The organism is Faecalispora sporosphaeroides DSM 1294 (assembly GCA_000383295.1).
In the GTDB taxonomy this organism is placed as follows: Bacteria; Bacillota; Clostridia; order Oscillospirales; family Acutalibacteraceae; genus Faecalispora; species Faecalispora sporosphaeroides.
Window position 1 is genome coordinate 126,728 of sequence record KB911069.1, and the last position, 57,671, is coordinate 184,398.

59 protein-coding genes (1 of these 59 cut by a window edge) are annotated in these 57,671 nt (G+C 52.5%); 43 read left to right on the top strand and 16 right to left on the bottom strand.

Features of this window, described 5'->3' with window-relative positions; all coding sequences use genetic code 11:
- Nucleotides 1-511 precede the first annotated feature (511 nt).
- From G340_RS17505 to G340_RS0108655, 9 genes are all read left to right on the top strand, one after another.
- Nucleotides 512-2,344: a substrate-binding domain-containing protein gene (locus tag G340_RS17505; protein WP_020073248.1), complete on the top strand. Its 1,833-nt coding sequence runs from the start codon at nt 512-514 to the stop codon at nt 2,342-2,344.
- Nucleotides 2,345-2,395: 51 nt separating this feature from the next.
- Entirely contained in the window at nt 2,396-3,187 is a 792-nt protein-coding gene (locus G340_RS0108615) for a hypothetical protein (protein WP_020073249.1), read from the top strand.
- 21 nt (nt 3,188-3,208) lie between these two features.
- Nucleotides 3,209-4,726 (top strand): sodium:solute symporter family protein, encoded by a 1,518-nt coding sequence (locus G340_RS0108620; protein ID WP_020073250.1) that lies wholly within the window; start codon nt 3,209-3,211, stop codon nt 4,724-4,726.
- Nucleotides 4,723-5,961, top strand: coding sequence for an AGE family epimerase/isomerase (locus tag G340_RS0108625; RefSeq protein ID WP_020073251.1), 1,239 nt, complete (start codon nt 4,723-4,725; stop codon nt 5,959-5,961). Before G340_RS0108620 ends, G340_RS0108625 begins: the two co-directional genes overlap by 4 nt.
- A gap of 81 nt (nt 5,962-6,042) precedes the next feature.
- Nucleotides 6,043-7,296, top strand: a complete 1,254-nt coding sequence (locus G340_RS0108630) for a hypothetical protein (protein ID WP_020073252.1) — start codon at nt 6,043-6,045, stop codon at nt 7,294-7,296.
- A gap of 12 nt (nt 7,297-7,308) precedes the next feature.
- Nucleotides 7,309-8,070, top strand: a complete 762-nt coding sequence (locus G340_RS0108635) for a sugar isomerase domain-containing protein (RefSeq protein WP_020073253.1) — start codon at nt 7,309-7,311, stop codon at nt 8,068-8,070.
- A 23-nt stretch (nt 8,071-8,093) separates the two neighbouring features.
- Nucleotides 8,094-9,275 (top strand): N-acetylglucosamine-6-phosphate deacetylase, encoded by a 1,182-nt coding sequence (gene nagA, locus G340_RS0108640; protein WP_020073254.1) that lies wholly within the window; start codon nt 8,094-8,096, stop codon nt 9,273-9,275.
- Between the two features lie 487 nt (nt 9,276-9,762).
- Nucleotides 9,763-11,418 carry a recombinase family protein gene (locus tag G340_RS0108645; RefSeq protein ID WP_020073255.1) on the top strand — a complete coding sequence of 552 codons (1,656 nt, stop codon included), beginning with the start codon at nt 9,763-9,765 and terminating at the stop codon, nt 11,416-11,418.
- An 818-nt stretch (nt 11,419-12,236) separates the two neighbouring features.
- On the top strand, nt 12,237-13,169 hold the full coding sequence (locus G340_RS0108655; RefSeq protein ID WP_020073256.1) for a GGDEF domain-containing protein: 933 nt from the start codon (nt 12,237-12,239) through the stop codon (nt 13,167-13,169).
- Between the two features lie 146 nt (nt 13,170-13,315).
- On the opposite strand, the gene G340_RS0108660 is transcribed toward G340_RS0108655, so the two are convergent.
- The 7 genes from G340_RS0108660 to G340_RS0108690 all read right to left on the bottom strand — a co-directional run bounded on the left by G340_RS0108660 (nt 13,316) and on the right by G340_RS0108690 (nt 19,755).
- The gene (locus G340_RS0108660; protein WP_020073257.1) at nt 13,316-14,791 is read right to left on the bottom strand and encodes a flagellin N-terminal helical domain-containing protein; all 1,476 of its coding nucleotides are present in this window, start codon (nt 14,789-14,791) and stop codon (nt 13,316-13,318) included.
- Between the two features lie 226 nt (nt 14,792-15,017).
- Nucleotides 15,018-15,245 (bottom strand): carbon storage regulator, encoded by a 228-nt coding sequence (locus G340_RS0108665; protein ID WP_242824593.1) that lies wholly within the window; start codon nt 15,243-15,245, stop codon nt 15,018-15,020.
- 25 nt (nt 15,246-15,270) lie between these two features.
- Entirely contained in the window at nt 15,271-15,678 is a 408-nt protein-coding gene (gene fliW / locus G340_RS0108670) for a flagellar assembly protein FliW (protein ID WP_020073258.1), read from the bottom strand.
- A gap of 15 nt (nt 15,679-15,693) precedes the next feature.
- Nucleotides 15,694-17,100: a flagellar hook-associated protein FlgL gene (flgL, locus tag G340_RS0108675; RefSeq protein ID WP_020073259.1), complete on the bottom strand. Its 1,407-nt coding sequence runs from the start codon at nt 17,098-17,100 to the stop codon at nt 15,694-15,696.
- Between the two features lie 26 nt (nt 17,101-17,126).
- Entirely contained in the window at nt 17,127-18,881 is a 1,755-nt protein-coding gene (gene flgK / locus G340_RS0108680; protein WP_020073260.1) for a flagellar hook-associated protein FlgK, read from the bottom strand.
- A gap of 13 nt (nt 18,882-18,894) precedes the next feature.
- Nucleotides 18,895-19,374: a flagellar protein FlgN gene (locus tag G340_RS0108685; RefSeq protein WP_020073261.1), complete on the bottom strand. Its 480-nt coding sequence runs from the start codon at nt 19,372-19,374 to the stop codon at nt 18,895-18,897.
- A 72-nt stretch (nt 19,375-19,446) separates the two neighbouring features.
- Entirely contained in the window at nt 19,447-19,755 is a 309-nt protein-coding gene (locus G340_RS0108690) for a flagellar biosynthesis anti-sigma factor FlgM (RefSeq protein ID WP_326522358.1), read from the bottom strand.
- A gap of 441 nt (nt 19,756-20,196) precedes the next feature.
- On the opposite strand from G340_RS0108690, the gene flgB reads away from it, so the two are divergent.
- The 28 genes from flgB to G340_RS0108830 all read left to right on the top strand — a co-directional run bounded on the left by flgB (nt 20,197) and on the right by G340_RS0108830 (nt 44,491).
- Nucleotides 20,197-20,586 (top strand): flagellar basal body rod protein FlgB, encoded by a 390-nt coding sequence (flgB, locus tag G340_RS0108695; RefSeq protein WP_020073263.1) that lies wholly within the window; start codon nt 20,197-20,199, stop codon nt 20,584-20,586.
- Nucleotides 20,587-20,611: 25 nt separating this feature from the next.
- Nucleotides 20,612-21,052 (top strand): flagellar basal body rod protein FlgC, encoded by a 441-nt coding sequence (gene flgC, locus G340_RS0108700; protein ID WP_027103934.1) that lies wholly within the window; start codon nt 20,612-20,614, stop codon nt 21,050-21,052.
- 6 nt (nt 21,053-21,058) lie between these two features.
- On the top strand, nt 21,059-21,355 hold the full coding sequence (gene fliE, locus G340_RS0108705; RefSeq protein ID WP_020073265.1) for a flagellar hook-basal body complex protein FliE: 297 nt from the start codon (nt 21,059-21,061) through the stop codon (nt 21,353-21,355).
- Nucleotides 21,356-21,507: 152 nt separating this feature from the next.
- Complete coding sequence (fliF, locus tag G340_RS0108710) at nt 21,508-23,100, top strand: flagellar basal-body MS-ring/collar protein FliF (RefSeq protein ID WP_326522359.1); 1,593 nt, start codon at nt 21,508-21,510, stop codon at nt 23,098-23,100.
- Nucleotides 23,093-24,100, top strand: a complete 1,008-nt coding sequence (gene fliG, locus G340_RS0108715) for a flagellar motor switch protein FliG (RefSeq protein ID WP_020073267.1) — start codon at nt 23,093-23,095, stop codon at nt 24,098-24,100. Before fliF ends, fliG begins: the two co-directional genes overlap by 8 nt.
- Entirely contained in the window at nt 24,084-24,905 is an 822-nt protein-coding gene (locus G340_RS0108720) for a FliH/SctL family protein (RefSeq protein ID WP_326522360.1), read from the top strand. Before fliG ends, G340_RS0108720 begins: the two co-directional genes overlap by 17 nt.
- A gap of 24 nt (nt 24,906-24,929) precedes the next feature.
- Complete coding sequence (gene fliI, locus G340_RS0108725) at nt 24,930-26,228, top strand: flagellar protein export ATPase FliI (protein WP_020073269.1); 1,299 nt, start codon at nt 24,930-24,932, stop codon at nt 26,226-26,228.
- Between the two features lie 6 nt (nt 26,229-26,234).
- Nucleotides 26,235-26,675 carry a flagellar export protein FliJ gene (gene fliJ, locus G340_RS0108730; RefSeq protein WP_020073270.1) on the top strand — a complete coding sequence of 147 codons (441 nt, stop codon included), beginning with the start codon at nt 26,235-26,237 and terminating at the stop codon, nt 26,673-26,675.
- A gap of 52 nt (nt 26,676-26,727) precedes the next feature.
- Nucleotides 26,728-28,035: a flagellar hook-length control protein FliK gene (locus tag G340_RS0108735; RefSeq protein WP_020073271.1), complete on the top strand. Its 1,308-nt coding sequence runs from the start codon at nt 26,728-26,730 to the stop codon at nt 28,033-28,035.
- 16 nt (nt 28,036-28,051) lie between these two features.
- Nucleotides 28,052-28,741 (top strand): flagellar hook assembly protein FlgD, encoded by a 690-nt coding sequence (locus G340_RS0108740; RefSeq protein ID WP_020073272.1) that lies wholly within the window; start codon nt 28,052-28,054, stop codon nt 28,739-28,741.
- Nucleotides 28,742-28,774: 33 nt separating this feature from the next.
- Nucleotides 28,775-29,182, top strand: a complete 408-nt coding sequence (locus G340_RS0108745; RefSeq protein ID WP_020073273.1) for a TIGR02530 family flagellar biosynthesis protein — start codon at nt 28,775-28,777, stop codon at nt 29,180-29,182.
- An 80-nt stretch (nt 29,183-29,262) separates the two neighbouring features.
- Nucleotides 29,263-30,549 carry a flagellar hook protein FlgE gene (locus tag G340_RS0108750; protein ID WP_020073274.1) on the top strand — a complete coding sequence of 429 codons (1,287 nt, stop codon included), beginning with the start codon at nt 29,263-29,265 and terminating at the stop codon, nt 30,547-30,549.
- Nucleotides 30,550-30,623: 74 nt separating this feature from the next.
- Entirely contained in the window at nt 30,624-30,824 is a 201-nt protein-coding gene (locus tag G340_RS0108755; protein WP_020073275.1) for a flagellar FlbD family protein, read from the top strand.
- Nucleotides 30,825-30,954: 130 nt separating this feature from the next.
- Complete coding sequence (gene fliM / locus G340_RS0108760; RefSeq protein ID WP_020073276.1) at nt 30,955-31,953, top strand: flagellar motor switch protein FliM; 999 nt, start codon at nt 30,955-30,957, stop codon at nt 31,951-31,953.
- A 24-nt stretch (nt 31,954-31,977) separates the two neighbouring features.
- A complete protein-coding gene (fliY, locus tag G340_RS0108765) occupies nt 31,978-33,177 on the top strand; it encodes a flagellar motor switch phosphatase FliY (protein ID WP_081626942.1) in 1,200 nt (399 codons plus the stop codon).
- Nucleotides 33,178-33,211: 34 nt separating this feature from the next.
- Entirely contained in the window at nt 33,212-33,574 is a 363-nt protein-coding gene (locus G340_RS0108770) for a response regulator (protein ID WP_020073278.1), read from the top strand.
- 24 nt (nt 33,575-33,598) lie between these two features.
- Nucleotides 33,599-34,018 (top strand): FliO/MopB family protein, encoded by a 420-nt coding sequence (locus G340_RS0108775; RefSeq protein WP_020073279.1) that lies wholly within the window; start codon nt 33,599-33,601, stop codon nt 34,016-34,018.
- A complete protein-coding gene (fliP, locus tag G340_RS0108780; RefSeq protein WP_020073280.1) occupies nt 34,005-34,739 on the top strand; it encodes a flagellar type III secretion system pore protein FliP in 735 nt (244 codons plus the stop codon). Before G340_RS0108775 ends, fliP begins: the two co-directional genes overlap by 14 nt.
- Before the next feature lie 36 nt (nt 34,740-34,775).
- A complete protein-coding gene (fliQ, locus tag G340_RS0108785; protein WP_020073281.1) occupies nt 34,776-35,042 on the top strand; it encodes a flagellar biosynthesis protein FliQ in 267 nt (88 codons plus the stop codon).
- A 47-nt stretch (nt 35,043-35,089) separates the two neighbouring features.
- Nucleotides 35,090-35,866, top strand: coding sequence for a flagellar biosynthetic protein FliR (locus G340_RS0108790; RefSeq protein WP_020073282.1), 777 nt, complete (start codon nt 35,090-35,092; stop codon nt 35,864-35,866).
- Nucleotides 35,867-35,917: 51 nt separating this feature from the next.
- Nucleotides 35,918-36,997: a flagellar biosynthesis protein FlhB gene (gene flhB / locus G340_RS0108795; RefSeq protein WP_020073283.1), complete on the top strand. Its 1,080-nt coding sequence runs from the start codon at nt 35,918-35,920 to the stop codon at nt 36,995-36,997.
- A complete protein-coding gene (gene flhA, locus G340_RS0108800) occupies nt 36,981-39,056 on the top strand; it encodes a flagellar biosynthesis protein FlhA (RefSeq protein ID WP_020073284.1) in 2,076 nt (691 codons plus the stop codon). Before flhB ends, flhA begins: the two co-directional genes overlap by 17 nt.
- A gap of 51 nt (nt 39,057-39,107) precedes the next feature.
- Entirely contained in the window at nt 39,108-39,878 is a 771-nt protein-coding gene (locus G340_RS0108805) for a sigma-70 family RNA polymerase sigma factor (protein WP_020073285.1), read from the top strand.
- A 14-nt stretch (nt 39,879-39,892) separates the two neighbouring features.
- The gene (locus tag G340_RS0108810; protein ID WP_020073286.1) at nt 39,893-40,633 is read left to right on the top strand and encodes a flagellar hook-basal body protein; all 741 of its coding nucleotides are present in this window, start codon (nt 39,893-39,895) and stop codon (nt 40,631-40,633) included.
- Nucleotides 40,634-40,709: 76 nt separating this feature from the next.
- Nucleotides 40,710-41,414 carry a flagellar hook-basal body protein gene (locus tag G340_RS0108815; protein WP_020073287.1) on the top strand — a complete coding sequence of 235 codons (705 nt, stop codon included), beginning with the start codon at nt 40,710-40,712 and terminating at the stop codon, nt 41,412-41,414.
- A gap of 148 nt (nt 41,415-41,562) precedes the next feature.
- On the top strand, nt 41,563-43,314 hold the full coding sequence (locus tag G340_RS0108820) for a FapA family protein (protein WP_326522361.1): 1,752 nt from the start codon (nt 41,563-41,565) through the stop codon (nt 43,312-43,314).
- Nucleotides 43,315-43,391: 77 nt separating this feature from the next.
- On the top strand, nt 43,392-44,009 hold the full coding sequence (locus tag G340_RS0108825) for a chemotaxis protein CheC (RefSeq protein ID WP_020073289.1): 618 nt from the start codon (nt 43,392-43,394) through the stop codon (nt 44,007-44,009).
- On the top strand, nt 44,006-44,491 hold the full coding sequence (locus G340_RS0108830) for a chemotaxis protein CheD (protein ID WP_020073290.1): 486 nt from the start codon (nt 44,006-44,008) through the stop codon (nt 44,489-44,491). The genes G340_RS0108825 and G340_RS0108830 overlap by 4 nt, the downstream gene beginning before the upstream one ends.
- Before the next feature lie 445 nt (nt 44,492-44,936).
- Here the strand turns inward: G340_RS0108830 and rpsR are convergent, their stop codons facing one another.
- From rpsR to G340_RS0108860, 5 genes are all read right to left on the bottom strand, one after another.
- Entirely contained in the window at nt 44,937-45,197 is a 261-nt protein-coding gene (gene rpsR / locus G340_RS0108840) for a 30S ribosomal protein S18 (protein ID WP_020073292.1), read from the bottom strand.
- 51 nt (nt 45,198-45,248) lie between these two features.
- On the bottom strand, nt 45,249-45,710 hold the full coding sequence (locus G340_RS0108845) for a single-stranded DNA-binding protein (protein WP_020073293.1): 462 nt from the start codon (nt 45,708-45,710) through the stop codon (nt 45,249-45,251).
- A gap of 5 nt (nt 45,711-45,715) precedes the next feature.
- Entirely contained in the window at nt 45,716-46,072 is a 357-nt protein-coding gene (gene rpsF / locus G340_RS0108850; RefSeq protein ID WP_020073294.1) for a 30S ribosomal protein S6, read from the bottom strand.
- A 231-nt stretch (nt 46,073-46,303) separates the two neighbouring features.
- Entirely contained in the window at nt 46,304-47,179 is an 876-nt protein-coding gene (locus G340_RS0108855) for a UTP--glucose-1-phosphate uridylyltransferase (RefSeq protein WP_020073295.1), read from the bottom strand.
- 32 nt (nt 47,180-47,211) lie between these two features.
- A complete protein-coding gene (locus G340_RS0108860; protein ID WP_020073296.1) occupies nt 47,212-48,306 on the bottom strand; it encodes an RING finger protein in 1,095 nt (364 codons plus the stop codon).
- 354 nt (nt 48,307-48,660) lie between these two features.
- On the opposite strand from G340_RS0108860, the gene prfB reads away from it, so the two are divergent.
- From prfB to G340_RS0108890, 6 genes are read left to right on the top strand one after another with little or no spacing between them, the layout of a single operon-like run.
- A complete protein-coding gene (gene prfB, locus G340_RS0108865; protein ID WP_020073297.1) occupies nt 48,661-49,788 on the top strand; it encodes a peptide chain release factor 2 in 1,128 nt (375 codons plus the stop codon).
- A gap of 24 nt (nt 49,789-49,812) precedes the next feature.
- Complete coding sequence (locus tag G340_RS0108870; RefSeq protein WP_326522372.1) at nt 49,813-51,087, top strand: lipopolysaccharide biosynthesis protein; 1,275 nt, start codon at nt 49,813-49,815, stop codon at nt 51,085-51,087.
- A 24-nt stretch (nt 51,088-51,111) separates the two neighbouring features.
- Nucleotides 51,112-52,263 (top strand): leucine-rich repeat domain-containing protein, encoded by a 1,152-nt coding sequence (locus G340_RS0108875; RefSeq protein ID WP_020073299.1) that lies wholly within the window; start codon nt 51,112-51,114, stop codon nt 52,261-52,263.
- Nucleotides 52,260-53,675 carry an oligosaccharide repeat unit polymerase gene (locus G340_RS0108880; protein WP_020073300.1) on the top strand — a complete coding sequence of 472 codons (1,416 nt, stop codon included), beginning with the start codon at nt 52,260-52,262 and terminating at the stop codon, nt 53,673-53,675. The genes G340_RS0108875 and G340_RS0108880 overlap by 4 nt, the downstream gene beginning before the upstream one ends.
- Complete coding sequence (locus G340_RS0108885) at nt 53,672-54,754, top strand: glycosyltransferase (RefSeq protein WP_020073301.1); 1,083 nt, start codon at nt 53,672-53,674, stop codon at nt 54,752-54,754. Before G340_RS0108880 ends, G340_RS0108885 begins: the two co-directional genes overlap by 4 nt.
- Nucleotides 54,751-55,836 carry a glycosyltransferase gene (locus tag G340_RS0108890; protein WP_020073302.1) on the top strand — a complete coding sequence of 362 codons (1,086 nt, stop codon included), beginning with the start codon at nt 54,751-54,753 and terminating at the stop codon, nt 55,834-55,836. Before G340_RS0108885 ends, G340_RS0108890 begins: the two co-directional genes overlap by 4 nt.
- 256 nt (nt 55,837-56,092) lie before the next feature.
- On the opposite strand, the gene G340_RS18470 is transcribed toward G340_RS0108890, so the two are convergent.
- From G340_RS18470 to G340_RS0108905, 4 genes are all read right to left on the bottom strand, one after another.
- Complete coding sequence (locus G340_RS18470; protein WP_326522362.1) at nt 56,093-56,323, bottom strand: hypothetical protein; 231 nt, start codon at nt 56,321-56,323, stop codon at nt 56,093-56,095.
- Nucleotides 56,280-56,570 (bottom strand): YbhB/YbcL family Raf kinase inhibitor-like protein, encoded by a 291-nt coding sequence (locus tag G340_RS18475; protein WP_020073303.1) that lies wholly within the window; start codon nt 56,568-56,570, stop codon nt 56,280-56,282. Before G340_RS18475 ends, G340_RS18470 begins: the two co-directional genes overlap by 44 nt.
- A gap of 65 nt (nt 56,571-56,635) precedes the next feature.
- A complete protein-coding gene (locus tag G340_RS0108900; protein ID WP_020073304.1) occupies nt 56,636-56,974 on the bottom strand; it encodes a hypothetical protein in 339 nt (112 codons plus the stop codon).
- A 32-nt stretch (nt 56,975-57,006) separates the two neighbouring features.
- Nucleotides 57,007-57,671 carry the final stretch of a DUF2207 domain-containing protein gene (locus G340_RS0108905; protein ID WP_020073305.1) on the bottom strand. The gene runs 994 nt beyond the window's last position, so the window shows 665 of its 1,659 coding nt (coding positions 995-1,659); its start codon lies beyond the right edge, outside the window; its stop codon occupies nt 57,007-57,009.

Sequence of the window (57,671 nt, forward strand, 5' to 3'; positions counted from 1 at the left end):
GCCAAATCCTACCGTAGCCGTTCCTGCAGTACCAATTACGTTAAAGAGTGTGGTTCCGGGCGCAATTGTTCCCGTGGGGCCAGTGGGGCCGGTGGCTGCATTACAAATAGGTCAAATTAAAAAAACTTCATAAACGGCAGGCGGCGGTACGTTTGAAAAAATTTTGCAGTCGCATGGAACGCGGCAGGCAGCAAATTCCGTTTGTATGGGAAAGTCCCTGGAATTTATAAATTGGTTTATGTTCAATAAAAAACAATAAGCCGCCAGGTAAGAAAGATATACTTTGTATAAATGCATAAAATATAGATAAAAATATATCTATATTTTTCATTGAAAATTGTATTATCTTATGATATTATACTAAAAACAAATTTTGTTTTGTACAAATAGAAAACGTTTTCTTTTAGTTCTAATGACTGTCAGTGGATGGAGCCAAGCGCTCTGATTTATTTTTTATACAGATAGAAAACGTTTTCTATCTTTTCCGGGCTTTCCCGAAAGGAGTTCTCTAATGAAAAAATCATCCAATCAAAACGCACGCCGACCGACCATATTAGACATTGCACGGCTGGCGCAGGCTTCCCCTGCGACGGTTTCCAGAGTGCTGAACGATGCGGACTATCCTGTTACGGAAGAGCTGCGCGAACGGGTGCGCAGCGCTGCCAGACAACTCAATTATCAGCCGAATATTTTCAGTCAGATGCTCAAAGGGGTTTCCAGCCGCGAGATAGGCATCATTGTTCCCGACCTGATCAACCCGTTCTACGCGCAGCTGGTCTCTGCGGTTGCAAAGCAGTGCGTGATTCACGGATTCGCGCCAATTGTCTGCTGCTCCTACGACAGCCCGCAGCTGGAGGATCGGCAGATCGATATTCTGCTGCGTCAGCAGGTGGCGGGTATTTTGCTGTCCTCCATCAACGACAGTGACGATTCGCTGAAAAAGCTCGTCGGCCCCGGCGCGCCGCCTTTGATTTTGTTTGACCAAAGCCATGAGGGCTTTATAGGGAACAGCGTTTCCTTCGATTTTTTTAAGGGTGGGTACATGGCCGCCCAGTACCTGATCCAATGCGGGCACCGAAACATTGCGTTTATGAGTCATCCGCTCACCCGCAGCAGCCGCAAGCAGATTTTCGACGGTTACTGCCGCGCCCTTTCTGAGGCCGGCATCGAAATCAAAAAGGAAATGGTGCTCATCCGCCCCGCAAAGCAGAATACGGAGAGCGATGTCGATTTCGATAACGGCAAGGCCTTGGCACAAATGCTGCTGGGATGCTCCTGTCTGCCGGACGCCGTGATGGCGATCAACGATATCACCGCCATCGGTATCATCGATTTGCTTTCCCAGCACGGCGTCAAGGTGCCCCGCGATCTATCGGTCATCGGGTTCGACAACATCCCCATGTCGGCCATGATCAGCCCGCCGCTGACCACGATTCACCAGCCGGCGCTCGAAACCGGCCGTGCAGCGGCAGATATGCTGTTCGCGCACATTGCAAATCCGAAACTAAATTCGACGCAAATCATGATTCAGCCCGAACTGGTGCTTCGCCAGTCGGTCAGAAAAAACAAAAATGCGATAAAAGGAGATCAGATCATGCATACCAGGTATGAAGAAGTAGAGCTTCAGATTTTTGAAAGCAGAGAGGAAATGGGCAGAGCCGCGGCTCAGGACGCTGCGGATACCATCCGCGACATTCTGGAGCACAAAGCTGCCGTCAACTGCATTTTTGCCGCTGCCCCTTCCCAGAATGAGTTCCTTGACGCGTTCGTACAACAGAAGCTTCCTTGGGAGCGCATCAACGCGTTTCATATGGACGAATATGTCGGTCTTCCTCTCGGCAGCCCGCAGTCGTTCAACGGTTTTCTCAGCCGGTCGATTTTTGACCGCGTTCCGTTCGGCTCCGTTCACCTGATCAACGGCGCGGCGGATCCCCAGCAGGAATGCGCGCGCTACGGCGAGCTTCTGGAAAAAAATCCTCCCGACGTGGTGTTCCTCGGCATCGGAGAAAACGGCCATATCGCGTTTAACGACCCCGCTGTCGCGGATTTTCACGATACGAAAAAAATCAAGGTGGTTCAGCTGGATATTGCCTGCCGTATGCAGCAGGTTCACGACGAGTGCTTCGCTTCTCTTGATCTGGTGCCCAAAGAAGCGCTCACCCTGACTGTTCCCATGTTGATCAGTGCGCCCTACCTGTTCTGCATTGTGCCGGGTGAGCGTAAAGCCGGCGCGACTGCCGCCGCGCTTACCGGGGAAATCAGCGAAGCCTGCCCTGCCAGCATCCTCAGAACCAAAAAAGGCTGCCGCATGTACATTGACCGCGACTGCGCCGTTAAGCTTTGACGCGAAGCGTATACCAAACAAAGGCACACAGCAGGAAAGAGGGAGAACAACATGAAGTGGAGAAGCTCCAACGTATGGTATTTGGCGGGCATCGGCATTCCTCTAGTCAGTATCGCCGTTTTGGGAGTTAAGGCGGTCTGGCCCTCAATCTGGGGCAGCGCTGCCACCCTTGTCGTCACGGTGCTGCTGCTCAGGGCACTGATCGGCAAAATTCGGTTTATTCCACATCCCTTTGCACAGTATGGCGAGCTCGAACCGCTGGAGCTTGATTTGCCCGGGGACCCGGGAATCGATCTCTATACAAGCAGATCCATGTGCCGGTATGATTTTGTTCTGCGCATCGTCGAGTTCCTTTCGCCGTTTTCCTTCGAGGGCGGCCGCCCCAAGGTCGTCATCAATCCCCGTCTGCTGGAAGAAAAGGGCGAGAGGTTTATGCAGATTGCCGTGATGCGCGAGGTGGAGCGTTACCGCAGAAATTATCAGGCTGTTACTATTTTGCGGCTGGTGCTGCCGTTGTTTGCCTTCGCGATTGCCGTCTTGACTGTTTTTGCGTTTGATATTCCGCTCACCGAGCGTTTGGGCGCCTTTTGGGTACAGTTTGCAATGCCGTTCCTGTGTACCATCTTGCTGGGTTTGCACCTGTTTTTCTGGAACAGGCGTATCTCCGCGATGGATGCGGAATTGGATTTGTTTTTAACGTCCGTTTTTGCTGTTGAGGACGTTAAGCGATATATCATCAGTGTGGGCGAATTGGAGAGGGGGTATGAAAAGTCCAAGGCCGGCGCACTGAACCAGCATTACATAAACACGCGGCTCAAACAGCTGGAAAATCACAAAACTTAATATGAGAGGGGATTGTACTGAATGAATGTAGGGCACATGGAGCGTTGGGATTATATCACTCTGGCGCTCTTCTTCCTGGTCATCATCGGCATTGGCATCTGGTCTAAGCGTTCGATCAAAAGCTCGGAGGATTTTTACGTGGGAGGCGGAAAAATCCCATGGTGGCTGTCGGGCGTTTCCCATCACGTATCCGGATATTCCGGCGTTGTATTCGTTGGATACGCCGGTATCGCGTATGCGCACGGCACATCGATCTATTTTTGGTGGGCGGTCAACATCGCACTGGCAACCGCGCTCGGCGCAGTTACACTCGCACCCAGATGGCCCCGCCTGCGCCGCGCACTGGGGATCCAGTCGCCGACAGAGTACCTGAAAATGCGCTATAACACCGCCGCACAGCTGATCGTTGCGACCTCTGGCGTGATCGTAAAGCTGCTGGACGTGGGTGCGAAATGGGCGTCCCTCGGCATCCTGCTGCACGGCTTTACCGGTCTCCCGATTTGGCTGGGCATCATCATCGGCAGCCTTGCCTCCATGATCTATGTATCCATCGGCGGCCTGATTGCAGACCTGCTCACAGACTTTGTGCAGTTTGGCGTCAACCTTCTGGCCGGGCTGCTGCTGTTCTTCTCTGTGCTGAATCACCTTGGCGAATATGGCCTGACTCTGACTTCCGTGTTCTCCGCTCTGCCGGCAAGCAGTGTCACGGTCTTTAACGAAGGCCGTGGGCAGGGCTCCCTGTCCTGGACGCTTCTGTATTTCTTCGTCGTATACTTTAGCTATAACGGCGGCACATGGAACCTTGCGGCACGTTTTATCTCCACCGAGGATGACCATCAGGCGAAAAAGGCGGCTTTCCTGTCCTCCGCGCTCTACCTGATCTGGCCGCTGATCCTGTTCTTCCCGATGTGGTGCGGCCCGATCCTGTTCCCCGGCTGGACACAGGTCGAGGCGGAAGCATCCCTGTACGCGAGCCTTGCGGGCAGATTCCTCCCGGTTGGTCTTGTCGGCCTTGTGCTTGCTGCAATGTTCGCACAGACCATGTCTATGTGCAACTCGGATATGAACACCATTTCCGCGGTCATCACACGCGATATCCTGACCAAAATTAAGCCCTCGCTGAGTAAGCTGGGGGACAGCGAATCCCTGAAGCTTGCCCGTGCAACAACGATTGCTTTCACCGCCGGCACAGTCGTTATCGGTCTGCTTCGCGATCAGCTCGGCGGCGTAACCGGCATCATCCTCACCTGGTTTGCGGCGCTGCTCGGGCCCACCGCCATCCCGCTGCTGTTCGGTCTGCTCCCGCAGTTTAAATACTGCGACAGCAAGGCGGCCATCGCCTCTATGATCGGCGGTCTGGGTGTGTTCGTCGTCACCAAGATGGGCGTGCAGCTGTCTACCGATGTGGCGCTGATTGCTCCGCTGCTGACCTCATTCATCATCTTCCTGGGCGTCGGACTGTATAACCAGTATGTGAAGAAGATCGAGATCGACCCGCAGATTGAAGATTTGATGGTGAAATTGGAGAGTACAAAATGAATCAGAAACAGCTTTTTACCCAGTATGTTGATCTGATTCAGGATGATTTTGTCCCCTACTGGAATCGCTTTTACGATGAAGAAAAGGGCGGCATCCTCAACTGCATCAACAATGAGGGGGATCGAAAACTCAGCGACAATAAATTCACGTGGTCCGAGGGGCGGTACCTGTGGATACTTGGGCGCCTGTACGAGCTCAAACAGCAGGGCGTTCTGCCGAAGCTGGACGAGGAGGGCCTGCTGCGGCAGATGCAGGGCACCTACGACTTTCTGACCCAGCATTCCATTTATGGCGACAACATCTGCTGCTATCTGCTGGACCGCGACGGGAATAAGCTTGAGGACAAACGAACCGGACGGTACGACGCAAGCATCTTTGCGGATTGCTTTGCGCTGATCGGAATGGCGCAATATACAAAAGCCGCCAGGCAGAAAGAAAACCTGACGGCAGTAGAAGCACTGTATGAAAGCATTGTCGCGCGGATCGAAAGCGGGGAGTTTCTGACCGAGCCGTACCCGATCCCCGAGGGATACCGTGTGCATTCCATCCCGATGATCATGGTCAATACCACTTACGAATACATCAAAATGCGCGAACGCTTTGCCCTGCCCTGTGAGCAGCAGATTGCCTATGGACTGGAAAAGGTGCGCAGCATTCTCGAAGACCTGTACCGCGGCGGCTACATCCGAGAGCATGTCTCTACCGACGAAAACTACGAAGCCCGCCTGCTCGACCGCCATGTCAACCCCGGGCATACGCTGGAGGACATGTGGTTCTGCGCAGAATTTCTGAAGGATTACGGCGATCTTCCGGCGTATCTGCCCCGCATTCTGGAGCTGGCGCGAGGTGCCTTCGACATCGGCTGGGATCCCGAATATGGTGGTTTGCTGCGGTTTGTCGACCGTACCGGAGGAGCACCCAAGGGTGTATCGGGCAACAGCGATTTTGAACGCCTGATTCAGGACACATGGGACATGAAGCTCTGGTGGCCGCATTCCGAAGTCTTGTATGTATTTCTCTACTTGTATTCGCTTTCCGGCGAGCAGGACCTGCTGGAGCGGTATGAAAAAGCCAGCGCGTATGTATTCTCCACTTTTCCAAACAAGGAGCTGGGGGAGTGGATTCAAATTCGCAAACGCGACGGCACTCCCGAGCAAAAACTGGTGGCGCTTCCGGTCAAGGATCCGTTCCACATTCTTCGCAACTTCATTAAGATCGTTGAACTGTACCGGTGATCTTGCACGGCCACCCCGTGCTGCAACACGGGGTGGCCCACATCGCCGTTTCTTTCAGCCAAACAATGGGAGGGACCCTATATGCAGCTTGGAACTGCAAAACTGACCATTACGCCGCCGATGCCTGTGCGTCTGTGCGGATATGCGACGCGTACAACCTTGTTTGAACAGGTAAAAGAAGACATTTTCGTTCGCGTTCAGCTTCACCGCTGCGGGCAGGAACAGCTTCTGTTCATTTACGGCGATCTTTTGTGGTGGGGTTCGGATTTTGTCGCGCAGACACGCGAAAAAATCTCGTCCACCTACGAAATCGCGCAGGAACAAATTTTCTTTGTCGCATCGCATAACCACTCCGGCCCGCCCACCTGCGACCTGTTCGCACCGTCTTTGGAAACTTACTCCCCCGCCTATGCACAGTTCCTGCAAGAACGTGTGCTTGAGGCGGTCGCGCTCGCACAGAAAGACATGGAACCCGTGCAGGCATACCGGCACAACGGCAGCGCTGCGTTCAATGTGTTCCGCCGTGTTCTGGAAAACGGCGCAATCCAAATGAAGCCCAACTATCAGGTTCCCGCCGACCACACGCTGACGATTCTGGCGCTGCGCCGAGCGGACGGCAGCCTGAAGGGCGCCATGATCCATTATCCGTGCCACGCGAACATTTCCAATGAAAACGCCGTGCAGCCCGATTATCCAGGCGCCGCGCTGCGTATGCTCGACGACGCGTTTTCCGGCAGCATGTCCATCTTTTTGCAGGGCTGTACTGCCGATCTGCGCCCCAACAGTGTTCTGGGCCAGCGTTTCGTATCCGCAGGCTACGACAAAGTGCTTGTATTCGCCGAAGATTTTGCGAATGCCTGCCGGGACCTGCTCAGCCTGAAAGCTGAGATGATTATACCACGGTTCAACGTTCAAAAGCAACTGCTGCAGCTGCCCTTGGAGGGGGTGCTGCCCGCGCGGGAGCTGGAGGAGCGCGCCAAAACCGCGCAGGGTGTGCAGCTGGAATGGGCGCAGACGGTTTTAATGAAGAACAATCGTCCCAGCGAGCAGCTGGAGCTTTCCAGAATCGAATACGGCGATCGCCTGCGCTTTTACACCTTCAGCGCAGAGGTCTCTCAGTATTATGCCGCTTACGCGCGCGAGGTAGACCCTTATGCCGTGTGCGTCGCGTATACCAATGGGATGATCGGGTACCTGAGCACCGCGCAGCAGATCGAACAGGGCGGCTATGAGCCGGTTGAATCCGCGCTTTATTTTGCGCTGGCGGGAACCTATTCACCGAAAATCGAAGCCATCATCCATGCGGCCGTCGCATCGGCTGCGCAATCAGAATAAGGAGGCATTCTCATGCAAGAAGGCACTGTCATGGACCTTTACTTAAAAGAAGTATTCGGAATCATTCAGGACATACACGACCATGAAAAGGAGCATATCCTCGCCGCGGCGCATGTGATGGCAGAGCAGATCAAAAAGGACCGCCTGATCTACATTTTCGGGCCGGGCGGCCATTCCAACCTCGCCGCCATGGAAATTTTTTTCCGCGCGGGCGGGCTGATGCATGTAAGCGCGATGCTCAATCAGGACACCATGCTCTCCTGCGGCGCGCTTAAATCGATGCAGACCGAGCGCCTGCCCGGATTTGGCCGCATTATCGTCAATGACTATCGCATCGGTGAGGGCGATCTACTGATCGTCGTCAACGCTTACGGCATCAATTCCGCGACGATCGACGCCGCTCTTCAGGCAAAGGAAAACGGGGCGGTCGTCATCGGTGTCAGCTCCCACGAACATGCTGAAAACTGCCCCAAGGATCATCCCGCGCGGCATCCGTCCAAGAAAAATCTACACGAGGTCGCTGATTACACGGTGGACTGCAAAGTTAGGCTGGGCGACGCGGTCATCGAGCTTCCGGGTTTTGAGCAGAAGATCGGTGCACTGAGCACGTTTGCCAACGCCTATGTACTCAACAGCATGGTGATCGAGACGATCAACATCCTGAACAACGAAGGCATCAAGCCGCCGGTCTGGATGAGCGGCAACGCTCCCGGCGGGGACGAATGGAACAATCGCTTTATGCAGGGCTTCCGCGACAAAATCCGCTGCCTGTAATGTATTTAAAGGAAGGGATCTCAATGGCTTCAATCCTGTTTCGCAACGCCCGGATCGTAACTCCCACCGGCGTTACCCCCGGCGAGCTTATGGTGGAAGACGGTGTCATCTCGCAGGTACGCTTTGACCGCGGCATCGACGCCCCCGCAGACCGCATCATCGACGCGGGCGGGCGCTATCTTTCCCCAGGCTTTATCGATATTCATACCCACGGCGCGGGCGGTGCCGATTTCATGGACGGAACGCTGGATGCGATCTATCAGGCGTGCCGCAAGCATATGGAGCACGGCACCACCTCCATCGCACCTACCACCATTACCAGCACAAAGGATTCCCTGCTCTCGTTTGTCGACCTGTTCAATCAGGTACAGCTGGACCGCGAAGACATCCCCAACATCCTTGGCCTGCATCTGGAAGGCCCTTATTTTGCCTATGAACAGCGCGGTGCGCAGGACCCGAAATATCTGCGCAGCCCTGACCCAGAAGAATACAATGAGGTGCTGCGCCGTACCGACCGCATCATTCGCTGGTCGTTTGCCGTGGAGCTGGACGGGGCAGACCTGTTTCTGCGTACGCTGCGGGAGCATGGTATCATTAGCTCGCTGGCGCATTCGGATGCCACCTGCCCGCAGGTATTCCGCGCCTATGAAAACGGTATCTCGGCGCTCACTCATTTTTACTCCGCCATGTCCGGTGTGCGCCGCATCAATGCGTACCGCGTCGCTGGCGCGATCGAAGCGGGCTACCTGCTGGATGATCTGTTTGTGGAGGTCATCGCCGACGGCAAGCATCTTCCCGCCGAGCTTCTCCAGCTGATCTACAAGATCAAGGGCCCCGAGCGCATCTGCCTTGTCACCGATTCGATGCGAGCCGCCGGAATGCCTGACGGCAGCTATATCCTCGGTAACCGGGAAACCGGCATGGAAACCATTGTGGAAGACGGCGTCGCCAAGCTGCCCGATCGCTCCGCGTTTGCGGGGAGCGTCGCTACAACCGATCGTCTGGTGCGCACTATGCTGCAAATGACGACGGCGCCCCTGCATGAGGCGGTTAAGATGATGACGCTTACGCCCGCGCGCCTGCTGCGCATCGACGACCGCAAGGGATCGATCAGCGAAGGCAAGGATGCAGACCTGCTGCTCTTTGACGAAAATATCAACGTCGAAACGGTTCTGGTGCGCGGACGCATCCTCAAAGAAAAATGAACAGGTACTGAGATGCCGCAGAATAAAAATCCACCGGTTGCGGCCGGTGGATTTTTATTCTCACAAACATGAATGAACCCTCTCACCCTTGGAAGAAACCTTTCGGAAAACCCACTCCGCAGGAAGCTTTAAGCAGAAGCTGTTTATGGTTTCGCGTTGAACCTGTGAAACGGCATTGTTGCCCATGCTTCAGGCGGCTTTCAGCTGTCAGCCGAACCTATCAGCTGCTGGCAGTGGTTCGGTTTTCAGAAGCTCCGTAAGCATGCTCCTCCCGCTTCCACAGCTGAAAAAGCGCTTGAACAACGCTTCTTTGTCATTTACTGTTTCCGTACCTGGAAACAGCGCGTCGCAAAGACGCCAATTCTTTTGGCTTGGCCGGTGCCGATCACGGCTTGTCACGGTGTCATATGTTCTGCCGCTGTGCAATACATAATGAATGTGTGTGGGATGGGGAGAATCCAAACCATTCCTTAAATAGAGAGCGGTTATGAAGAAGGGAGAGAAAATGGGGCGCAGAGATCACGCCTTGACAGGCACGGCGAAAGAGATGCAGCGCAGCGCGTGGAAAATCGCCGTTTATATCCGGCTTTCCAAAGAGGACGGAAGTGATGTGAGCTACAGTGTGATCAATCAAAAGGCTTTGATATTAAAATACATAGAGCAACTGAAAGCGGAAGAAAAAGAGGAATACGCCGTTGTCGACTTTTATACCGACGACGGGCTGACGGGAACCGACGACTCCCGTGAAGAGTTTCAGCGGATGCTGCGGGATATTGAAAGAAAAAGGATAAACTGCATCATCGTAAAGGATCTTTCGCGCCCGTTCCGCAACTATGCGGATCAGGGCTATTATCTGGAATATTTTTTCCCGCTGCACGATGTCCGCTTTATTTCATTGCAGCTCCCATTTCTCGACAGCTATCTGTATCCGGAAACGATGCAGAGCATCGCCGTCCCGATGCAGGGCGTTGTAAACGACAATCATTGCAGAGAGACCTCTATCAAAGTGCGCCAGGTATTTAACTATAAGCGAAGTCAGGGGGAGTTTATCGGGGCGTTTGCCCCTTACGGCTACCGGAAAGACCCCGAGGATAAGAACAGACTGATGGTGGATGAAGAGGCTGCGGCGGTGGTGCGGGAAATTTATCGCTGGTTTGTCGTGGAGGGAATGAGCAAAATGGCAATTGCGAAAAGACTTTCCAGCCAGGGAACGCTCAATCCCGCCTCTTATAAAAGGGAAAACGGATTAAAATATGAAAACCCCAATACTCATTTTGACTGCACGTTGTGGAGTGCCGCAACGGTTACAAGAATACTGAAAAATCCCACCTATTTGGGCCACATGGTGCAGGGGCGGCAGAGGGTAAAAAGCTACAAGGTGCATCATCGTGTTGCCGTTCCGGAAAGCGACTGGTTCCTCGTTGAAAACACACACGAGCCGATCATCAGCCGGGAACTTTTCGACAAGGCCCAAAGTCTGCATGGACGTGATACGAGAACAGCTCCGCAAAAACAGGAGTTGTATCTGTTCTCGGGCCTTTTGCGCTGCGCCGACTGCCACAAAGCGATGCACCGAAAAAAGTACGGCAAATATGTATACTACGTTTGCCGAACCTACAAAGACCTTTCGGCCTGCTCAAAGCATACCATTCGGGAAGAGGATTTAATCAAGGGGGTTCTTGAAACGATTCGGATTCAAATTCAGCTGGTCGATTCCATCGCGGAAATCATTCAGAAAATTCATGATTCACCGGCTGCTCAGGTTCAATCGAAACGGCTTGCCGAGAATTTGAAAAACCGGGAACGCGAGCTGGAAAAGGCGACGCGTTGGAAGGATTCCCTGTATGAAAGCTGGCAGAACGGCGATATCAGCAAGGAAGATTACACCAGAATGAAAGCGAAGTACGAAGAGCAGATAGAACAGCTGGGGAAGTCGATCTGTTCTTTGCGCAAGGAGCAGGAAACACTTTTGGGGAACGTTGGTCCGGATTCTCCCTTACTTCAACACCTTATCCAATATAACAATATTGAGGAATTGAGTCGCGGACTTCTCATAGAACTGGTAGGAACCATTTTCATTCATAAAAATGGGGAAATCACGATCCAGTTTAAATGTGCCGATCCATATATAAGCGTGCTGTAGAATTTATTGAGAAGAATAAAAATTGACCGGATTTCCAACTCTTCTCTAATTTTTGGCCCTAATTCAAATGCACCGGTGGGGCCAGTAGGCCCTATCGCACCATCGGTACCCGTGGGGCCTGTCGGCCCAGTGGGGCCCTGTGCCCCGGTGGCTCCCGTTGCGCCAGTCGGCCCAGTGGGGCCCTGTGCCCCGGTGGCTCCCGTTGCGCCAGTTGGCCCGGTGGGGCCCTGTGCCCCGGTGGCTCCCGTTGCGCCAGTCGGCCCGGTGGGGCCCTGTGCGCCGGTGGCTCCTGTTGCGCCTGTCGGCCCGGTGGGACCCTGTGCCCCGGTGGCTCCTGTTGCGCCTGTCGGCCCGGTGGGACCCTGTGCCCCGGTGGCTCCCGTTGCTCCCGTTGCGCCTGTCGGGCCCGTGGGCCCCGTGGGCCCGGCGGTGCCACAGCAGCATACTACATCCCTTGGCTGGCAAGGATTACAACTTCGGTATATATTCATCTCCGGTTCAAAATATGCCATTCTGTTACCTCATTTATTCTAAAATTACCCAGGGTTTTGATCAAAACAGTAGGGCATACACTATCATATGAGAGCTTGGCACAGAGGGCACAATACATTAAAAATTTTTGGTCAAGCATCGCTTAAAGAAAAAAGTTCGGGGCAGTTGGTTGAAAGTAACTTATAACTAAAAATATTTATGTCAAAATTTACAAATAATTGCGAAACATTCCTTGTGAAGGAGAATCATTTCTGATACAATAATGAAGGAATCGCAAGAATTGCTCCGGCAGCCAAAGAAATGGATCTACATAAGAATGGAAGAGCTTGGAGGAAAAGAACGTGTTTGATGAGGGTGCTGAGAAAACAAAATATAAAATACTGATCGTTGAAGACAGTCTGTTCAATCAGATGGTACTGCGGAAGATTCTGGAGGACGGTTATACGATTGCGACATCTGCCACAGCGGAAGATGCGCTGCGAAAGGTGCAGACATTTGAGCCGCATCTGATTCTGCTCGATATCATCCTGCCGGATGCGAATGGATTTGACGTTCTTGTTACGCTGAAACAATCCGAAAATACCCGCAGTATTCCGGTCATTATTATCACGGGCCTTGACAGTGACGAGGACGAGGAAAAGGGGTTTCTGCTTGGAGCGGTGGATTATATCAAGCGTCCGTTTAAGAACGCGATTGTTCTGGCCCGCGTGAATACACAAATTCATATTATTAAGCAGATTGAGACGATCAAACACCTTAGCCTGATGGACGGCCTGACCGGGATTGCCAACCGGCGCGCGTTTGATATTCAGCTGCGGTATGAATGGAACCGTGCGGCGCGCGAGCGCGGCTGGCTGAGCATGATCATGCTGGATGTCGACAGATTCAAAGAGTGCAACGATACATACGGGCACCGGCATGGGGATTTTATGCTGCAAATAGTGGCGCAAACCCTGAAAGAAAAGCTGAAATCTGTAACGGATTTTTTTTACCGGTACGGTGGTGACGAATTTGCCATATTGCTCCCCGGCTTGCCCGCAGAAAAGGCAAGAGTTCTTTCGCAGAGTCTGGTGGCGAGCGTAAACCAAATGCTGCGTTCAGCCGTGAAGGCTCAAAGCTCCTGTGCTCACAGCATCAGCCTGGGTTCGGCGTCTATGCTGCCGCAGCCGGAGCAGAGCCCGGCCGCGCTGGTGGAACGGGCGGATAAAAAGCTGTATCTGGCCAAGCAAAACGGGCGAAATCAAGCGCAGTGTGAATAAAGAAGCGCATAGGAGGATGGCCTCCGATGCGCTTCTTTTATTGCCTGCAAAAGATAAATATAAAATAGGGAAGGCAGGCAGCCGAAGCTGTCTGCCTTCCCTATCCCGTTTCCGGGTAAGCTAAATCAAGTTCAAAAGTAAGTGGATTACTGGAGGAGCTTCAAGATGCTCTGGGGCTGAGTGTTGGCCTGAGCCAGCATGGACTGCGCAGCCTGAGTCAGAACATTGTTCTTGGTCATCTCCATCATTTCCTTCGCCATGTCGACGTCGCGAATGCGGCTCTCGGCGCTGGTCAGGTTCTCGCTGGTCACACCCAGATTGTTCACGGTGTGCTCAAGGCGGTTCTGCAGAGCACCCAGGTCAGCACGAGTGCCGGAAACAGTGTTGATTGCTTCTTCAATCGTGGAAATTGCTTCCAGAGCGCTGTCCTGAGAAGCAACACTAACGTTGCTGATTCCCAAGCCCTTAGAACTCATGTCGGCAATGCTCAAAGAAACCTGCTGATCAGCAGTAGCTCCAGCACCGATCTGCAATTTCAAACCCTTATTGCCAATCTCAGAAGCATCAATTGTTACTGTACCAGTAGTATTTGTAGCGGTAGAAACACCATTACCTTTTAAAGCAGCTACCAAATTGTCTGCGGTGTCAGTTGCGGCTGTACCAATTATAACAGCAGTATTTCCAGAAGCTACTTTGTTAACATCAGCGGCGGTCTGGAACTCATAGGTCTTACCACCAATGACGAGGGTATCGCCTGCACTAACATTAGCATTGGTGATAGCGATCGATTCCTGACCAGCTGTGCCAGCAGCATAAGTAGCGCCTGTTGCACTTGCACCGGAACCTGCAGCAGTAGTGAAGGAAAGGATCTGCGGAGCGTTTGCGCCTTTTTCTTTGGAAGTAAAGGTGTCTGAAGAAGAATCATAAGAGAACAAAGAAGCCAACTCACTGTTGTCGAAAGCAGTCTTAAAAGCAGCTTCAGTATTGGTAGCACCAGTAGTACCATCATCGGAGCCAACATACTTAATGGTAGCTTCCTTCATTTCAGAGCCGGAAAAATACTTAATCGTAACGCTCCGCTCAGTCGCAGCGTCCGCAGCAGCAGTCCAAGTTCCCATTTTAGCTGTACTTGCAGTAGCAGTTGCTTCAGTAACTGCGAAAGCAGTAGCATCAGAGGTAGTGGATTTTGCATAAGTCTTCAGGCTACCATCCAACAGGTTGATCTTGTTGAAGTTGGTAGAAGTGGAGATTCTGTCGATTTCGCTCTTCAGAGCGTCAACTTCCTTCTGGATGTTCTCACGGTCAACATCGTTCTGGTAGGTGCCGTTGGAGGACTGAGTAGCCAGCTCCTTCATTCTCTGCAGAATGCTGTGAGTCTCGTTCAGAGCGCCCTCAGCGGTCTGTACCAGAGAGATACCGTCGTTGGCGTTGTTGGTTGCCTGATCCAGGCCGCGGATCTGGGAACGCATCTTCTCAGAAATCGCAAGACCGGCAGCGTCATCGCCCGCACGGTTGATCTTATAGCCCGAAGAAAGCTTTTCAAGGTTCTTCGCAACGCTGTTGTTGTTGATGCCCAGCTGTCTGTTCGCGTTAATCGCGGAAATGTTGTGCTGAATACGCATAATTTTTTCCTCCTGAAATTTTGTTTTTATTCCGCGGGGAAATCCCTGCGGTATAGGGAAAGGGCGTCCGTGCCCTTGCCTTTTGATTTATGCACCACTCCCACCAGAGCGGGCCCTGCCCTGCGGGAAGAGATACCAAGTGAATGTGAGAACCGTTTTTGTTTTCGGTTCTAATCTATATTTCGGTGCGGATTTGGAAAAGTTTAGTACCAAGATGAGAAAATTTTCATTCTTTTTGTTTTAATAAATCTTTCAACTCGGCTAAAGTTTGCGCCTGCAGCTTTTCGCCCGCCTCGCGATTGATAGAAGCGGTTTCCAGCAGCTCTTTTCGCGTAATGCGAACCTCTTTCGGCGCGCTGATCGCCAGCTTGACCCGGTCGCCGCTGATTTCGGAAATGCGGATTTCAATATTGTCGCCGATCAGGATGGATTCCGATACTTTTCTGCTAATCACCAGCAAAGCGGTTCCCTCCTTCTCATCAACGGCCGTCAAAAAGCCGGTAGCGCAGAGGATATTCCGCATCCTCCAGAATCACCTGCTTTGCATGCTGATTGTAAATGTTAATCACAATCGGGGCTTTCAGATTCACCACGGAATCGGAAAGGGGAGAACGGATCACGGCGATGACCAAAAAGCAGAGATCCTCCGGTTGAGGGTTGCCCAGCAGCTCCAAGTCCCTCTCAGAGAGGCTCGGATGATAATCCTCACGGATCGTAAAGGGATCCATGACAATAAAAGACGGAATCTGGCTGTCGTTGGCAGCCGTCAGGCTCCACAGAAAGTTCTCTTCGTCCTCATGAAACAAAAGATATTCGTGAATCTCCTCAAAGCCCAAAAGGCCCTCGGGGAAAGTGATGATGTTGCGGGAATCCTGGCTCGTATCCATATCCACTTACTCCTGTCAGGTCATAAAGTCGATAAACGATTTGCTGAGTATCTTGGTACCCATTGAGAGAGCCGCGTTATAAGCGTACTGCTGCATGTAAAAATCCATGATGGCATCTCCGGGGTCTACATATTCAATGTCTTCCGCGCGCTCCAGCAGAGAATCGCCCATCGATTCCAAATTGCCTTTCATCGTGCTCAAAAAGTTCGATTTTGAACCGGATTTCGTAATCTCGCCCAGCAGAGCGTCGCTCTGCTTACCGAACTTGTCCAGATACGGCTGAATCTTCTCCATGGAGAAATCGCTGCTCTTCAATTGGTCTGCGATCTGTCCCATCAAAGTGAAAAGGTTGCCCGAAACGCCCGAGTCGTCCTGCCCGTAGCCCAGAAACGCAATGCCGGGGATTGCGGAATTGAACGCGCTCTGCGAGTTGATTGCGGTGCTGTTTGCCCCGGCGGTGGTTTTCAGACCCAGCCCCAGATTGACCAGCACTTCTTCGTTCGCAAGGGCGGAAAGTCCCTCCTGACCAATCGAGCTGGTAAATTTTTCAGAGACAACTTCCTGATATTCAACTGGGGGGCCGGGCGTCTTGACAACAGAAACGGCGCGGTTCATATCGCCTGTAATGCGAATATTCGAGAAGTCGATATCCTTATATCCACGAATCTCGTTAAGCAAATCCTGGTTTGTCTTATATTTGGAAAGATCCGCCTTGATCGTAATATAATTATCTGCAATTGAAACATTGGTGGTTTGGTTTTCTCCGGCATCCATTACCTTCAGCACATAGCCATCCAATGTAGTAACTGGCTTGGGAGGCACGTCGGTTGTCATAACGATATTGCCGTCCTTGTCTTTCAACCCTTCTTCGCCCAGATTCAACTCGATCAGCGTTCCGTTAAAACTGGCCGCGGGCCCGTTCTCCACCTTTCCGGTGTTCACGTTAATTCCGCGGTATAACAGCTCCCCGCTTTCATTGACGGAAAAGGGCGCTTCGGTCATTTCCGTGCCGCCGAACAGATACTTCTCCGCAAACTTTGTATTCAGGGGGGAGAGGAACGCCTGCTGCATCTGGTGCATCTTATCCGCGATAATCTCGCGGTCGCTTTCCGACATCGTGCCGGTAATGGCCTGAATGACGTCGCCGCTTTCCGCGCTGCTGACAATGCTGTAAATAGACTGCATCGCACTCTGGGCCGTCATCAGCTGGCTGTCCACATCGCCCAGAGAATCCTGGTAGGTTTCGTTTTCAGCCATTTCCCGCCGAAAACGATACAGCTTTGTCGCGGCAAACGGATTTTCAGACGTCTTTTCAAAGCTGCGATAGTTGGTCGCTTTTCTGGACGCCGCGTTAAAGTTCCCCAGCGAAGTATTCAGATTTTTGGAATATTGACCGGCAATCATGCCCATTGTGATTCTCATAATGCATTACCTCCGTTCGTTCCCTGTCAGCGGCCAACGACGCCCATTTTGTTGATGATGGTGTCCATTGCTTCGTCCATCGTGGTCATAAAGCGCGAGGAGGCCGTCAGGGCCTGATTGAACATGACCAGATTGATTCCTTCTTCGTTCAGATCCACAGAGGAGATAGAAGCCCTCTGGGTATCGATGTTATTCAGGTTTGCCGAATAGGTTTCGTTCGCATTGGTGGCGGTCTTTATGTCGAGGCCCAGCGTGGTGGAAACCTTCGACACATACGAGCTGAGCGACGTGGTAAACAGAGAAACCCCGCCGTTGGCAGTGGTATTTGAGGCGTCGGTTGTAAACGTCTTCTCTTTGGAAAACTGAAGCACCATGTAAAGAATGTTTTTTCCGCTTTTCGAGTTGTCAACGCCATCCAGAGTTTCTTCCTTCGTGGCGGTGATGTAGTTTCCGGTTGCCGTATTCCACTCATCGGAAATGGAAATATTTGCTGCGGTGATGGGCGTTCCTGCGCCGTCGCTGGAAGAAAACAGCGGTTTTTCAACGGTGACCGTTTTCGTTTTCGTGGGATCATCCGGGTCGGTAACGGTCGTGGAGACCGCGTTCACGTCGTTCAGGGTCTTAGCCAGATCCTGCGCGAGCCTGTCCATTACCTTTTCATAGTAGCCGATTCCGCGGGCGGTGGTCGGCAAAGCATCCGCTGTAACCGTTTCACCGTCCAAAGCCGTAACGGTACCGCCAGCGTGGGCGTCGAACTCGCCGTTGTCGTTGAGCATGGAGAGATACCCGCCGAACACGCCGGTTGTCAGGTCGTCATTGAAAACGTGATCGGAGCCGTCCGTGTTTTTGACCATTTGACCGTCCAGGCCGCGCATGTAAACGGAAACGTTCAGTTCCTTTGTTTTATATACATGAGGATTGCCGTCCGCGCCGTCCGCGGTGTATGCAATCTGGTCCTGATTCTGAGCGGCCTCGAACTGCACGTACTGATCGTTGTCGATGAGCGGGATGGTGTTGTTTCCATTCACCAGACTCACCTGCAGCTCTTCCACGGTGCGTCCCGCGCCGATCGAAACAGAGGAGCTCGAAATCCGAATGTTGAACTCCTGGCTCAGCTGGTCAAGCAGCATATTGCGCTGGTCGCGCAGCTCAAGAGCCGGAACCTGAGAAATATCGCAGCTTTTGATTTCGCGGTTCAGCTGCGCGATATTCTTCAGCAGACTGTTGGCCTGGTCGATGCCGGTGGTCATAAAAGAGTCGGTCTCCTGCTTTCTCACACTGGACAACTGCTCGGCGGCATTGTGAAAGGCCTGTGTCAGCAGCAGGGCGGAGTTCTTCACAATCGTCTCAAGGTTGGTATCCGCCGGGGAGCCGGCCAGCGTGTTGAGCTGCTTGATCAGATCGGTAATCTGGCTGTTGATGCCGTTTTTTCTGATCTCGTCAAAAAGATCCTCCACACTGCTCAGCGTGTTTACTTCCGCGCCGGATTTCGATACCTTTCCGCTTTCCAGACGATAGCGAACATCCAAATAAGGGTCGCGCAGCTGGGAGACGCCCTTGGCGTCCACACCGCCGCCAATCGCCAGATCCGACGTGTTGGCGTACCGCATGTTGTTGCCGGAGGAACCCACCGCATAGGAATCCAGCCGCTGCCGGGTGTAGACGGTAGAGGTTCCGTTCGTGTTAACATTCGCCATGTTCTGGCCGGTAATCCGCAGATTGTACTGCGCATTCTGAATACCGCTTCGTGCTACAAAGTAGGAAGAAAAGCTAGACGCCATGATTTTGCGCTCCTTATACTTTTTTAGAAATGAAGCCGGCGGAATCCGATTCCTCTCTGGCTTTCGCGTCATATTTCTTTTGCAGCTCAGGCTGCTTTTTCATTTTTTTCAGCGCCGCGTCCACTCGCCGAAGCCGCAGCTCGGTCAAATAGTTGCAGCGCAGGTTCATTTCTTTCAGCTCCATGATCAAAGTGGAGAAGTCGCTGAAAAGATCTTCCGCCCGCTGCCGCACCTCTGGGTCAAAGTGGGGAAGAAGCTCGCGGAAGGTAGACACCGAAACCTGAGCGCGCCGCATCAGCCGTTCGCGCTCGGCCTCCATCCCTTTGGATCTCAGCATAAACACTTCTTCCGCTTTCACATGGTCGTTCAGCCTGTCGATTTGTCCCTGAGAAATATCCTGGTATTTCTGCGTTTCCAAAGCGAAAAACTCCTGAAAAAGCACCAGATAACGATTCAGGAAATCTACAAATTCTTCCGATAATGCCCGATCCATCCTATCGCTCCTTGCTGTTGGGGTTCCGCGGCCACGAAGGCTGTGCTGTCATAATAAAAGAGGCCCGGTCGGTCAGACGCTTTGGTCCAGCAGAAGACCGGCCAGCTCGTAAGGGTCAACATTGTATTCTCCCGAGGCGATTCTGGATTTCAATTCTTCCAGAAACTCCGGGCTTTTTTCCTGGCGCAGGCTGGCAACGATCTGTTCTTTGGCCTGCACAAGAGTGGGGCGCTCTGTCTGAGAGCGCTGAGAAATTTCAATGGTGTCGCGTCTGGACGAAGCGGAGATTTTATCCAGCTTGGCTCCGTTTGTCTGCTGGCGGTTCAGCTCGCTGTTCTGTGACGCCTTGTTCACATAGCCGCTGCCGGATGTGTTTGACACGTATCCCTGATTCTCAATTCTCATCTCATTCACCTCATACCCATAATATCGGCACAAATACCCGACAGTTTAGTGGGTTTTTGGGAATCGTTAAGATTATTTTATGGTGTTGTTCTAAAAACAGCCGTATTTTTATGAAACGATTCCCGCATTTTTAACCATGGCTCTATTCTCCGGTTTCTTTTACATTAATATAGATGTGGTTTTTCAAAAGCAAAAGTTTGGAAAATATTGTAGGAATAACAGGTTAAACTTTGCAGAAATAAGTTGACTATTGTCGATTCGATGTATATAATTAGTTTAAATCCGGTCACAAAAACTTAATACTTTATACAAATTTGGGAGTCGAATAAGACTCAAATTCTTCTTCTTTTTTGTGCGTTTTTAGTTTTTTTTAGAAAATCTCAATAAAAATTGGGCAGGAAAACGAGAGGTGTATATATGGATTGGCTGAATAGTGTTCCTATTAATCTTTTAACAAAGGATTTGGACGGGCTTTGGGTGCGTCAGCGGGCGATTTCCGGTAATCTGGCGAATTGGGAAACCCCCGGCTACAAAAGCAGGGAGGTCAGCTTTGAAGAGGAGCTGCAAAAAAACCTTTCTTCACAATCATCGCAAAAAAGGTCGGAGCTGCTGCAGGCGATTGACGATACGCAGCCGCAGGTAACGGTTTCGCAGGCTTTGTCTCAGCGGATGGACGGCAACAATGTGGACGTTGTCGAGCAGAATGCCGAAATTGCAAGAACGCAATTTAATTATATGTATTCTATGCGAGCGCTTTCCGATTATTTTTCACGTCTGCGTTATGTGATCACAGACGGCAGGGGCTGACAATAACAGAAAGGACTGAATGAGTTTGGCTTTTTTGAGTTCCTTGAATATCAGTGCCTCCGCCTTGACGGCGGAGCAGTTCAGAATGGATGTCATATCGGAAAACATGGCGAACGCGTCAACCACCCGCACGCAAAACGGCGGGCCGTACCGCAGAAAGCTTGTCGTACTGCAGACGCAGGGAGAGAATCAATCCCGTTTTCGCCGCATGTTTCAAAACCAGCTTGAGCAGGCCGGTCAGGGCGTGCAGGTGGCTCAGGTTGCGGAAGACCCCAGTGATTTTACGCCGGTGTATGACCCGACACACCCGGACGCCAACGCGGAGGGGTATGTCATGATGCCTAACGTAGACCCCGTCAAGGAGACGGTGGATATGATGGCCGCTACCCGGGCCTGGGATGCAAATCTGACTATGTTCAACGCTGTGAAAAATATGGCTGCGAAAGCTTTGGAGATGGGGAGATAAACCATTATGATGATAACACCGATACAGCCGATTCATTTGCTGGAGGAGCTTAATCAGGCTCCAAAGGCCGCGGATCAGGCGGAGCTGCCTTTTCAGTCTTTGTTCCAGGATGCGGTAAACAACGTGAAGGAAACGGACCAGGCTGTTCAGAATGAGGTATATAAGCTGGCAACCGGCCAGTCGGACGACCTGCATAACATTATAATAGCGTCACAAAAAGCAACCATGTCTGTTCAGCTTTTGGTTCAACTGAGAAATAAGGCGCTGGACGCTTATAACGAAGTTATGAGAATGAGTGTTTAGATTCCGGACTTTTTTGTCGCATTCTACTACATATGTTTGGAAAGGCGTCTGTCAGGGTGAACCATGAATGAGCAACTAAAAAAATATATCGAACCAGTGAAAACCTTTTGGAGCAATCAATCAAAAAAAGAAAAATTATTTGGATCAGCGGCTTGGCGGGGATTGTATTAATTGCCGTATTGGCCGCATATTTACTGAATCGGCCGCCGTATGTCGTGCTTTACCCGGGGCTGGAGCATCAGGAAGCCGTTGAGGTGATGACCGAGCTCGGGAAACGCAACGTCAATTATGAAGAGAAGGACGGCACGATTTTGGTGCCGAAGGATGAAGAAAATTCCCTTCGCATGGATCTTGCGAATATGGGGTACCCGAAAACCGCACCGAATTACGATTTCTTTACCTCAAACACCGATGTAATGACTACGGACTACGAGAAAAAGACAATCGAAAAATATCAGCTCAATCAAAGGCTCGAAGCAGTCATTGAAACGCTCGACGGCGTGAAGAACGCCAATGTGACCATCAGCATACCGGAAGAAAATACCTATGCCTGGAGCAAGGATACCACAAAGCCAACCGCGTCTGTTTCCATTACCTTATATGGGGAGAACTCGCTCAACACAAAGCAGGTCAACGGCATAAAGCAGCTGGTTTCCAAAAGCGTACCGAATCTTACCGCCGAAAATGTGGCGGTTATTGATACCTCCAGCGGCGAAGAACTGGGCGGCGCCAGCGACGGCAGCAGCCAGGTGGATCTCTCCCAGTTCAAAAGAACCATCGAAAAGGCATACGAAAACGATGTGGAAAGCAGCGTCATGAAGGTGCTGGGCCCCGTTTTCGGAGCCAATAATGTCGGGATCACCGCGAAGAGCGTGATGGACGTTGACAAAAAAATACAGGAGATTATTACCTACAAACCGTCGACGGAAGGCGGAAATACGGGTGTAATCAGCGAATCGTCCCAAAAAACGGAGCAGGAGCGCGCGAACGGCGCCTCGGGCGGCGCGGCCGGAGCGGAGACCAACTCCGACATCACCACTTATCCCGGTGTAACGGTGGACGGAAACACCATATATGCCAAGGATGAAAAATCGTATAAATATCTGGTCAGTCAGGTGAAGGAGCAGGTTCAGGGCGATGCGGCCAGCATTAAGGATCTGACGATTTCAGTCGTGATTAATCAGCAGATGATGAACGATACCCAGCGCACGCAGATTGCGAACCTGGTGGCCCATGCGGCTGCGATCGATCCCTCCAAGGTTGTCGTGTACAATGCTCCGTTTGCGGAGAAGCCGGCGGCGGAAACCGCATCGAACGGGCTGATTACTCCCGAAATGACCCGGATTTTGATCTTTGTCGGTATCGGCGCAGCGGCTTTGCTCCTTCTGATTATCATTCTTCTGGCGGTTACAAGGGCCAGAAAGAGAAAAATGGTGGAGGCCGAGGGCGAAGAAATTCCTGTGCCTGAAGACTTCTATGAGCTGACGCCGGTCAGCGGTCAGGAGCCGGAGGAAGAAGCGGAGGAGGATCCGGAAGCCTTGGCAAGAGAACAGGCGAGAAAAGAAGCAGAAGAAGCGCTCCGGAGCAAAAAAGAAGCTTTGGAGGCTCTGGAGAAATCCCGGGAAGTGCGATCTGGAAAAGAGGAAGTTCTGCGCGGCAAGCTGAAAGATTTCGCCGCTCAGAATCCTGAAATCGCGGCCCAGTTGATCAGAACATGGCTGAGGGGTGATGACTTTAATGAGTGAGACAAAACTGGCAGGACCTCAAAAAGCCGCATCCGTTATTGTTGCGATCGGCGTTGAAAATGCCTCGAAACTCTACAAATATTTAAAAGAGGACGAGGTAGAGCAGCTCACTTTTGAAATTGCGAGGCTCGACCAGCTTTCCGCCCAGGACGTGGAGGATACGCTGGATAACTTCTATCAGGTTTGCCTGACGCAGAAGGTAATTACAGAGGGCGGCGTGGAATATGCGCGCAACGTTCTGGAAAAGGCGTACGGCACGCAGATGGCGACCTCTTTGCTGGAGAGAGTCACGCGCAATTTGAGGACAAAGGTGTTCGAGTTCATCCGCAAGGCGGACTACAAAAACATCATCGCGATCATTCAGAACGAGCACCCGCAGACAATCGCCCTGATTCTCTCTTACACAAGTGCGGATCAGGCGGCCAGCGTCATCGGGGAGCTGCCCAAGGATGTCCGCCTTGAGGTCGTTGAAAGAATCGCAACAATGGATCGAACCTCGCCTGAGATCGTTAAAATAGTGGAGCAGAACCTTGAGAAGAAATTCTCTTCGCTCATGTCTCTGGATTTTACCGAGATCGGCGGCGTCAATTACATTGCGGATATCATGAACAATATGGACAGAGCGAACGAGAAGTATATCTTCGACGAGCTGACCCGCAAGGATGCGGCTTTGTGCGAAGAAATCCGCAAGAGAATGTTTGTATTCGAGGACATTACCGCTCTGGACGACATGTCCATCCAGCGTTTTCTGCGCGAGGTGGATTCCAAGGATCTGGTGTTTGCGCTCAAGGGCGCCAACAAAGAGGTGGCCGAAACAATTTTCAAAAACATGTCTACGCGTTCCAGCGAAAGTGTTCGCTCCGATTTGGAGTACACGCACAATGTCAGGCTGCGTGACGTGGAAGAAGCGCAGCAGCGCATTGTCGGCATCATCCGCCGCTTGGAGAGCGAAGGCGAGCTAGTGATTGTGAAGGGCGGAAAGGATGAGTTCATTGCCTAACGTCATCAAAGCTTCGCAATATACACATTCCGGGGTGCGGGAGGTCAAGCTTTCAGAGCTGGCCTCGAGCCAGAGGCACGGCGAGCCTGCCGGGGTTTCCGCAGTGCGCGGAGATGGCAGCCGCAGTCAGGAAGCCATTTTGCAGGAGGCTTTGGAGCAGGCGAAAAGCATCGTGGAGAACGCCCGCAGCTACACCATGAATCAGCTGCGGGAATCTACGGCGCAGATGAATGAGGAAGCGTCCCGCATCAAAACCGCGGGCTACCAGGAGGGGTTTTCCAGGGGCAGCGCCGAAGGCTTTGAGAAAGGCCACGGCGAGGGCTACGAAAAGGGCTATGAGCAGGGCCTGCGGGAAGGCCATGAGGCCGGAATCCGCGAACTGCGGGAGCAGTCCGACCGGCAGCGCGAGGAAATCACCCGGCTGATCGAAGACCTTGAGCAGAGCAAACGACAGATTCTGGAGGAATTCCGGTCGGGGATCGAAGCGCTGTCCATGCAAATTGCCCGCAAGGTGCTGCACCGGGAGGTCAGCGAAGGCATCGCGGTTCCCGCGATCGTGTCCGGCGTGCTGGAGGAATATCACGATCAGGAATGGGCGTGCATTCATGTGTCTTCCAGAGTGGCGGAGCTGCTTCAGGCCGATCCTCAGCTGATGGAACGCCTGCAGTCGGTTTCAAAAAATCTGCGCATTGTGCCCCTGGCTTCATTGAAGGATTCGGATTGCCGGATCGACCTGCCGGACCGTCAGCTGGACGCTGGGGTGGAAACACAGTTAAACGAAATTTCTTACGAGCTCCACTTGTAAACGATACGGAAAGGGGGAGAGCAAATGACGCTGGACGAACGGCTGGAGCGCCTGCAGGAGATGGACTCCGTGGTTTGCAAGGGGAAAGTCGCCAATATTGTCGGCTCAATGATCGAAGTCAGCGGCATATCCGCCAACGTCGGCGATATCTGCACCATCGAAGGCGCGCAGGATTCTCCTCCGGTTCTGTCGGAGGTGGTCGGCTTTAAAAACGGGAATGTTCTTCTGGTCGCCTACGGCGATGTGAAGGGGGTTGGTCTTGGCAGTCTGGTTCGCTCCACCGGCCGAAAGCTGTGGATTCCGGTTGGGGATTTCCTCATCGGGCGAATCATCGACGCGACCGGCAGTCCGATCGACGGCAAGGGCGAATTCCCAACGGGAGAACGCTACGGGGTCGATTCAGCCTACATCAATCCGCTGGAGAGGCCCCGCATCAGCGAGCGGCTTACCTTCGGCATCAAGGCGATCGACGGTATGCTGACGATCGGCAAAGGCCAGAGAATGGGCATTTTTGCGGGCAGCGGCGTTGGAAAAAGCACCCTGATGGGGATGATCGCCAAAAACGTTACCGCGGATGTGAACGTGATCGCTCTGGTTGGCGAGCGCGGGCGCGAGGTTGCCGAGTTCATGGAAAAGGATCTTGGCCCCGAGGGCCTCGCGCGTTCCGTTCTGGTGGTGGCGACGTCGGATCAGCCGGCAATGTACCGCCTGAAATGCGCGATGGTGGCAACCGCCGTCGCGGAATACTTCAAGGATCAGGGCAAGGATGTCCTTTTGATGATGGATTCTCTGACCCGGTTTGCCATGGCCCACCGCGAAATCGGGCTGGCGGCGGGGGAGCCCCCCATCGCACGCGGATACACGCCCGGTATTTACGCAGAGCTGCCCAAGCTCCTTGAGCGCAGCGGCAACTTTAAGCAGGGCTCCATTACGGGCATCTATACGGTTCTGGTAGAGGGCGACGATACCAACGAGCCGATTTCCGATACCGTGCGCGGTATTATAGATGGACATATCGTGCTCAGCAGAGAGCTGGCACACAAAAATCATTACCCGGCCATCGACGTCAATGCCAGCATTTCGCGCCTGATGAACGACATCGTGCCGGAGGATCACCGCCAGGCCGCGGGCAAAATTCGCAACTGGCTCTCTGTTTACCGGCAGAACGAAGACCTGATCTCGATCGGGGCGTACAAGCCGGGGCTGAATTTCCGTTTGGATGAGGCGGTCAAAAAGATGGATTCCGTCAATCAGTTTTTATGCCAGCAGGTGAATGAGTGCTTTTCTTTTGAGGACACCATTCAAATCATGAAAGAGATGTAGCAGAGAATGAAGAAATTTGTGTTTACATTGGAAAAGGTCCTCCGCTTTCACGAGCAGGAGCTGGATGTCAAAAAGCAGGAGCTGTCTGCCCTGCGGGCCAGTCTGCGCGACCTAGACCACGAGATTCAGCGCGTGAAGCTGGAGCTATCCCAGCTGAATCAGGAAATGTCCCGCGCCATGATCTCCGGCCTGAACGCCAGAGACATTGCGGTCTATAAAATGTACTTCCGTTCCATGGAGCTGAATATCCGCCGTTTGGAAACGCAGCGGGTTGAGCTGCGAAACAAGGTGGAAGAAAAACAGGCAAGCGTCGTTCAGTCGAATCAGGAAATATCCGGTCTGGAAAAGCTGCGCGACAAGCAGTTCGATGAATACAACGCCGGCTGCCGCAGGCGGCAGGAGCTGGAAATCGAAGAATTTGTTTCGCAAGGGATTAAAGTTTCCTGATTCTTTCTGAAGTTTATTTGATACAGTTGAGATTGAAAGGAGGTGAAAATCAATGGTGCAACAAATCAGTGTACAGCAAATCAGCCTGCCCAAGGCAGAGCCCAAAGAAAAGATTCAGCCGGATGCGGCCAGCTTTAAAACCGCTCTGAAAAAGGCCGAAAGCTCTCTTCCGTCCAAAGAAACGAAGGGCGAAACCGAAAAAGCGGATACACAGACGTCAGGCGAAGAAGCGCTCCCTACGGCAAAAGAAGAAAAACTGCCGGAGGCGGTTCCGCAAAACAGCATCGTTTCTCCGGCAATGCTTTGGCTTGTGATGGGAAATGCCTCCGCTGCACAGCAGGGGGAACAACCACCGGCAAATCTTCTCCCCACGGCGGTTCCGCAGGTTCTTTCGGCATCCTCTGAAACGGCGCGCGCAGCTCTCACAGCCATCGGTTCCGCGGCGGAAAAAACAGGTGTGCCGCTGCAGCAGCTTCTTCAGCAGCAAACAAGCCCGCAAACGCAGCCCGCCGTGCCGGCAGCCGCAGCCCAAACGGCGGATATTCCCGCCGCACAGCAGGCGCAATTGCCGCCGGTACAGCTTCCCGCTTTGCAGCAGACGGAAGCGCCCGTACAGCCGATCGTACAGGAAGCAGCGCTCCCGCAGCTTGCAGTGCCGCCGGCCGATCCGCTTTCCGTCTCCTCCAAAACAGAGCAGAAAGGGAATCAGGCGGTTCAGGGGATTCCCGCTCTTTCGGCGAATGCTCCCGGCGCGGCGGCCACAATGCCCGTTCCGGTGCAAATCCGGCAGAACAATGCCGACTCCGCCTTATCCGGCCATACACAGGACAAGCCTGCCGACACAACGGGGAACGCCTCCGAGCAGCACAGCGATTTCGCGGCTCTGTTCGTCAGCCAGAACGACCCCGTTTCCGCTTCCTTTGCGGCGCATGCTTCCGCTTCGTCAAAGCTTTCTGCCGGTACGGCCGCTCACCTGACGGAACAAATCGTCAAAAATATTCAGGCCCAAAACAACAGCTTCCGCATGGAGCTGTTCCCGCAGAATCTCGGCAAAATTTCCGTTTCGCTTAAAATGGAGCAGGGCCTGTTGGTGGTGGATATTCTGGCGGACAGCCCCAGAACACAGAGTCTGCTGGCGTCCGGGTCCGGTGAAATCCGTTCTTTGCTGGAATCAGCCGTAGGCCAGCCCGTTCAGGTAATGCAGCCGCCGCAGGATGCCCCCGCCTATTACCAGCAGGAGCAGGAATCCTCCGGTCAGCAGCAGAACGAGCAGCAGAGCCGGCAGCAACCGGAGCAGGAAACGACAGAAGATTTCCTCAATGTTCTTCAGCAGCTCAAAGAACAGAGCAGCATCCTATGACAAAGGAGGTGTCCCATTGGATATCAGCCAAATCAACAGTTACAGCGGCGCATCCACTCAAAGAAGCAGTGCCAAATCCTCATCTTCCCTCAGCATCGAGCAGTTTTTAAGCCTGCTTGCGGCACAGCTTTCAAATCAGGACGTTCTGAACCCGACGCAGGATACCGAGTTTGTGGCTCAGATGGCCCAGTTCACCTCGTTGCAGGCTCTGGAAAACCTGAATCAGTATGCAGGCTACCAGTACGGCAGTTCCCTGATCGGGAAAAAAGTAAGTGTTGCAAAGTATGATACGACCGGAAAGTATGTCTCCGACATCGGAATCGTCAGTCAAGCCGATTTTTCGTCCGGCGATACGACGGTTACGGTCAACGGCAGGTCATACGGACTTTCCAATATTATGGAAGTGGTCAATGACGCGAGCTACGAATCCTATCAGTACGCGGCTTCTTTGGTGGGCAAAAAGGTTCAGGTCAGCGGCTACGATAAGGATGGCAAGGTGGTGGAGAACACGGGAACGGTTACTTCCTGCTCCTTTGCTTCCGGCGAGGCCATGGTGGTTGTCGATGGCCAGAAATACACGCTTTCGGCCGTACGCCAGGTTCTTACGCAGGATGCGGATCCCGCGGACTCCGGCGATAAGACCTCCGGCGACAAGCCTCCCGATACTGATTCATCGGGTTCTGCGAACCCGGCCGCCAAAGGATGAGCTGCTTTTTGAGCCTTTCAAAAAGGAGTCGCTATGAACGATTTAGAATTTAAGAAAAATTATTCCGCGTTGATTCCGCCGAGCTACGGCGTGACGAATCCGTTGCCGTCTCAGGCGCAGAAAACGCAGGTAAAGCCCCAGAACAGTGAGTTTGCCGCGCTGGTGCGCCAGTCGCTCTCCAAAAACAGCTCGCTGAATTTCTCAAAGCACGCCGTTCAAAGACTGGAGTCCCGCTCCATTGAGCTTTCTCCCGAAAGGCTGACACAGCTCAGCGGCGCGGTAGAAAAAGCCAGAGCCAAGGGCGTGCGCGACGCGCTGATTTTGGACGGAAGCACGGCATTTATTGTAAATGTCCCCAGCAGTACGGTCATTACCATGCTCAATGGCCGGGAAATGGCAGAGAACGTGTTTACCCATATTGACGGAGCCGTTGTATTGTAACCGGACCTCGCAGAGGAAGTTACCGGGCTTTGACCGACAGATAAGCCCGACGGCGCCGGACACAGAAAAGGAGATTAACTATGCTGAGATCACTTTTTTCCGGTGTGACCGGTCTGAAATCCCATCAGACCAGAATGGACGTCATCGGCAATAACATTGCCAACGTGAATACCTATGGCTTTAAATCTTCGCGCGCGACTTTTCGCGACGTGTATTATCAAACGATTTCTTCCGCCACCAATGCATCCGGTAACCGGGGCGGCAGCAATGCATCACAAATCGGTTACGGTTCCTCGGTGGGCTCAATCGATATTTTAAACGGCCGTACCGGCTTTGCCTCCACAGGGCGCTCCATGGATTTATACATCGATGGCGAGGGCTACTTTGTGGTAAAGGACGGCGCCGGCAACGAGCGCCTGACACAGGTTGGTACCTTCAGCTTCGACGGCGACGGCAACCTGACCGACGGCAACGGCAACTTTGTGTGCGGGTATTCGGTTGCGTCCACACAGAGCACAACCAATGTAGGTACCACCAAGATCACCTTTGGTAATTTGACGGACGGTGAAAAAAACGGACAAGGTTATCTGGATGGCTACCAGATCGAGGTTGTAAAGGATACTGCGACCGCGACTACCTCTAAGGTTGATATCGATTTAAAAAAGAAAAAGATCACTGTAACTCTGGGGGCCGATAATATGACGAAGGGCGGCCTGATGACTGCCCTGACTACAAACTGGCCGACGACTCCAACAGATGGTGATAAAGATGCTTCCGATAATTATATTATCGGCAAGGACAAGGACGGAAAAGACGTTTTATGGTCAGATTGGTCTACGTCTTTCGATAAATCATTAATTAAAGTAGACGGCATCAAATCCGGTGATGCCAGTACGGTCGCCGGTTATGCGGATGACGTCACAGCCACTACCGGTAAAATTACGGAAGAGGCCAATTTTGAGGGTGACGGAACGGGCAAGGAGAATGTAAAAAAAATCATCAATACAAAGGGTGAAATGAAGAATATCTCCGTTGGTACCGACGGTACGATCACCGGTGAAGGCACCGACGGCACGATTCAGATCATCGGCAAAATCGCCGTTGCCAACGTTCCAAACCCCGACGCTTTGCAGCACGAGGGGAACTCCTACTACAAGGCTGTCGCCAACACGGGCGACATCACTTATACCAGCGCGGGCAACGACAGCACCGGCGCGCTGAGAAGCGGCGGTCTGGAGCAGTCCAACGTAGACCTCGCGAATGAATTCTCCGATATGATCATGACGCAGAGAGGCTTTCAAGCAAACTCAAAAATTATTACCGTCAGCGATGAAATGCTCGAAACGCTGGTAAACCTGAAACGATAATTGAAAGTGGCTGCCGTTCCTGGGCCGGGGTCGGTTCAGGAGCGGTGGTTCCATATCAAAGAGGGATGTGCGTTATGGTAGAGCTGACGAATATGAATGGCGTAACGTTTGTGCTCAACAGCAGTTTAATTGAAACCATTGAACTGATTCCGGAAACAAAAGTGACGACCACGACCGGCAAATATTTTCTTGTTCGCGAAAAGCCGGAAGAAATCGTTCAAAAGGTCATTGCTTACAACCAAAAGATTTTCCAGAATGACATTCGCACATCGTAGTGCGGCACATGCCCGGGCTTTCCCTGTGGGGGGCCGTCCGGATCCTCCGGAGCTGTCCTCGGGTGTTTCACGAGGGTCAGGACTTGTTTTTATACCGCAGATTTTAACTTGACGAGGGATTGGTGGTACTATGGCGGAAATATTGTCGCAGCAGCAGATCGACGAGTTGCTGGGCAGTTTGCAAAGTGGAGATGTCGATTTTAAAGATGTGGAAACCCAATCAAACGGCCCGAAAGTAAAAGAATATGACTTTATGTCGCCCAAAAAGTTCTCTCGGGAGCAGCTGAAGCTATTGGATAATATTTTCGATAACTTCTCGCGCATGCTCAGTCTGCAGCTGGCCAGTATGCTCCGCATCTCGTGCCAGATGGAGATATTGCAGGTAGAGGAAGAGGACTATAAAGAGTTCAATAACGCGCTCAACGATTCCGTTTTGGTCGCGATGATCGGAATGCACAATCAGGAGCACCGTATTGATGACAAGCAAATTCTGTTAGAGCTGTCCCGCCCGATTTCGTTTTCGATTATTGACCGCATGCTGGGCGGAAACGGCTCCGGATACAATATAGACCGGGATTATACCGATATTGAGCTCGCGCTCATGGAGTATCTGTTTAAGCAGATGCTCGGCCTGCTGAAAAATTCCTGGTCCAATTACATCGAAATTGATCATACACTCGATATGATCGAAACAAACTCGCGTTTAATGCAGTCAATACAGCCCGACGAATCCGTCGCCATCGTGGTTATTGAGATCACGCTGGAGGATAATTTAAAAGGGAATATGAATATATGTTTACCCGCCGCTTCGCTGGAGGAGATTTTTAAAGTATTCAACTCCAAATACATTAGAATTCCGCGCAAGGATGACCCTGAGGTGGAGCAGGAACGCAAAGAGATCATCATGAAAGGCCTGAAAGCATCGCCGCTTTATGTTTCGGCTGTGCTTGGAAAAACACAAATCACTCTGAAAGACTTTTTAGGTCTTCAGATCGGGGACGTGATCACCCTCAATACGCCGCTTGAAGAAAATCGGATCACGGTTTGCGTGGAGGATCTTCCATGGTTTACCGGGATGATCGGAACCAAAAAGAAAAAGTACGCGGTAAAAATTGATCAAATATTATAATTTTCGAATGGAAAGGTGATTTCTATGGAGCCTAACGGGTCTAATCATGAGGAACTGATGTCGCCAATGGAAATCGACAGCATTGGCGAAATCATGAATATCAGCCTGGGGTCGTCTGCCACTACAGTTTCCACTTTGCTGGAACAGCGCGTGAATATTACCACACCCCGGGTAACCATCGTCACAGCGCAGGAGTTTGAGTTCAAGGGCCTTGAGCCCGCCGTGGCGGTCGAAATCAATTATGTCAGCGGTCTGGATGGAACGAACGTGATGGTTCTCAAGGAATCGGATGTTCGCATTATTGTCGGGCTGCTGCTGCAGACAGAATACTCCGAGGAAGATTTCGTTCTGGACGAAATGAGCCTGGGTGCGATCTGCGAAGTGATGAATCAAATGATGGGCGCTTCGTCCACTGCGCTTTCGCAGCTTTTGAACCGCCCGATTAACATATCGCCGCCGAGTTCTTTTAAAATTGAAAACTCCGAGCAGTTCAAAAAGAAATACTTTAACGACGATGAGCCGATCATCGCCATTCATTTCAATTTGATGATCGGCGAGTTGACAAACAGTGAATTCATCAGTATTATGAGCCTGGGCCTGGCGAAGGATTTAATTTCCAGCTTTGGGTTCGGCAGTTCCTCTTTGGAAAGCACGCCGAAGCCCGCACCGGTTCAGGCTGCACCGGCCCCGGCTCCTGCGGCTCCAACGCCTCCTCCGGCAGCCCCGGCGCCGCGTCCGGCCCCGCCCGCTTATCAACCCGATCCGCAGGCGGGCTTTGCGCAAACGGCCTACGGTGTTCCGGCAGCGGCGTACAGCGCCCCGCCAGCACCTATGGCGCCGCCGATGCAGCCCACGCCGGTGATCCGCGGAAATATGCGTCAGCCTGAAAGCCCGCCATATGAGATTCAGAGCGCGTCGTATCAGAATTTTGACGAGCAGGAAACAGTGCTGACCACCGATCAGTCCAACAACCTGAACATGATTTTGTCGGTACCGCTCGAGGTAACGGTAGAAATCGGCAGTACCAAGCGGAAAATCAAAGAGATCCTCGATTTTACCACAGGTACGATTCTGGAGCTGGACAAGCAGGCCGGTTCGCAGGTGGATATTTTTGTGAACGGTCAGCGGATTGCCAAGGGCGACGTTGTTGTGGTGGATGATTACTACGGAGTCCGTATTACTGAAATATCAAGTAATGTTGATATTATCAATGCTTTAAAATAAAGAATAAGGATTTCATCTTATAGGAGGAACGATCATGGGAAAGAAAATTATGCTGGTGGATGATGCTGCGTTTATGCGGATGATGATTAAAGACACCCTGCAGAAGAACGGCTACACCGAGATTGTGGAGGCCGGCAATGGTGAGCAGGCGCTCGCAGCCTATGCGGCAGAAAAGCCGGATCTGGTTCTGATGGACATCACCATGCCGGTGATGGACGGCCTGGAGGCGCTCCGCCGACTGCGCGAGATGGACAGCAGCGCCAGAGTGGTTATGTGTTCGGCGATGGGGCAGGAGACCATGGTTGTCGACGCGCTCAAGCTTGGCGCAAAGGATTTTATTGTGAAGCCCTTTAAGCCGGACCGCATTATGAAGACCGTTAACAGCATTCTGGGCTGATGCGTATTCAAAGGGGGAGAGCGCATGGGTGACGATTTTTTCTCTTTGCTGTTCTCTCTGTTTGGCATAGCGATCATTCTGTTTGGCTGCTATGCGTTCAGCAGGTATGCCGCAAAGAAGATCAATACATTTTCCAATTCTCAGAATATTAAAATTCTGGAAAAGGTTCCTTTGTCGCAGGATAAGGGACTGGCTCTGGCGCAGATCTGCGGGAAGTATTACTTAATCGGCTTTTCGAGCCAGAGCGTAGAAATTTTGCAGGAGTTTTCGGCGGAGGAGCTGAAGCCGGAGCAGGAGAGCAGGCCGGCGGCCAGCTTTGTGAACCTGTTTCAGCAGGCCAGGAAAAACGGATGGAGCGTGAAATCGTTTGATGAGTTCAGGGGAATTGCCGAAGCCGGAAAAAGAAAAGGCCGGGGCCAAAACAGTGAAGATGAAAAGCCGTAAAAAAGTTCTGGTAACGGCGCTGCTCTCGCTTTTGCTGATGGCTTTCCTCCCGGTTCAGGCGTCCGCCGCCTCCACCGGAATCCAGATCAACGGCAACGGGGTGGATACGCTCGAGATGCTCCAGATGTTCCTGATTCTGGCGCTCGTGCCGTCCATTCTGATCATGACGACGTGCTTTACGCGGATCATCATCGTGCTGTCGTTTCTGCGCAACGCGCTGGGGCTACAGCAAACACCTCCGAATCAGGTGCTGATCGGGATGGCCCTGTTCCTCTCTTTGTTCATCATGACGCCGGTGCTTACGCAGATCAATGAGGACGCTTACCAGCCGTATAAAGAGGAGCAGATCACGCAGGAGCAGTTTGTTCAGAGGGCGGCTGTACCGATGAAGGAATTTATGCTCAAGCAGACCAAAAAGGACGATTTGAATCTGTTTTTGAACCTTTCCAAAACGGAGATCAAATCCGCGGAGGAAGCGCCCCTTACGGTGGTGATTCCCGCGTTTATGACCAGCGAGCTGCGCCGGGCCTTCCTGATCGGGTTTCTGATCTTCATCCCGTTCTTGATCATCGACATGGTGGTTTCCAGCACGCTGATGTCTATGGGGATGATCATGTTGCCGCCCGCCATTATTTCTCTGCCGTTCAAGCTGCTGCTGTTTGTGTTGGTAGACGGCTGGGGCCTGCTGTTCAAGACTCTGGTTTCCAGCTTTAACATGTAGCGTCGGCGCCACTCTATTCGGAAGGATTTTTAATTCATGACGACATCTGAGATTATCGGAGTATTTCAGGCGGCGATTCTCGTCACCATGAAGCTCGCGATGCCGATTCTGGTTTCCAGCGTGCTGATCGGCCTTGTGATAGCGGTGCTTCAGGCGGCGACACAGATTCACGAGCAGACGCTCTCGTTTGTTCCGAAGCTCTTGATCATCGCCGTGGTGCTGATTCTGCTGGGGCCGTGGATGATGGAGGTCATGAGCGATTTTGTCACTTACATTTTCAGCTTGATCGAAAATCTGAATTAGGGGCTGTTGGAAAAACGGGTCCGAAAAAGGAGCAGAAAGGGTTCGGAATGTTAGATCTTGTCACTCTCAATTACAACGTAACTCTTTTGCTTCTGATTTTTATGCGTATGACGGGCTGCGTGGTATTCAGCCCGATTTTCGGGCGAACCAGCATTCCGGTGGTCGTGCGTGTGGGCTTGACGCTCATGCTGTCGTTGTTTTCATACCAGCTGGTTCCGGTGCGCACAGTGGAGCTGCCGAGCTTTCTCATCTTTTTCGTCACCATGCTGCGTGAGCTGCTGCTGGGCTTTCTGATCGGCTTTGTCATTCAGCTGTTTTTGTCGGTGATTTTGATCAGCGGTGAAAATATGGATATGCAAATCGGCATTTCCATGTCGAAGATTTACGATCCGCAGAGCAACGTTTCCATGCCGATCTCCGGCTCCTTCATCAACGCGATGTTCTTTCTTCTCTTTTTTGCCACCGGCGCGCACCGCACGCTGATTCAGGTGTTTGTGCAGCTCTGCGTCATGGTTCCATACGGGGAGCTCGCCATTGGCCAGCAGGTTTTTTCCCATTTGGTGGAGCTGTTCCGGCTGGTCTTGATCTACGCGGTGAAAATGTCGCTGCCGGTCATGGCGTCGCAGCTGATTACGGAATTTGCGGTTGGTCTGGTCATGAAGGCCGTGCCCCGGCTGAACATTTTCATGATCAACATACAGGTTAAGGTGCTTTTGGGGTTTGGGATTCTCTTTCTGATGGCCGGGCCTTTGGCGTCCTTCCTTGAAAGGATGATCGACCTGATGTTTGATCAGATCGGCGGGGTTTACCGGATGCTGATGTAGCGCGGCGCCATTCCCGCCGGTTCTGAAAGCGGCGCAAAAGGGGGGATGACAATGCCGGACAGCAGTAAAACCGAAAAGGCTACCCCGAAAAAACGGGAGGACGAACGAAAAAAGGGCAATATTTTTCAAAGCACAGACATTGTCAGCGCTCTGAGCCTGCTGGTTATTTTTATGATTCTGCGCGCGACCCTGCCGCGCTCCTACGAATTTATGCAGGAGTTTCTGACCCGCTATTTTTCCTACACCTCTTCTATGGACACGATGACGCAGGCCACGGTGATCGATATTGCCAAGGACTGCACGGTTGCCATCTTTTCTCTGGCGGGGCCGATTATGCTCGCCTCTATAGCGGCGAGCATAATCGGTACCGGCGTGCAGACAAGGCTGAAATTCTCCAGAGAAAAGATCAAGTTCAAATTTTCCAATATCAGCCCGCTGCAGGGGCTCAAGCGTATTTTTTCCCTTCGCTCCGTGGTAGAGCTGTTCAAATCCATTCTGAAAATCGCGATCATGCTCTATTTGCTCTACACCTCGCTTTTGAGCATTTCACATGATTTTACAAAGCTGATGTTCGCGGATGTCTACCAGGGAGTTCTGTTCATCCTGCGCAACATCATGAGCATTGTCATAAAGCTCTGCGTCGCGTTTATCGCGATTTCCGCGCTGGATTACCTGTACCAGTGGTGGGAATACGAGCGGAATATCCGCATGTCCAAACAGGATTTAAAAGAAGAATACAAGCAGATGGAGGGCGACCCGTTCGTCAAGAGCCAGCAGCGCGAGCGCCGCAGAAAAATGTCGATGCAGCGCATGATGCAGCAGGTTCCCACGGCGGATGTTATTGTGAGAAATCCAACGCATTTTGCCGTTGCCCTCCGCTATGACATAGAGAAAGACGCCGCCCCGGTGGTGGTGGCAAAGGGGCAGGACTATTCGGCGCTGCGCATTATCGAGATCGCCGAAAAACACCATATCCCCATGACGGAAGACAAGCCACTGGCTCAGGCACTCTACCGAGAGGTAGAGGTGGATCGGCCCATCCCGGCAGAATATTATGTGGTTTTGGCAGAAATTATGGCTTGGGTGTATTCCATGAAAAGAGGTTCGGCAGATATTGAAGGTCTTAAATAACGTTATAACAGTTTTTGTTATCCTTATTATTGCTTTTATCATCATACCTCTTCCCCCCTTCTTTTTGGACATGATGTTCATTCTGAACATCACCTTGTCGATTCTGATTTTGCTGATGACCATGTACGTGAAAAATTCACTGCAATTTTCGGTTTTTCCGTCCATGCTGCTCATTACCACGCTGTTCCGGCTTTCGCTGAACATTTCGTCCACGCGTCTGATCCTGAAGGAATCCGGCCATGCCGGTCAGGTGATTTCCACGTTCGGTACCTTCGTTTTGGGCGGCAATATCGTGATTGGCTTTATTATCTTTCTGATCATCGTTCTGGTCAATTTCCTTGTCATCACGAAGGGCGCGGAGCGCGTTTCCGAGGTTTCGGCCCGTTTTAAACTGGACGCGATGCCCGGCAAGCAGATGGCAATCGACGCGGATTTGAGCTCCGGCCTGATTTCGGAGGAGGTTGCCCTGACCCGCCGCAACGACATTCAGCGCGAGGCGGAATTCTACGGCGCCATGGACGGTGCCACCAAGTTCGTTAAGGGCGACGCGATCGCGTCCATCATCATCACGCTCATCAACTTTCTGGGCGGCACCGTTATCGGCATGGTGCAGGGCGGGCAGGATTTCGGCACGGTGCTGACGACCTACACAATCGCCACCGTCGGCGAGGGCCTGGTCTCTCAGCTTCCCGCGCTTTTGATTTCCACCGCAACGGGAATGATCGTTACCCGTGCGGCGTCCGATTCCAGCCTGAGCGTGGATGTGGCCCGCCAGTTCTCGTCGCAGCCCCTGGTGCTGCTGATTGCCGGCGTCGCGATGTCCTTTCTCTGCCTGATTCCCGGAATGCCGTTGCCCCAGATTCTGATCGTCTCCGGTACGATGATTGTGCTTGGGATTGTGCTTCTCAGACACGCCCGGCGGGCAGAGCAGGAGCAGGAGCTGGCTGCGGCGGGTGCGGGGCCGGACGCGGCGATTGGCGCTGAAGTGGAGGATGAAACTGCTTATTACAAGAATATTGATAATATATATGGTCTTTTGCAGATCGACCTGATTGAGATGGAGTTCGGGTACAGCATTATCCCGCTGGTGGATGAAAACAGCGGCAGCAGCTTCATCGACCGTCTGGTCACGTTCCGCAAGCAGTTTGCCGTTGAGATGGGCATGGTGATTCCGGCGGTTCGTCTGCGGGATAACGGAATGCTCAACCCCAATCAGTATGTGATCAAGGTCAAGGGGGAGGTCGTCAGCGAGGGCGAGGTGCTCATCGACTATTACCTGGCGCTGGATCCCGGCAACCTGACCGGCACGATCGACGGCATCGAGACCATCGAGCCCGCCTACGGAATCCCCAGCAAGTGGATCACCCCCGAAAAGAAGGAGCTGGCGGAGATTTACGGCTACACGGTAATCGATCCCCTCTCCGTTGTCGTCACCCATCTGTCGGAAACAATCCGCAAGCACGCCTATGAGGTTCTCACCCGGCAGGATGCCATTCAGCTTCTGGAATCCGCGAAGAAGGCCGATCCCGCTTTGGTGGACGACGTGGTGCCGAATCTGGTGTCTTACAGCCGCCTGCAAAAGGTGCTGTGCGCTCTGCTCAAGGAGGGCGTGCCGATCCGCGATATGGAAACGATCCTCAGCACGCTTTCCGATTATGCTGCCACCGTGCGCGAGACGGAGGTTCTGACCGAATATGTGCGTCAGGCGCTAAAGAGAACCATCACCCGCAAATGGTCCGACGGCGGCCAGATCCGCGTCATTACGCTGGACAGCGAGGTCGAGCGTGTCATCGCGAATTCCATCAACCGCAACGATCAGGGCTCGTACCTCTCAATGGATCCCCAGACAACGCAGACGATCATTACAAAGCTGCTTGACAGCATCAAGAAGGTGAAGGCTGTCATCAATGTGCCGATCATTCTGACCTCGCCCGTGGTACGCATTTATTTCAGCAAGCTGCTCGAGCAGTTTTATCCCGGCGCGGTGGTGCTCTCTTTCAGCGAACTGAATTCCGACGTGCAGATACAGGCCGTGGCGAATATTACTCTGGAGCAGTGAGCCGGTGTTTGTCAGGTGAGAAAGCCCCAACCAAGGAGGTGAAACAGCTGGATGGAACGAGTGGTCACGAAGCAGAAAACGACGGAAGACCTGTGGGAGGAATACCTTCAGAACAAAGAGGAAGACATTCGCAACACGCTTGTCATCCGTTACGGGTATATCGTCAAATGCATTGCCCTGAAAACAGTGGGGGCCTACCAGCATTTCACTTATATGGATGATCTGGTTAATGAAGGGCTGATTGCCCTGCTGGATGCGGTGGAAAAATTCGACCCGGAAAAAAAGGTCAAATTCGAGACCTACGCCTCCATCAAGGTGCGCGGCGCGATGATTGACTACATACGCAAGCAGGATTGCTTTCCGCGGCGCCTGAAGCGGATCGCCAAAAACATCAGCGATGCGGAAAACACGCTCAGCTACGAGCTGGGCCGTTACCCTACGGAAAGCGAGATGGCGGAGCATCTGAATGTTTCCGTTGAGGAATACCAGAAAATGCAGGCGGAAACCTGTGCGCTCTCCATGCTTTCTTTTGAAGAGATGATCTACGAAAAAGGCGTGGAGGATGTGCGGTTCAGCGTATCCAATGATTCTATTCAGGGGCCGGAGCAGGTTGTGGCCGAAAAGGAGCTGCAGGTTGTTCTGGCGGAATACATCGAGAAGCTGAATGAAAAAGAAAAAATGGTCATTTCTCTTTATTATAAGGAACAGATGAAGATCAAAGAAATCTCGGCGGTCATGGGAATCAGCGACTCCCGCGTATCGCAGATTCACTCAAACGGGTTAAAAAAGCTCAAGCGGTTTTTAACGGAATACAATTCGTAAAGGAGACGATTCCTATGGTCAGAGGGTTTTACACACTGGGCTCCGGCATGCTGACCCAGTCCAGAAAGCTGACGGCGGTCAGCAATAATATTGCCAATGTGGAAACAAACGGATATAAACGAAACGTGGTTACTTCCTCCACCTTCGGCAACCTGATGATTCACCGCCTGAACAAACAGAGCGATGCGCCGATTGGTGAGATGAGCATGATGACAGCGGCGGACAGAACAAACGTGATCCATTCCGAGGGAAGCCTGAAGGAAACCGGCCGCACGCTGGATTTTGCAATTGAGGGTGAGGGCTTTTTCGCGGTTCAGAAAAACAACGGATTGGTATATACCCGCAACGGCAGCTTTAATCTGGATGATGAGGGCTACCTCATCAGCAAAGACCTTGGCGGCCGCGTCATGGGCGCAAACGGCCCCATCCGCGTGGGGACAGACCAGTTTGAAGCGGACGCGCAGGGGAATATCCGTGTCGGCGGCACACAGGTTGGGGCTTTGGCTGTTTATCAGTTTGCGGATTACAATGATCTGAAGTCCGCCGGGCAGGAATCCTTTACCGCGGCGGGGGGCGCACAGCAGATGCGGTTCCCTCAGCTCAAATGGAAGTATGTGGAAGGCTCGAACGTAGACGCCGCCCAGGAAATGACCGACGCCATTGCAATGCAGAGAGGGCTTCAAACCTGCACGCAGGCGCTGAAAATGTACGATCAGATTTTATCCCGCGCCGTAACGGAGATCGGCAAGCTGTAAAGAGCGGCTGCGCCGAAAGCGCCGCTTTTGGCGCCAAAGGAATAAAAGGGCTTATTCAGAACAGGGGAGGGTTATTATGATCAATTCTTTTTATACGGCGGCCACCGGTACCATTCAGACGCAGAAGGGAATGGATGTAACGGCCAACAATATCGCGAATGTTTCCACCACCGGCTTTCAGGCGCAGAAGGGCGGCTTTGCCGATCTGGTGTATACCAATATCCACGCGGCGGAGGGAACGGATTCCGACCTCGTTGCCGGCCACGGGACAAAGCTTGCAAAAACAGATACCCTCTTTGCCGCCAGTGCGCTGAACAATACCTCACGCTTGCTCGACTATGCCCTGCCGCAGGCGTATCAGTTTTTCGCCATTCGCTCCGGGGATACGGTAAAGTACACACGCAACGGCAATTTTCATCTTTCCATGCAGGGGAACGCCAATTACCTGGTATCTTCTGACGGCGGCTATGTGCTGGGGGCAAACGGCCAGCCGATTCAGGTGGCGGATGAGAGCAAAGCGGCCCCGGTGGGGGTGTTTACCTTCTCCAATTGCGACGGCCTGCAAAGGGAGGGCGGTACTTATTTTGTAGAGACGGCGGCTTCTGGTCGGGCTCAAACGGTAAGGGACGCGGAGGTGCGGCAGGGCTACCTGGAAAATTCCTCCGTGAGCCTGCCGGATGAAATGGCCGCGATACTGGAAACGCAGCGCGCTTTCCAGCTTAACTCCAAAATGGTGCAGATTTCAGATGAAATTATGCAGACTGTCAATGGTCTGAGGTGATTTTATAGTCAATTCACTTAAAAAGCGGTTTTTCAGCACGACGGCAGTTTTTTTCCAGCACCGAGGACAGGGGAAGAAATCAATCGCTTTTTCAAGTGATATTACTATATACTGTCAGAAAAGGGTGATGATTGTGTTTCCCAAGAGTTTGGCAAAGTTTTGGAACAAGAAAGAGAAGACGGATCAGGATGCGGTTCGATCCACAGAGGGCATGAATGAACAGCCGGAGGACCCCGACGGAGCCATACCGGCTCCCGAACCGGAACATGCTGCGGAATCGGAACAGGCGGCAGAACAGGAGCAGACCTCTGAACCGAAGGAGATGAGCGCGCGGGATCACATCCGGGAGCTGGAGCAGCTCCTCGGCATGGAGACGGAAAAACAGGAAAAGCAGGTTCCGGAGCAACAAGCAGAGGAAGGAGCTCCGGCGGCGGGCGACCAGACCACGGAGGAGTCTTCCGAACCGCCGATCCTCGATTTGAAGGTTTCTTCCAACGGCATGCGCGCTGTTTTAGAGGTGACACTTCATTCTCTGAACCAGAAGGTAACCCCCGAAGAGATTCTGGCTTTTTTGGAGAAGAACAAGATTTGCTACGGGATTCTGGAGGAGGAGATCCGCGAGTATTGCAGGCAGGCCAATTTTTCGCAGTCTCTGGTGTGCGCGGTCGGTAAGCAGGTGCTGGACGAGAACGACGGCCGCATCGAATACCATTTTGAAACCGATAAGGTGCTTCGTCCCATCCAGCGCAAAGACGGTTCCCTGGATTACCGGGAGCTTGGGCTGGTCAAAAACATTTCAAAGGGCGATTCTCTTTGCGCGCTGATCATGCCGAAGCCGGGAAGTGACGGCATGGATGTGTACGGCAAGGTTGTGCCCTACCGCAAAGGAACGGTTCCCGCTCTGCCCGTGGGCGTGAATACGCAGCTTTCTGAGGATGGCCAAACACTGATTTCTACGGTGGACGGCACAATTGAAATTCTGCCGAACGCGATCAATGTCAATGAAATCTTCATTGTCAAAGGGGATGTCGGCAGGGATTCCGGTAACGTTTCCGCCAAGTGTTCCGTTTTGATTCAGGGCGACGTAAAGAGCGGCTTTTCCGTCAGCGCGGGCGGCGATATCACAGTTCGAGGAATTGTGGAGCACGCAAACCTCGAGGCTGGCGGCAACATCGTGATTTCTCAGGGAATGAACGGCGGGGGAAGAGGCAGGCTGAAGGCCGGCGGCAATATCTCCGGCAAATTTTTTGAGAATGCAATTCTGGATGCACAGCATGAAATCTATGCCAGCATTATCATGAGCAGCAGTGTTCGCGCCGGCGGATCACTGATTCTGAACAAGGATATCGCAACGCTGGCCGGCGGCGAGTGCACGGTGGGCTGCGGCGTTTATGCAAAAAATATTGGGAACCCGTCCGGCAGCGTCACCAAGGTAAGAATCGAATCCCGGGAACTGAACTCCCTTTTGACGGAGACCTCAAAAAAGCTGAAGAACCCAGAGGTTCTGCTCCATGAGCTGGACAATGCCCGCCGGGAAATGCGGGAGTTTGAAGACCAGTTCGAGCGGCTGCATCAGCAGTTTCTTCAGCAGCACCCGGAAGACGACGGCTCACAATTCGAGCAGGTGAACAAGGCGGCCGAAAAGAAGCGGATTCAGTTCTCTAAAAAGATCGAAGAGCTGGAAGAACAGCATCAGCTTTCAGAAGCTTCTCTGAATTCGTTTCTGAGCTTTTCCATCATCGCCAAGGGCATGGCGTACCCGGGGACGAAGATAGAAATTGCCGGCTATACCTACAACGTGGTCAAAGAAACAAGCTGCGCAAAATTTTATCTTTCATATGGCAAAATTGAGTGGCGGCCTGCAACACCGGCCGATACGCCGGATACTGTTAAGCATTAAACCCATGAAAAACAGATACAGATTCCGCTTCCAGGGCGGCACAGTGTTCCTGAGGCGGCGAAAGGAGTTGGAATTTTATGTTGAGCATTGACGAACTAAATGAAATACATCTGGACGTACTAAGAGAAATCGGAAATATCGGCGCTGGAAATGCAGCAACATCGCTCTCTCAAATGCTGAACGCCGAAGTCAACATGTCTGTGCCGAAGGTGCGGATTCTGGATATCAGCGACGCGGCCACCGCGCTCGGCGGCCCGGAAAACCCCGTGATTGGGATTCTGACTAAGATCTCGGGGGAAATCGACGGTCTGATGATGTTTATCGTCGGGCAGTCCTTTGCGGGGGCTGTGCTGGAAAGCCTGCTCGGCGAAAAGCAAGTCAGCTATGCCGCTTTAACAGAGATGCAGCTTTCCGCCATTTCCGAGATCGGCAACATCATGATTTCCGCCTATCTCGGCTCCATCAGCACCTTGTCTCAAATGTCCATCAAATCCTCTGTTCCGGCTATCGCGGTAGATATGGTCGGCGCCCTGCTGAGTGTTCCTGCTATTGAGATGCGCACTGTTTCAGATAAAATCATCTTCATTCAGGAGGATTTTCTCAGCTCTGCGGATGATATTACATCCAATATGATGCTGATTCCGAGCATGGAATCGCTGGATAGATTAATGCAGAAATTAGGGATCCAATTATGAGCAATATGATAACCATCGGCATTTCTGATATGAAAGTGGTGAAGGGCAGTGAGCAGCTTGTCACATATGCGTTAGGTTCCTGCGTAGGCATTTGCCTGTATGATCCTCTGCGCAAAGTTGGCGGTCTGGGCCATATCATGCTGCCCAAATTCCCTGTGGGGAACCCGAAAGAAAACAAATATCGGTTTGCCGATACCTGTATTACTGAAATGCTTCGGGAAATGGAACGGCTGGGCGCCTGTCGCGCCCAGCTCACGGCCAAGATTGCCGGAGGCGCCAAGATGTTCGAGGTTTCGGGAGACTCGGCCTTCGGCAATATCGGCCAGCGGAACGTAATGGCTGTTCGCGCCATGCTGGCCTATGCGAAAATTCCCATCAAAGCGCAGGATACCGGCCTAAACTACGGCAGAACCTTATATTTTACAACGGACGACGGCGTGATGACGATCAAATCCTTTGCCAATGGAGTGAAGGTGTACTAACCCCGGCGAAAAAAGCTTTCTATAAAATCCTGCAGCCTGGATTTTAAAGAAAGCTCTTTTCCTTTTGGAGGCATTTTGATATGCCTTGATTCCATTTTAGGCCGAATCAGCTTTAAAATCAGGTCCGGAAGCACGCATGCATTCGTGCAAAATTGCGCCCCGCAAAAAGATGGCATAGAATTGCAGAGTCGGGTTTTAGAGCTTCCGGCTTACGGAGAGAGTGAAGCTGTCGGAAAATGAGGGAAGTGCTGACACGATGCCGCCGCTCCCCGTGCGGTGCCGGCATGGCTGCTGTCAATTGAGCCGGCCTTTCCTGCACTTTTGGCACAAGAAGAAATCATTTTCTTTTTCGGAGCGAAAGCGGGGAGTAGAGGGTGCGGTTGAAATAGAGACAACAAAAAAGAGGAAACGGAAGATCCGTTTCCTCAGTCTGTCTCTTTTCAGATCAGTCGCTGCTGAAGGGCAGCAAAGCGATATGACGGGAGCGTTTGATCGCAACAGTCAGTTCACGCTGATGATGTGCGCAGGTGCCGGTGACTCTGCGGGGCAGAATCTTCGCGCGCTCTGAAATAAAGCGGCGCAGCTTTGCAACATCCTTATAATCGATCGAATCGATTCTTTCCACGCAAAAACTGCAAACCTTTTTGCGTCCTTTACGTCCGCCGCGACGATTGTCGCGCTCGGGCCGATCGTTTCTATCAGCCATGCCAAAAGCCTCCTTTTCTCAATTCAAAAATAAAGTAAATACGTGAGAAAATCAGAACGGCAGATCGTCATCTGTCGGGATCTCCTCAAAATCACCTGTGTTTCCGCTGGTGTAGGCGGGGGCAGAGGGCATCGGCGCATCGGTACGGCTGTAAGAACCAGAGCCATATCCGGAGCCGGCAGTTCCGCCATCGCGCTTGGATTCCGCAAAATGCACGTTATCCGCCACGATTTCAAAAGCCTTGCGCTTGTTTCCGTCCTTGTCCTGATAGCTGCGGGTTTGAATCGAGCCCTGAACTGCAATTAACTGTCCTTTGCGGAAGTACTTGCATACAAACTCCGCGGTAGAACGCCATGCGACGATATCGATAAAATCCGCCTGACGCTCCGCGCCGGACTTCACATAAGATCGATCCACCGCAATCGTGAAGCTGGTGACGGCAATGTCACTGGTAGTGTGACGAAGCTCAGGGTCAGCAACCAGCCTGCCCATTAATACAGCCACGTTGAGCATTTCGATCACTCTCTTTCAGCAGTTTCCGTTTTCGGGACTTCAACAGCCTTTTTCGGCTTCTCTTTCTTTACTTCTTTTTTGACAATGAGAGAACGAAGAACTCCGTCGGTAATCTTGTAGATACGATCCAGCTCCGCAATGAACTCGGGAGCGCTGGTGAAGCTGATCAGGGTGTAGTAGCCCTCGGTCTGCTTCTCAATGGGATACGCAAAACGGCGTTTGCCCCACTCGTCCACAGCGTCGATCACAGCGTTCTTTTCGATCAGCGTCTTAAACTTCTGAACATTTGTCTGAACTGCCTCTTCACCCTGTGTTGTAGACAGAATGAATACGGTTTCGTAAGAATTTTTTACATCTGGCATTTTGATTGCACCTCCTTCTGGACTTTGGCCCCAGCAGGACGCTGGAGCAAGGAATATGAAAAGCACCGCCCGGTTGGGGCAGGCTTAACAGACTAATTATATCAGCGTGACCAGGGTGAGTCAAGCTATTTTTTTACTTCACAGGAATTTACTGGAAAATGTCTCTCTTCTCAGTAGAAAAACCGAGAAAATCAAACGCCGATTCCCGGGCGATGAGGCATAACCCACTCTTTATAGGGTACCCGCAATATCTTTGATATACTTGCGAAAGCCTTCTCCAACCTCCGGATGCTCCAGCGCCACCTCCACCGTAGCCTGCAGGATGCCGAGCTTATTGCCCATATCGTAGCGCTTGCCGGTGAACTCCACCGCGGTCATTCCCACGGTTTGCGCCAGTACGCGCATTGCGTCGGTCAGCTGAATCTCTCCGCCGCTTCCGGGCGGGGTGCGGTCGAGAATGTCGAAAATCTCCGGCGGCAGCACGCAGCGCCCCAGAATGGAATAGTACGAGAACACCTTGTCGGGAGAGGGCTTTTCGACCATGTCGGTGCAGCGGAACAGGCGGTCGCGAATCGGCTCCACCTTCAGCGAGCTGTACCGGCCGATCACCTCGGGAGATACCTGGTTTACCCCCAGAACACCCTTGCCGAATTCCTCATAAGCGCGAATTAGCTGGCCGCAGGCCGGGTCTTTTCCAATGATTACGTCATCGCCGTACAGTACGGCAAACGGTTCGTCGCCGATAAAGGAACGCGCGCAGTTTACCGCGTGGCCAAGGCCGCGGGTTTCCTTCTGGCGAACAAAATAAATATTGGCCAAGCGGGAGATTTCCACAATACTGTTGAGGGCGGCTTTCTTCTCGTCGCCGCCCTTTGCCAGGTGGGCTTCCAGCTCCGGGGCGCGGTCAAAATGGTCTTCAATCAGACCTTTGCCGCGATTGGTAATGATTAAAATATCGGTAATGCCGGAATGAACGGCTTCTTCCACAATATACTGAATCGCGGGCTTATCCACGATGGGAAGCATTTCTTTCGGCATGGATTTTGAGACAGGGAGAACACGTGTGCCAAGCCCCGCGGCGGGGATAACAGCCTTTGTTATTTTCAAAGAATTCCCTCCTACTGGTTAGAAAGATACTTTTATAAAAAGAAATTTGGCAGATAAACAATAATAGAATAGCAGATGAGAAGGCATAGAGCCAAAGAAACATTTACGCCGCCATTTTCCTGCAGCGCTTTGTCGTACTCGGCCGCGATGGGGTTTTCTTTTTTCAGCCTGCGGATGCTCTCCACACAGTGCCGGTAATACAGACGGTTGCCGGCGAAACCGCAGTACATCATAATTCCCGCCTGAATCAAAAGCGTAAGCAGCGGGGTGAACAGCAGAAAAATGCTGCCTGGGTCCAGCAGGTACACAAGCTCGGTGACCTTCATCAGCTCTTCATAGGAAGGGTATACGCTGGTGCTCACTCCCGCCTGCTCGTACAGCTTTATCAGCAGGGGAGAGGAATAGTTCAGAGACACAAACGTGTTGATGACGAACAGAACCGCCATCCACGCGGTGATAATCGTGCCGATCCGGTACATTTTTCGGTACAGCATCCATCCGCCTGAGAACAAAAAGGCCGAAAAACTGAAATGCCCGCGGTTTGTCCTCTTTTTATGGAAGAAAACCGAAAGGAAATAAGAGGAATTGTTCTGAACAAATTTCGCGATTTCCCCGGCAGTGATATCGTCCTCAATCGGTTCGTCGGCCCGGATGGTAATGGGCGAAAAGGGGTTCGGCGCACTCTGGTACGGCGAATCGCCCTGCGCAGAGTCGAAAGGCGCATTGGGCGGGATGGGGCTGCCCGGATTCTGATACCCCGAATTCTGGTACGGATTCCGGTAGCCGGGCGGGTCGTTCCGGAAAGGCGCCTGGCCCTGATGAGATGGCGGAGCCGCGTCCGGCCGGTTCAGTGAAGAGCCGCACCGGCTGCAGAACAGCGCGTCCGAGGGATTATTTCTGCCGCAAACCGGGCATACAATTTCTGAATCCTTTTTCGGGGCGGCAGAATCCTCCGCGGGAGGAGTCCAGTATGTTCCGGTGCCGTGCGTATCTGAAAACAGGCATTTGCCCTCTTTTTCATAACAGTGCCGATGGTAAGGCGCCCCGCAATCCGGGCAGACAACAATGTCGTCGTCCGCCTGAAAGGGAATGCCGCAGACCGGGCATTTGATGCCAGTATACTTCATGCTTGAAAGCCTCCTGTAATAGATCGCCGGTGATCTCCTCCCCGGCGACGAGGATCTTTATATCCTGAATACAATTATTGTACCTAATTCTGCCGAAAACTGCAATCATTTCTTGCATAAGTTTTCAGTACGTTCACAGACTGACCAGGGGTGAAAAGATGGTTTTTCTTTACATTTGACCAAAAATATCTTATAATATTTTATTATTGTGCAGAAACATAACTTTGATATGTGAGCAAGCCAATAACAAAAAGGATTTGATTGATGAAGACAGCAATTTTCTTTTCCGCCGCAGGCGGAAAAGAAAAGGAACGGTCTATTTAAAAGTTGAATTATGATTAGAGGATGGTACGGATGCTGCAATTTGAGGAATTAAGGCTGGCGCTGGAAAAGCTCAGGCCGGACATTAACGACCTGGCGGATGCGCTTGGGCTGCAGGGCATGAAGGAAGAGATTTCGCAGCTGGACGAGCGGGCCGCGATGCCCGGTTTTTGGGACGACATGGAGCGTTCCCAGAAAATCCTTCAGCGTTCCAGCATGCTGAAGAATAAAATCGCGAATTATGAAAAGCTGTGTGCTTCTCTGGAGGATGCGCTGGCTCTGGTGGAGCTGGCGGATGAAGCCGAGGATCTCTCTTTGCTGCCGGAGGCACAGCAGGAATACCAGAAAATACAGGCGGAGCTGGAAGCGATTCGCCTGACGACCCTGCTCAAGGGCGAATACGACGCCAAGAATGCGATTCTCACCTTTCACGCGGGCGCGGGCGGAACAGAGGCGCAGGACTGGGCCTCGATGCTGTACCGCATGTACTGCCGCTGGGCGGAGCGCCACGGCTTTCAGGTTAAAACACTGGATTATCTGGATGGAGAAGAAGCCGGCCTGAAGAGCGCCTCTATTTTGATTGAGGGCATAAACGCATACGGCTTTCTGAAAAGTGAGGCGGGCGTTCACCGTTTGGTGCGCGTGTCTCCCTTCGACGCGTCCGGCCGCCGCCACACGTCTTTTGCTTCACTTGAGGTGATGCCGGAAATCGACAGCGACACCTCTGTGGAGATCAGCCCGGACGATATTGAAATGCAGGTATACCGCGCGAGCGGCGCGGGCGGACAGAAGGTTAACAAAACCTCCTCGGCCGTGCGCCTGACGCATAAGCCCACCGGCATCGTTGTTTCCTGCCAGGTGGAGCGCAGCCAATACCAGAACCGCGACGTCGCGATGAAAATGCTGATTTCAAAGCTCGTTGAGATCAAAGAGCGCGAGCATTTGGAAAAGATTGAGGATATTAAGGGCGATCAGAAGGAAATTGCCTGGGGCAGCCAGATCCGCTCTTATGTTTTCATGCCCTACACGCTGGCCAAGGATCACCGCACCGGCTTTGAAATGGGCAATATCTCCGCCGTGATGGACGGCGATCTGGATGGATTTATCAACGCATATCTCAAGGCGCAGAATCTTGGCACATTGGGAGAAAACATCGAGTAAACAGGGGGCCGTGTCTTGTCTTTTGTGAAATCTAAGATGAATTCCCTGAAGAAGAACCAGTTTTTAAAAAACGTAGCGGTTCTCACCGGCGGCACAGCCGTGGCGCAGGTATTGCTGCCTTTTGCATTTATGCCGATTTTGGGGCGGCTTTACGGGCCGGAGCTTCAGGGTATTTATGGTATCTATGTGTACATCACCAGTATTACGCAGCAAATCGCCTGCTTCCGTTATGATTACGCCATTGTCGTGGCGGACAGTGATGAGGAGGCAGGCGGTGCCTTTGTACTCAGTGCTTTGCTGGCAACAATGTTTTCGGTGTTGTTAGGGTTGATCATGTGGCCGTTTATTCCGCAGATCGGCGCGCGTTTTCACCTGACGGGTGGTGCGGAAAACACCTTGTGGATGGTTCCGCTTACAACCTTAATTTGTGGACTAACCACTGCGCTGAACTATTTTAATGTAAGGCACGAAAAGTATAAAGTCATTACGACTGCCAATATCATTCGTGTTTCCGTGATGATCGCGACCCAGTTGATCTTGGCCTTTCTTGGCGCCGGGTATTGGGGCATGATCATCGGGCAGTTTTTATCTTATTTCTTCGGAAACTTCCGCATGGTGATGACCCTCAAGGGGCGGATTCACCGCAGGATGTTCCGCCTGCCTTTTCTAAAGAAGGTTGCGCGCAAAAATGTGGCTTACCCCAAATACATGCTGCCCAGCGCTATGGCCAACAGCTTTGCCATGAATATGACCGGTCTGTTTGTCCAGATGCAGTTCGGCGGTGTGATGAACGGTTATTACAGCCAGATTAACCGTCTGCTGGGTCAGCCGCTCCAGTTGGTTTCCAGCGCGGTGTCGCAGGTGTTTCTGCGCGGCGCCTCGGTGGACAAGCACAACGGGGAAAAACTGAGCAAGACCTTTTCTACGGTGGCCAAATGGTTGACCATTTTGTCCGTGATTCCCTTCGGCATCCTTTTACTGTGGGGGGACCCCCTCATTCCCTTGTTCCTCGGTTCGGAGTGGAAACCGATTCCGCAATACCTGAAATACCTGATCCCGCTGTTCATGGTGCGGTTTGTGGTTACGCCTTTGACCAACAGCGCGATTGCACTCGGGCGGCAGAAGGCTACGATGGTCTGGCAGTTTTTCCTGCTGGCTACCGTAACCATTCCGTCGCTGCTTACCTTTGTGATCCCCATGACGTTTGAACAGTATCTGCTGGCCGCATCCTTGCCGATGGCAGGCGCTTATCTGGTTTTCTACCGTTTCTGCCAGACGATCGTCAGAAACGCAAAATAAGTGAAAAATGGAGAGGTAACTGAAATGCAACAAAAACAGAGTAAGCTGCGTTTGAAAGAGCGCTTCAAACAGATGACAGGCTACATGAAAAGCAACAAGCCCTTCTCCTACACACTGGCCTTGCTGCTGGTTTCCCTGTTTTTTCTGGGAGTCAACACGTATCAGAATGTCTACAGCGTTCTGATGAATGACGACGTGATCAATGAGGACGCCGTTAAGATTGAATTCCACGATAAAAGCCTGGAACGCGAGGTACGCAATCTGCTCGAGCGCCCAAAGGACGACATTTACGATGTGGATGTGGAGAAGATCAGCATTCTGACGATTCAAAATGTGCCGGTGAAGGATATAGAGGATCTGAAATACTTTAAGGGCCTCTCCAAGCTGACGATTTCTTCCGCAAAGATCACCGACGTCAGCCCTTTAAAAGATATTCCCTATCTGAAGGAGCTCGACCTCTCCAATAATCAGATTGCAGACGTTACCCCCCTGGGGAACATCAAAACCTTGCAGCGCCTGACACTGGCGGGCAACTATATTCGCAATATGTCTCCGCTGTACTCGCTGAAAAACCTGACGGAGCTGAATTTGTCCGGCAACTCGATCATCGGCGTTACAGCGGACATTACAAAGCTGACGAATCTGAAAAGCCTGAACCTGTCGCGCAACCGCATTACCGACAACAGCGTATTTTCGGGGATGCCGCAGCTGAATATTCTGAACCTTACCTCCAACCGCATCATGGTGGCAAAGCCCCTTGTCGGTATGGATCAACTGTACGAGTATTCTCTGGAAAGCAACTCTTTGACCACAATCGGCGATCTGGGCGATCTGCCCGTGCTGGAGAAGCTCAGCGTGGCCTCCAACTGCTTAACGGATATCAGCTTTGCCTCGAAATACCCTTGGCTGCTGGAGCTGACAATCAGCCTGAACAATATTTCTTCTCTGGAGCCGCTGAAGAACAATACCGAGCTTCAGGTGCTGAAAATGCAGTACACCGACATCAAGGATGTTTCCGTTCTGGAAAAGCTGCCGCAATTCAACTCCATTTTTCTGGATCCCGAATTCGACCGTTCCAAAATTCGCTTCTTACAGGGCCGTTTCCGCAATGGCGACCTGCTGACAAAACAGTATTTGCTGAACGAAAAATATGGCTTTGAGGAGACCGACGAATGATCTGGAAAGAGCTTATCGTTGTCCTTGGCCTTTTGATTTCGCTGATCTTGTTTAAAAAGGCATCGGCAACGCTGAATATTGGAAAAATCAATCTGCTTTCTTATACGATGTACCTGTTTTTGCTGCAGACGTATATCGGTGCCGCCATGGTGTATCTGGGGGACCACAATCACTACACAATGAAGTACATTACGGTCGACAGCAGCTTTGACCTGATGTTCTACAGCGTTCTGCTTTCCGCAATTTTGTTCCCGCTGACCATCATCGTGCTGTACCAGTGCTTTCATATCGATATCAAGCAGCGCTACAAGAGCTACTTGAAAAAGTCGGTTGAGGTAAAGCATGAGCGGCTGGCCTTTTACGTCATTTCGGGCGTCGGATTTCTCTGCTGCGTGCTGCTTCTGATCTATATCATCAAGATCGGCTATTTCCCCCTGCTGCGGCTGGTGCGCACCCCGGCCGGCTTTGAGTTCGGCGTGGAGCGCCAGCGGATTTCGCAGATTGTGATCGTCAACAGCTACGTCAAAAACCTTTTGCTGGGGCTGTTTCTGCCGCTGCTGTCGTATATCGCGTTTGCCTATGCGGTGGCGCTCAAAAAATTCTGGTGGTGGGCTCTTACCGCTGTGCTGGTGGGCTCGGCAATCGTTTCCGCTACCATCAATTTTGAAAAATCCCCGGTGCTGTTCTACCTGTTTGTGCTGCTCCTGATTCTCATGTACGAGCGCGGGGGCATCTCCCGCAGGGTAGTGTTCGGCTTTGGCGCCGCCATGGCTCTGTTTATCGTATTCATTTACGGGCGCATGGGGTACAGCTTTACCTCTGGCGACAGCAACTTTTATAACGGCCCGATCGGCCGCACGCTGTTTACCCAGGTGGGCACGCTGACGATGCATTTTGACCTGTTCCCGACGATCTTCCCGTTTCTGCATGGCCGCAGCCTGTCGCCGACGGCGATGCATCTTCTGGGCATCGATGGCAGCCATGTCCGTTCCGCCAAGCTGGTGATGGATTTTTACGGCTCCGAGAAGGTGTACGACGGAACCGGCGGCGTGATGAACGCGTTCTATATCGGCGAGGCCTACGCGAATTTCGGTTTTTGGGGAATGGTTCTCTCCATCGTGTATATGGGCGTTGTGTTGGGCGTATTGTTCTACGCGTTCACCCGTTTGCGCAAAACCCCGTTTCAGCTGGCGATGACCGCAATGCTCACCAGCCGCCTGGCGCTGGCCACACAGGGTGGGTTTGTGGACTTCATTTACAATTTTCAAACCTATCTTCTGCTGTTCTTTTTGGTGGCAGGGCATTTCGCCCCCCGGATTTGGGAACGCCTGTCGCCCCGTGCGCCGGCGGGCCTGATCAAGCTGCTGGATCGTCTTGAGGGAAAAGAAAAGAAGGCGGCGGGAAAATCATGACGATTTTATACCTCACTTATATCGATTTTGGGGATTTTCAGTCCGGCTCGTCCGTGCGCCCGCAGATGATGTATGAGGCGTTTCTGTCTCTCGGCTGCGAGGTCAAGCTCTTGCAGGCGCAGCAGAACCGCCGCGAGCAGCGCCGCCATGCGGTGGAGGAGATCAACCGCTGGCTCGATACAAACCGGCCCGACTTTTGTTATGTCGAGAGTCCCTCCGGCCCGATTTTCCATAGCTTTGACCGAAAGCTCCTCCGCCGGGTACACAAAATGGGAATTCCGGTGGGGTATTTTTACCGGGACGCCGCTTTCCGTTTTGACGAGGTGTTTATTTCCGGCAGAAAGAGCCTCAAGCAGCACGTGATTGCGTGGATGTCGGAGCGCGACGTGCGGTTTCTCAAAAAGAATACGGATTTGGTTTACCTGCCGACGGAGAGCATGGCGCAGTATTTTGATTTTCCGCATGTAGCATTTCTGCCGCCGGCCTGTATGGGCAGCCGCGGCGATAAGCTGGGGAAGCTTCCCGGCAAGCGCAGCATTTATGTGGGCGGAGTCTCAAAGCGCTACGGTACGGACACCTTGCTGAAAGCCTTTGACCTGCTCAATGGGGATGGGGACGAGTTCCCGCTCACGCTGGTCTGCCGTCCGCAGGGAGTCGCCTATATTGACGAGAAGGTTCGGAACAAGCCCTGGCTCAGGCTGGTGCATGCTTCCGGCGCGAAAGAGCTGGCCCCGCTGTATGCGCAGGCGGATTTGGCCTTGTATCCCATTGAAAAGAATGCATATAATGATTTTGCGTTCTCCGTCAAGCTGATGGAATACCTGGAATACGGCCTGCCGATGGTGGCGGTAAACTGTACGGAAACCGAAAAGTTTATCCAGAAATATTCGCTGGGACTCGTGTGCGAAAACGACCCCGCGGATTTTGCAGAGAAAGTATCCGAGCTGCTCAGAGATACCGAGCTGTACGCCCGCTGTGCGAAAAACGCCGCACAGGCGGTGCAGGGAAACCTCTGGACAGACCGGGCAAAAACCGTCCTTGCAGATTTGGGCGGCAGTCAGGGGGAGAAGCAGGCATGAAAATAGCGTTTGTGTCGGCGGCCAGCTCCAGCCATACGGTCAAGTGGGTGAACGCCCTGTGTAAAAGAGGGCATAAGGTACGGCTGTATTCGCTGCCGGAGCATGAAAACCGCCAGAAAAACCTGAATCCCGAGGTAGAAGTGGTATATCTCGGCAAGAGCGGCTTTGCCGGGTATTTTCTGAACGGCGGCGAGCTTCGCCGTGATCTGACGGACTTTGCGCCGGATGTCATCAATGCCCACTATGCCAGCGGCTACGGCACGCTGGTTCGCATGGCGCGTTCGCACCCGCTGGTGCTGTCTGTGTGGGGCAGCGACGTGTATGAATTTCCGCTGAAAAGCCCGGTGCATAAGCTTTTGGTAGCCGGCAACCTCAAGGCCGCGGATGTCGTGGCTTCTACCAGCGAGGTGATGGCCGGTCAGGTACGCCGCGTCTTTGGAGAGCGGCGCAAAATCTGGATCACCCCCTTCGGCGTGGACTGTTCGCAGTTTTCTCCGCAGCCGCAGGAGCATGACGGCTTTTGCGTCGGCGCGGTGAAAGCACTGGAGGATGTTTACGGCATGGACGACCTGATCCGCGCGTTTGCGCTGTTTGTGCAGAAAGCGCCGCCGGGCTCGTATTCCCTGAAGATTTACGGGAAAGGCAGCCGGCAGGAGTCGCTGCAGCAGCTGATCGATTCACTTGGACTTTCTGAGTGCGCGAGCCTGTGCGGGGTGATTCCCAATCCGCAGGTGCCGAAGGTGCTGAGCTGCATGGACGCGGTTTGTCTGCCGAGTCGTTCCGAGAGCTTCGGCGTTTCGGCTGTGGAGGCGATGGCCTGCGGGGTTCCCGTGGTGGCCAGCAATGTGGACGGCTTTTTAGAGACTGTGGAGGACGGCGTTACCGGCTTTCTGGCCCCCTGCGGGGATGTGGAAGCACTGGCGGAGCATCTGCTCCGGCTTTGCCGAGATCCCTCTCTGCGCAGCCGGATGGGCGCGGCGGGCCGCGAGCGGGTGCTTCGTCTGTTCGACTTTAAAAAGAATGTGGAGCAGATGGAGCAGGTTTACGAAGCCGCGATTGCAGAACATAAAAAAGGTTCGTAAGGCTGTAAATGCCTTTCTGAAAAGCAATGACTGTTAAAAACCGCGTCTCCGCGAAATGGTGAACCATTTCGCGGAGACGCGGTTTTCAGAGTTGCTCCAATTTCTCTGCCCTTTCCGTGATCTCTCTGGCCAATTACGAGTGCAAGATGAGAATGGGAGAGCTTCAATGCAATGCTGTTCTGGAGCTTCTCAAGGCACCGGCTATGCCTTTCGTCGGCTGAAAAAGCGCTTCACGGAAAGGTAAAGCGCTTTTATCTCATTCTCTGTGGCTTTGGAATTTACCTGAAAGCTCTGCCTGCTGCAGGATGTGCCCTTCCATTTTGTGGAGGAGGTCTTGTTTTGTGCCGTTTGCGGCTAAATCAATTCGGCAGTCCAAAATAAAAACGGTAAAGACATAGGTGTGAATCGATTTTAGGGGGGGCTTCGGTCCCTTGTACCGATTCCTACCATAAGCGGACCCCCTGTGTGGCGCCGCCCAGGCAGTCAACTGCTTCGCCGTGCGGGATTCCTTCCGGAATCGTGGCCTGCACCGGCAGATTCCAGATTACCCAATGGTTATAGTTCGGGAAAAAAGGATGAGATGCATCATCAAGAGTAATTGCAATGGATTTCGCGTTCGGGGCAATGCCCTCTATTGTAAAATCCGGTGAAACATCTTCTCCGCGGCCTGTGTAGCGGGCGGGAATCCAGCCGCCTTCTTCAAATGCGCCGCTTTTAATTTTGAGTATTTCCATGCTGCAATCCTCCATGATATCATCTGAGAAAAATTGAAAGACAGGTTTAAAAAAGAGTTTTATACTCAAAAGCTCGTCCGGTATAACGGGATCACGTTGATCACCGGCACCTCATACGGATGCACTCTTTTGATCGCGTCGACGGTAGGGTCGACGTTGTCGCGCAGGCAAGTAACCTCCACCTTCAGCTCAGGCTCTGAACTGACGGCCTTTTCTTTTCCAATGTAGGGGCTGCTTCCTTCCAGCGGACGCCAGCAGCCCGTCACCTCACTGTAAGAAAGGCAGCTGTCGTAATTGCCAATGTGGCCCGCGTCCACGCCTTGCAATGCTTTCTGCAGGGCGGTAAAATGAGTTTTCGGGATAAAGATTTCGATTTTGCAATATAGAAAATGCTTCACAGCCATCTCTCCGGTTTCTTTGACAGGATTGAGGATTTTTACCGGCTTCCGCCGCCACCGCCGCCGGAGAAGCCACCCCCGCCAACAGAGCCCGCGGCGCCGCCGATGCCGCTCACATTGGGTGCGGCAGTACTCGAAATATGATTCGTCATCGTCATAAAGTATACCATACGGTAAGAATTGTAGCCGTACAGCTCTGAAAAGGTATCAAAGTAAGCGGGATCAAGAGCTTCCATGCTTTTCAGCACCTGCTCGCCAATGTCGAACAGAGCGGCGAACACAAGATAATCTCCCCAAAGCTCCCGCGGGGCAGGCCCGTCTTTCTGCTGCACCTTCATTCCGATCAGGTATTTCTGGAAGCCTATCATTCGGACGGCCTGCTCAAAACCGGAGGCGGTGAAGCGGACAACATCGTTTTTATCTTTAGCCGCCACCCCCAGAAGAATCAATTCCTTTTCCCCTTCGCTTTTGGCCTCTACGGCCCACTCCGTAAGCCTTTCATACAGCTTTTCCGCCCGCTTTTCTATCACAGAGCTCCAAAGGATTCCATCCGGATCGGCGCGCGCGGCCAGAATGGCGTACAGCGATTGCTCCACTGCGGCAGAAGGCGTTTGCTCCGGACGGAAGACGATGACCTCTTCCGGTTCCTTTTTGCCCTGTGGATTTTTGCGCTCTTCAATGCTGATATACCCTGCCTTCTGCC

Excerpts from the sequence above, each read along its gene's own strand:
- G340_RS0108645 (WP_020073255.1), top strand. The coding sequence starts at position 9,763 with ATGAAGAAGGGAGAGAAAATGGGGCGCAGAGATCACGCCTTGACAGGC.
- G340_RS0108805 (WP_020073285.1), top strand. The coding sequence starts at position 39,108 with ATGGAACGAGTGGTCACGAAGCAGAAAACGACGGAAGACCTGTGGGAG.
- fliE (WP_020073265.1), top strand. The coding sequence starts at position 21,059 with ATGATGATAACACCGATACAGCCGATTCATTTGCTGGAGGAGCTTAAT.
- flgL (WP_020073259.1), bottom strand. The coding sequence starts at position 17,100 with ATGAGAATCACAATGGGCATGATTGCCGGTCAATATTCCAAAAATCTG.
- fliG (WP_020073267.1), top strand. The coding sequence starts at position 23,093 with ATGAGTGAGACAAAACTGGCAGGACCTCAAAAAGCCGCATCCGTTATT.
- fliY (WP_081626942.1), top strand. The coding sequence starts at position 31,978 with ATGGAGCCTAACGGGTCTAATCATGAGGAACTGATGTCGCCAATGGAA.
- G340_RS0108885 (WP_020073301.1), top strand. The coding sequence starts at position 53,672 with ATGACGATTTTATACCTCACTTATATCGATTTTGGGGATTTTCAGTCC.
- fliI (WP_020073269.1), top strand. The coding sequence starts at position 24,930 with ATGACGCTGGACGAACGGCTGGAGCGCCTGCAGGAGATGGACTCCGTG.
- flhB (WP_020073283.1), top strand. The coding sequence starts at position 35,918 with ATGCCGGACAGCAGTAAAACCGAAAAGGCTACCCCGAAAAAACGGGAG.
- G340_RS0108790 (WP_020073282.1), top strand. The coding sequence starts at position 35,090 with ATGTTAGATCTTGTCACTCTCAATTACAACGTAACTCTTTTGCTTCTG.
- G340_RS0108900 (WP_020073304.1), bottom strand. The coding sequence starts at position 56,974 with ATGGCTGTGAAGCATTTTCTATATTGCAAAATCGAAATCTTTATCCCG.
- G340_RS0108810 (WP_020073286.1), top strand. The coding sequence starts at position 39,893 with ATGGTCAGAGGGTTTTACACACTGGGCTCCGGCATGCTGACCCAGTCC.
- G340_RS17505 (WP_020073248.1), top strand. The coding sequence starts at position 512 with ATGAAAAAATCATCCAATCAAAACGCACGCCGACCGACCATATTAGAC.
- G340_RS0108770 (WP_020073278.1), top strand. The coding sequence starts at position 33,212 with ATGGGAAAGAAAATTATGCTGGTGGATGATGCTGCGTTTATGCGGATG.
- fliP (WP_020073280.1), top strand. The coding sequence starts at position 34,005 with ATGAAAAGCCGTAAAAAAGTTCTGGTAACGGCGCTGCTCTCGCTTTTG.
- G340_RS0108745 (WP_020073273.1), top strand. The coding sequence starts at position 28,775 with ATGAACGATTTAGAATTTAAGAAAAATTATTCCGCGTTGATTCCGCCG.
- G340_RS0108685 (WP_020073261.1), bottom strand. The coding sequence starts at position 19,374 with ATGGATCGGGCATTATCGGAAGAATTTGTAGATTTCCTGAATCGTTAT.
- G340_RS0108630 (WP_020073252.1), top strand. The coding sequence starts at position 6,043 with ATGCAGCTTGGAACTGCAAAACTGACCATTACGCCGCCGATGCCTGTG.
- nagA (WP_020073254.1), top strand. The coding sequence starts at position 8,094 with ATGGCTTCAATCCTGTTTCGCAACGCCCGGATCGTAACTCCCACCGGC.
- rpsF (WP_020073294.1), bottom strand. The coding sequence starts at position 46,072 with ATGCCAGATGTAAAAAATTCTTACGAAACCGTATTCATTCTGTCTACA.
- flgB (WP_020073263.1), top strand. The coding sequence starts at position 20,197 with ATGGATTGGCTGAATAGTGTTCCTATTAATCTTTTAACAAAGGATTTG.
- G340_RS0108830 (WP_020073290.1), top strand. The coding sequence starts at position 44,006 with ATGAGCAATATGATAACCATCGGCATTTCTGATATGAAAGTGGTGAAG.
- G340_RS0108860 (WP_020073296.1), bottom strand. The coding sequence starts at position 48,306 with ATGAAGTATACTGGCATCAAATGCCCGGTCTGCGGCATTCCCTTTCAG.
- flgK (WP_020073260.1), bottom strand. The coding sequence starts at position 18,881 with ATGGCGTCTAGCTTTTCTTCCTACTTTGTAGCACGAAGCGGTATTCAG.
- fliW (WP_020073258.1), bottom strand. The coding sequence starts at position 15,678 with ATGGATACGAGCCAGGATTCCCGCAACATCATCACTTTCCCCGAGGGC.
- fliQ (WP_020073281.1), top strand. The coding sequence starts at position 34,776 with ATGACGACATCTGAGATTATCGGAGTATTTCAGGCGGCGATTCTCGTC.
- G340_RS0108635 (WP_020073253.1), top strand. The coding sequence starts at position 7,309 with ATGCAAGAAGGCACTGTCATGGACCTTTACTTAAAAGAAGTATTCGGA.
- G340_RS0108615 (WP_020073249.1), top strand. The coding sequence starts at position 2,396 with ATGAAGTGGAGAAGCTCCAACGTATGGTATTTGGCGGGCATCGGCATT.
- G340_RS0108815 (WP_020073287.1), top strand. The coding sequence starts at position 40,710 with ATGATCAATTCTTTTTATACGGCGGCCACCGGTACCATTCAGACGCAG.
- G340_RS0108755 (WP_020073275.1), top strand. The coding sequence starts at position 30,624 with ATGGTAGAGCTGACGAATATGAATGGCGTAACGTTTGTGCTCAACAGC.
- prfB (WP_020073297.1), top strand. The coding sequence starts at position 48,661 with ATGCTGCAATTTGAGGAATTAAGGCTGGCGCTGGAAAAGCTCAGGCCG.
- G340_RS18475 (WP_020073303.1), bottom strand. The coding sequence starts at position 56,570 with ATGGAAATACTCAAAATTAAAAGCGGCGCATTTGAAGAAGGCGGCTGG.
- G340_RS0108890 (WP_020073302.1), top strand. The coding sequence starts at position 54,751 with ATGAAAATAGCGTTTGTGTCGGCGGCCAGCTCCAGCCATACGGTCAAG.
- G340_RS0108720 (WP_326522360.1), top strand. The coding sequence starts at position 24,084 with ATGAGTTCATTGCCTAACGTCATCAAAGCTTCGCAATATACACATTCC.
- G340_RS0108775 (WP_020073279.1), top strand. The coding sequence starts at position 33,599 with ATGGGTGACGATTTTTTCTCTTTGCTGTTCTCTCTGTTTGGCATAGCG.
- fliM (WP_020073276.1), top strand. The coding sequence starts at position 30,955 with ATGGCGGAAATATTGTCGCAGCAGCAGATCGACGAGTTGCTGGGCAGT.
- G340_RS0108620 (WP_020073250.1), top strand. The coding sequence starts at position 3,209 with ATGAATGTAGGGCACATGGAGCGTTGGGATTATATCACTCTGGCGCTC.
- G340_RS0108660 (WP_020073257.1), bottom strand. The coding sequence starts at position 14,791 with ATGCGTATTCAGCACAACATTTCCGCGATTAACGCGAACAGACAGCTG.
- G340_RS0108845 (WP_020073293.1), bottom strand. The coding sequence starts at position 45,710 with ATGCTCAACGTGGCTGTATTAATGGGCAGGCTGGTTGCTGACCCTGAG.
- G340_RS0108875 (WP_020073299.1), top strand. The coding sequence starts at position 51,112 with ATGCAACAAAAACAGAGTAAGCTGCGTTTGAAAGAGCGCTTCAAACAG.
- G340_RS0108880 (WP_020073300.1), top strand. The coding sequence starts at position 52,260 with ATGATCTGGAAAGAGCTTATCGTTGTCCTTGGCCTTTTGATTTCGCTG.
- G340_RS0108625 (WP_020073251.1), top strand. The coding sequence starts at position 4,723 with ATGAATCAGAAACAGCTTTTTACCCAGTATGTTGATCTGATTCAGGAT.
- G340_RS0108750 (WP_020073274.1), top strand. The coding sequence starts at position 29,263 with ATGCTGAGATCACTTTTTTCCGGTGTGACCGGTCTGAAATCCCATCAG.
- G340_RS0108825 (WP_020073289.1), top strand. The coding sequence starts at position 43,392 with ATGTTGAGCATTGACGAACTAAATGAAATACATCTGGACGTACTAAGA.
- fliJ (WP_020073270.1), top strand. The coding sequence starts at position 26,235 with ATGAAGAAATTTGTGTTTACATTGGAAAAGGTCCTCCGCTTTCACGAG.
- G340_RS0108735 (WP_020073271.1), top strand. The coding sequence starts at position 26,728 with ATGGTGCAACAAATCAGTGTACAGCAAATCAGCCTGCCCAAGGCAGAG.
- rpsR (WP_020073292.1), bottom strand. The coding sequence starts at position 45,197 with ATGGCTGATAGAAACGATCGGCCCGAGCGCGACAATCGTCGCGGCGGA.